Annotated in this window: 52 protein-coding genes and 4 pseudogenes; 27 read left to right on the forward strand and 29 right to left on the reverse strand. The window is 70.3% G+C overall.

What is annotated here, in order from left to right; genetic code table 11:
* The first annotated feature begins 216 nt into the window (after nt 1-216).
* A complete protein-coding gene (locus tag AOZ13_RS02215) occupies nt 217-1,281 on the forward strand; it encodes a sensor histidine kinase (RefSeq protein WP_021779690.1) in 1,065 nt (354 codons plus the stop codon).
* Nucleotides 1,282-1,339: 58 nt separating this feature from the next.
* On the opposite strand, the gene purN is transcribed toward AOZ13_RS02215, so the two are convergent.
* Nucleotides 1,340-2,926, reverse strand: a complete 1,587-nt coding sequence (purN, locus tag AOZ13_RS02220) for a phosphoribosylglycinamide formyltransferase (RefSeq protein ID WP_020222249.1) — start codon at nt 2,924-2,926, stop codon at nt 1,340-1,342.
* 169 nt (nt 2,927-3,095) lie between these two features.
* Here purN and purB point away from each other — a divergent pair, with 169 nt between their 5' ends.
* Nucleotides 3,096-4,466, forward strand: coding sequence for an adenylosuccinate lyase (gene purB / locus AOZ13_RS02225; protein WP_020222250.1), 1,371 nt, complete (start codon nt 3,096-3,098; stop codon nt 4,464-4,466).
* Nucleotides 4,467-4,516: 50 nt separating this feature from the next.
* A complete protein-coding gene (locus AOZ13_RS02230) occupies nt 4,517-4,786 on the forward strand; it encodes a zinc ribbon domain-containing protein (protein ID WP_020222251.1) in 270 nt (89 codons plus the stop codon).
* Here AOZ13_RS02230 and AOZ13_RS02235 read toward each other — a convergent pair.
* The 6 genes and pseudogenes from AOZ13_RS02235 to dapA form a co-directional block, all read right to left on the reverse strand.
* On the reverse strand, nt 4,783-5,856 hold the full coding sequence (locus AOZ13_RS02235) for a M20/M25/M40 family metallo-hydrolase (protein WP_049933737.1): 1,074 nt from the start codon (nt 5,854-5,856) through the stop codon (nt 4,783-4,785). The two genes, AOZ13_RS02230 and AOZ13_RS02235, sit on opposite strands and share 4 nt — an antisense overlap.
* Nucleotides 5,853-6,648, reverse strand: a pseudogene (gene dapF / locus AOZ13_RS15580) (diaminopimelate epimerase). Before dapF ends, AOZ13_RS02235 begins: the two are co-directional and overlap by 4 nt.
* The gene (gene lysA / locus AOZ13_RS02240; RefSeq protein ID WP_021779693.1) at nt 6,645-7,913 is read right to left on the reverse strand and encodes a diaminopimelate decarboxylase; all 1,269 of its coding nucleotides are present in this window, start codon (nt 7,911-7,913) and stop codon (nt 6,645-6,647) included. The pseudogene dapF and the gene lysA overlap by 4 nt, the downstream one beginning before the upstream one ends.
* Nucleotides 7,910-8,758, reverse strand: a complete 849-nt coding sequence (locus AOZ13_RS02245; RefSeq protein ID WP_020222189.1) for a 2,3,4,5-tetrahydropyridine-2,6-dicarboxylate N-succinyltransferase — start codon at nt 8,756-8,758, stop codon at nt 7,910-7,912. Before AOZ13_RS02245 ends, lysA begins: the two co-directional genes overlap by 4 nt.
* Nucleotides 8,755-9,525: a 4-hydroxy-tetrahydrodipicolinate reductase gene (gene dapB, locus AOZ13_RS02250; protein WP_020222188.1), complete on the reverse strand. Its 771-nt coding sequence runs from the start codon at nt 9,523-9,525 to the stop codon at nt 8,755-8,757. The genes AOZ13_RS02245 and dapB overlap by 4 nt, the downstream gene beginning before the upstream one ends.
* Nucleotides 9,522-10,418: a 4-hydroxy-tetrahydrodipicolinate synthase gene (gene dapA, locus AOZ13_RS02255; RefSeq protein ID WP_020222187.1), complete on the reverse strand. Its 897-nt coding sequence runs from the start codon at nt 10,416-10,418 to the stop codon at nt 9,522-9,524. Before dapA ends, dapB begins: the two co-directional genes overlap by 4 nt.
* A gap of 268 nt (nt 10,419-10,686) precedes the next feature.
* On the opposite strand from dapA, the gene AOZ13_RS02260 reads away from it, so the two are divergent.
* Nucleotides 10,687-11,328, forward strand: a complete 642-nt coding sequence (locus AOZ13_RS02260) for a metallophosphoesterase family protein (protein ID WP_044957970.1) — start codon at nt 10,687-10,689, stop codon at nt 11,326-11,328.
* A gap of 140 nt (nt 11,329-11,468) precedes the next feature.
* Nucleotides 11,469-11,966, forward strand: coding sequence for a LabA-like NYN domain-containing protein (locus tag AOZ13_RS02265; protein WP_020222184.1), 498 nt, complete (start codon nt 11,469-11,471; stop codon nt 11,964-11,966).
* Here the strand turns inward: AOZ13_RS02265 and AOZ13_RS02270 are convergent.
* The gene (locus AOZ13_RS02270) at nt 11,963-12,145 is read right to left on the reverse strand and encodes a hypothetical protein (RefSeq protein WP_020222183.1); all 183 of its coding nucleotides are present in this window, start codon (nt 12,143-12,145) and stop codon (nt 11,963-11,965) included. The genes AOZ13_RS02265 and AOZ13_RS02270 overlap by 4 nt on opposite strands.
* Nucleotides 12,146-12,258: 113 nt before the next feature.
* Here AOZ13_RS02270 and AOZ13_RS02275 point away from each other — a divergent pair, with 113 nt between their 5' ends.
* The 3 genes from AOZ13_RS02275 (at nt 12,259) to AOZ13_RS02285 (ending at nt 13,921) form a co-directional block, all read left to right on the forward strand.
* Nucleotides 12,259-12,732 carry a PUA domain-containing protein gene (locus tag AOZ13_RS02275; protein WP_021779696.1) on the forward strand — a complete coding sequence of 158 codons (474 nt, stop codon included), beginning with the start codon at nt 12,259-12,261 and terminating at the stop codon, nt 12,730-12,732.
* An 83-nt stretch (nt 12,733-12,815) separates the two neighbouring features.
* Nucleotides 12,816-13,199 carry a nascent polypeptide-associated complex protein gene (locus tag AOZ13_RS02280; protein ID WP_020222652.1) on the forward strand — a complete coding sequence of 128 codons (384 nt, stop codon included), beginning with the start codon at nt 12,816-12,818 and terminating at the stop codon, nt 13,197-13,199.
* A complete protein-coding gene (locus tag AOZ13_RS02285; protein ID WP_020222651.1) occupies nt 13,196-13,921 on the forward strand; it encodes a tRNA (adenine-N1)-methyltransferase in 726 nt (241 codons plus the stop codon). Before AOZ13_RS02280 ends, AOZ13_RS02285 begins: the two co-directional genes overlap by 4 nt.
* Nucleotides 13,922-13,957: 36 nt before the next feature.
* Here AOZ13_RS02285 and metG read toward each other — a convergent pair whose 3' ends face one another.
* Entirely contained in the window at nt 13,958-16,036 is a 2,079-nt protein-coding gene (gene metG / locus AOZ13_RS02290; protein WP_021779698.1) for a methionine--tRNA ligase, read from the reverse strand.
* Nucleotides 16,037-16,227: 191 nt separating this feature from the next.
* Between metG and AOZ13_RS02295 the strand changes: the two genes are divergently transcribed.
* The gene (locus tag AOZ13_RS02295; protein ID WP_020222739.1) at nt 16,228-16,419 is read left to right on the forward strand and encodes a DUF5786 family protein; all 192 of its coding nucleotides are present in this window, start codon (nt 16,228-16,230) and stop codon (nt 16,417-16,419) included.
* Between the two features lies 1 nt (nt 16,420).
* On the opposite strand, the gene AOZ13_RS02300 is transcribed toward AOZ13_RS02295, so the two are convergent.
* The 5 genes from AOZ13_RS02300 to AOZ13_RS02320 all read right to left on the reverse strand — a co-directional run bounded on the left by AOZ13_RS02300 (nt 16,421) and on the right by AOZ13_RS02320 (nt 21,689).
* Complete coding sequence (locus tag AOZ13_RS02300) at nt 16,421-17,005, reverse strand: YqaA family protein (RefSeq protein ID WP_020222740.1); 585 nt, start codon at nt 17,003-17,005, stop codon at nt 16,421-16,423.
* A gap of 31 nt (nt 17,006-17,036) precedes the next feature.
* On the reverse strand, nt 17,037-18,104 hold the full coding sequence (gene mfnA, locus AOZ13_RS02305) for a tyrosine decarboxylase MfnA (protein WP_021779700.1): 1,068 nt from the start codon (nt 18,102-18,104) through the stop codon (nt 17,037-17,039).
* Between the two features lie 53 nt (nt 18,105-18,157).
* Nucleotides 18,158-20,401 carry a pyruvate, water dikinase gene (ppsA, locus tag AOZ13_RS02310; RefSeq protein ID WP_021779701.1) on the reverse strand — a complete coding sequence of 748 codons (2,244 nt, stop codon included), beginning with the start codon at nt 20,399-20,401 and terminating at the stop codon, nt 18,158-18,160.
* Between the two features lie 112 nt (nt 20,402-20,513).
* Nucleotides 20,514-21,416, reverse strand: coding sequence for a PhzF family phenazine biosynthesis protein (locus AOZ13_RS02315; RefSeq protein ID WP_020222255.1), 903 nt, complete (start codon nt 21,414-21,416; stop codon nt 20,514-20,516).
* Between the two features lie 42 nt (nt 21,417-21,458).
* Nucleotides 21,459-21,689 (reverse strand): hypothetical protein, encoded by a 231-nt coding sequence (locus AOZ13_RS02320; RefSeq protein WP_020222254.1) that lies wholly within the window; start codon nt 21,687-21,689, stop codon nt 21,459-21,461.
* Nucleotides 21,690-21,831: 142 nt separating this feature from the next.
* On the opposite strand from AOZ13_RS02320, the gene AOZ13_RS02325 reads away from it, so the two are divergent.
* Nucleotides 21,832-22,533: a phosphoribosyltransferase gene (locus AOZ13_RS02325; RefSeq protein ID WP_020222253.1), complete on the forward strand. Its 702-nt coding sequence runs from the start codon at nt 21,832-21,834 to the stop codon at nt 22,531-22,533.
* A 68-nt stretch (nt 22,534-22,601) separates the two neighbouring features.
* Nucleotides 22,602-23,318: a DUF7504 family protein gene (locus AOZ13_RS02330; RefSeq protein WP_021779702.1), complete on the forward strand. Its 717-nt coding sequence runs from the start codon at nt 22,602-22,604 to the stop codon at nt 23,316-23,318.
* Here AOZ13_RS02330 and AOZ13_RS02335 read toward each other — a convergent pair.
* The 3 genes and pseudogenes from AOZ13_RS02335 to AOZ13_RS02345 form a co-directional block, all read right to left on the reverse strand.
* Nucleotides 23,315-24,325, reverse strand: a complete 1,011-nt coding sequence (locus AOZ13_RS02335; protein WP_020222135.1) for a segregation and condensation protein A — start codon at nt 24,323-24,325, stop codon at nt 23,315-23,317. The genes AOZ13_RS02330 and AOZ13_RS02335 overlap by 4 nt on opposite strands.
* Nucleotides 24,318-27,892 (reverse strand): annotated as a pseudogene (gene smc, locus AOZ13_RS02340) (chromosome segregation protein SMC). Before smc ends, AOZ13_RS02335 begins: the two are co-directional and overlap by 8 nt.
* Before the next feature lie 19 nt (nt 27,893-27,911).
* Nucleotides 27,912-28,283: a DUF7518 family protein gene (locus AOZ13_RS02345; protein WP_049933722.1), complete on the reverse strand. Its 372-nt coding sequence runs from the start codon at nt 28,281-28,283 to the stop codon at nt 27,912-27,914.
* Between the two features lie 33 nt (nt 28,284-28,316).
* Here AOZ13_RS02345 and AOZ13_RS02350 point away from each other — a divergent pair, with 33 nt between their 5' ends.
* Nucleotides 28,317-29,075 carry a Dph6-related ATP pyrophosphatase gene (locus tag AOZ13_RS02350; protein WP_020222888.1) on the forward strand — a complete coding sequence of 253 codons (759 nt, stop codon included), beginning with the start codon at nt 28,317-28,319 and terminating at the stop codon, nt 29,073-29,075.
* A 3-nt stretch (nt 29,076-29,078) separates the two neighbouring features.
* Here AOZ13_RS02350 and AOZ13_RS13755 read toward each other — a convergent pair whose 3' ends face one another.
* Complete coding sequence (locus AOZ13_RS13755; protein ID WP_148294551.1) at nt 29,079-29,657, reverse strand: hypothetical protein; 579 nt, start codon at nt 29,655-29,657, stop codon at nt 29,079-29,081.
* 32 nt (nt 29,658-29,689) lie between these two features.
* Between AOZ13_RS13755 and gatB the strand changes: the two are divergent.
* Nucleotides 29,690-31,167 (forward strand): annotated as a pseudogene (gatB, locus tag AOZ13_RS02360) (Asp-tRNA(Asn)/Glu-tRNA(Gln) amidotransferase subunit GatB).
* A gap of 98 nt (nt 31,168-31,265) precedes the next feature.
* On the opposite strand, the gene AOZ13_RS02365 reads toward gatB, so the two are convergent.
* Entirely contained in the window at nt 31,266-31,631 is a 366-nt protein-coding gene (locus AOZ13_RS02365) for a hypothetical protein (RefSeq protein WP_020221955.1), read from the reverse strand.
* 191 nt (nt 31,632-31,822) lie between these two features.
* On the opposite strand from AOZ13_RS02365, the gene AOZ13_RS02370 reads away from it, so the two are divergent.
* Nucleotides 31,823-34,303, forward strand: coding sequence for a DNA topoisomerase I (locus tag AOZ13_RS02370; protein ID WP_020221956.1), 2,481 nt, complete (start codon nt 31,823-31,825; stop codon nt 34,301-34,303).
* Nucleotides 34,304-34,603: 300 nt separating this feature from the next.
* Here the strand turns inward: AOZ13_RS02370 and AOZ13_RS14135 are convergent, their stop codons facing one another.
* Complete coding sequence (locus AOZ13_RS14135; RefSeq protein WP_020221957.1) at nt 34,604-34,747, reverse strand: hypothetical protein; 144 nt, start codon at nt 34,745-34,747, stop codon at nt 34,604-34,606.
* 209 nt (nt 34,748-34,956) lie between these two features.
* Between AOZ13_RS14135 and nreA the strand changes: the two genes are divergently transcribed.
* The 3 genes from nreA to AOZ13_RS02385 all read left to right on the forward strand — a co-directional run bounded on the left by nreA (nt 34,957) and on the right by AOZ13_RS02385 (nt 37,533).
* Complete coding sequence (gene nreA, locus AOZ13_RS02375) at nt 34,957-36,240, forward strand: DNA repair protein NreA (protein ID WP_021779709.1); 1,284 nt, start codon at nt 34,957-34,959, stop codon at nt 36,238-36,240.
* Between the two features lie 35 nt (nt 36,241-36,275).
* Nucleotides 36,276-36,650, forward strand: a complete 375-nt coding sequence (locus tag AOZ13_RS14355) for a hypothetical protein (protein ID WP_021779710.1) — start codon at nt 36,276-36,278, stop codon at nt 36,648-36,650.
* 70 nt (nt 36,651-36,720) lie between these two features.
* The gene (locus AOZ13_RS02385) at nt 36,721-37,533 is read left to right on the forward strand and encodes a CPBP family intramembrane glutamic endopeptidase (RefSeq protein WP_020222726.1); all 813 of its coding nucleotides are present in this window, start codon (nt 36,721-36,723) and stop codon (nt 37,531-37,533) included.
* 45 nt (nt 37,534-37,578) lie between these two features.
* Here the strand turns inward: AOZ13_RS02385 and AOZ13_RS02390 are convergent, their stop codons facing one another.
* Nucleotides 37,579-37,908 carry a DUF5789 family protein gene (locus tag AOZ13_RS02390; RefSeq protein WP_020222727.1) on the reverse strand — a complete coding sequence of 110 codons (330 nt, stop codon included), beginning with the start codon at nt 37,906-37,908 and terminating at the stop codon, nt 37,579-37,581.
* 101 nt (nt 37,909-38,009) lie between these two features.
* Here AOZ13_RS02390 and AOZ13_RS02395 point away from each other — a divergent pair, with 101 nt between their 5' ends.
* Together AOZ13_RS02395 and AOZ13_RS14140 are read left to right on the forward strand one after the other, a co-directional pair.
* Entirely contained in the window at nt 38,010-38,894 is an 885-nt protein-coding gene (locus AOZ13_RS02395) for a DUF7139 domain-containing protein (protein ID WP_021779711.1), read from the forward strand.
* Nucleotides 38,895-38,955: 61 nt separating this feature from the next.
* The gene (locus AOZ13_RS14140; RefSeq protein WP_021779712.1) at nt 38,956-39,180 is read left to right on the forward strand and encodes a hypothetical protein; all 225 of its coding nucleotides are present in this window, start codon (nt 38,956-38,958) and stop codon (nt 39,178-39,180) included.
* A 64-nt stretch (nt 39,181-39,244) separates the two neighbouring features.
* On the opposite strand, the gene AOZ13_RS02405 is transcribed toward AOZ13_RS14140, so the two are convergent.
* Genes AOZ13_RS02405 through AOZ13_RS02415 form a run of 3 tightly spaced genes read right to left on the reverse strand, consistent with a single transcriptional unit; the run spans nt 39,245 to nt 41,963 of the window.
* A complete protein-coding gene (locus AOZ13_RS02405; protein ID WP_020222543.1) occupies nt 39,245-39,697 on the reverse strand; it encodes a Mut7-C RNAse domain-containing protein in 453 nt (150 codons plus the stop codon).
* On the reverse strand, nt 39,697-41,454 hold the full coding sequence (gene polX, locus AOZ13_RS02410) for a DNA polymerase/3'-5' exonuclease PolX (RefSeq protein ID WP_021779713.1): 1,758 nt from the start codon (nt 41,452-41,454) through the stop codon (nt 39,697-39,699). The genes AOZ13_RS02405 and polX overlap by 1 nt, the downstream gene beginning before the upstream one ends.
* The gene (locus AOZ13_RS02415) at nt 41,451-41,963 is read right to left on the reverse strand and encodes a DUF5788 family protein (RefSeq protein WP_020222541.1); all 513 of its coding nucleotides are present in this window, start codon (nt 41,961-41,963) and stop codon (nt 41,451-41,453) included. Before AOZ13_RS02415 ends, polX begins: the two co-directional genes overlap by 4 nt.
* Nucleotides 41,964-42,204: 241 nt before the next feature.
* On the opposite strand from AOZ13_RS02415, the gene AOZ13_RS02425 reads away from it, so the two are divergent.
* The 5 genes from AOZ13_RS02425 to AOZ13_RS02445 are packed head-to-tail and all read left to right on the forward strand — an operon-like array spanning nt 42,205 to nt 46,279.
* On the forward strand, nt 42,205-43,095 hold the full coding sequence (locus tag AOZ13_RS02425) for a rhomboid family intramembrane serine protease (protein ID WP_049933727.1): 891 nt from the start codon (nt 42,205-42,207) through the stop codon (nt 43,093-43,095).
* Complete coding sequence (locus AOZ13_RS02430; RefSeq protein ID WP_021779716.1) at nt 43,096-43,896, forward strand: endonuclease V; 801 nt, start codon at nt 43,096-43,098, stop codon at nt 43,894-43,896.
* 47 nt (nt 43,897-43,943) lie between these two features.
* Nucleotides 43,944-44,114 carry a DUF1059 domain-containing protein gene (locus AOZ13_RS02435; RefSeq protein WP_020222710.1) on the forward strand — a complete coding sequence of 57 codons (171 nt, stop codon included), beginning with the start codon at nt 43,944-43,946 and terminating at the stop codon, nt 44,112-44,114.
* A gap of 42 nt (nt 44,115-44,156) precedes the next feature.
* On the forward strand, nt 44,157-44,978 hold the full coding sequence (locus tag AOZ13_RS02440; RefSeq protein WP_020222709.1) for an SDR family oxidoreductase: 822 nt from the start codon (nt 44,157-44,159) through the stop codon (nt 44,976-44,978).
* Nucleotides 44,978-46,279: a glycerate kinase type-2 family protein gene (locus AOZ13_RS02445; protein WP_021779717.1), complete on the forward strand. Its 1,302-nt coding sequence runs from the start codon at nt 44,978-44,980 to the stop codon at nt 46,277-46,279. Before AOZ13_RS02440 ends, AOZ13_RS02445 begins: the two co-directional genes overlap by 1 nt.
* Nucleotides 46,280-46,283: 4 nt before the next feature.
* Here the strand turns inward: AOZ13_RS02445 and AOZ13_RS02450 are convergent, their stop codons facing one another.
* Nucleotides 46,284-46,730 carry a GntT/GntP/DsdX family permease gene (locus AOZ13_RS02450; protein WP_021779718.1) on the reverse strand — a complete coding sequence of 149 codons (447 nt, stop codon included), beginning with the start codon at nt 46,728-46,730 and terminating at the stop codon, nt 46,284-46,286.
* 139 nt (nt 46,731-46,869) lie between these two features.
* Between AOZ13_RS02450 and AOZ13_RS02455 the strand changes: the two genes are divergently transcribed.
* The gene (locus tag AOZ13_RS02455) at nt 46,870-48,132 is read left to right on the forward strand and encodes a digeranylgeranylglycerophospholipid reductase (RefSeq protein WP_049933730.1); all 1,263 of its coding nucleotides are present in this window, start codon (nt 46,870-46,872) and stop codon (nt 48,130-48,132) included.
* Nucleotides 48,133-48,267: 135 nt separating this feature from the next.
* Here the strand turns inward: AOZ13_RS02455 and AOZ13_RS02460 are convergent.
* From AOZ13_RS02460 to AOZ13_RS02475, 4 genes and pseudogenes are all read right to left on the reverse strand, one after another.
* Nucleotides 48,268-49,736 (reverse strand): annotated as a pseudogene (locus AOZ13_RS02460) (replication factor C large subunit).
* Between the two features lie 57 nt (nt 49,737-49,793).
* Complete coding sequence (locus tag AOZ13_RS02465) at nt 49,794-50,258, reverse strand: universal stress protein (protein ID WP_020222215.1); 465 nt, start codon at nt 50,256-50,258, stop codon at nt 49,794-49,796.
* A gap of 59 nt (nt 50,259-50,317) precedes the next feature.
* Nucleotides 50,318-51,076, reverse strand: coding sequence for a WD40/YVTN/BNR-like repeat-containing protein (locus tag AOZ13_RS02470; RefSeq protein ID WP_049933733.1), 759 nt, complete (start codon nt 51,074-51,076; stop codon nt 50,318-50,320).
* Entirely contained in the window at nt 51,070-51,303 is a 234-nt protein-coding gene (locus tag AOZ13_RS02475) for a hypothetical protein (RefSeq protein ID WP_148294552.1), read from the reverse strand. Before AOZ13_RS02475 ends, AOZ13_RS02470 begins: the two co-directional genes overlap by 7 nt.
* A gap of 153 nt (nt 51,304-51,456) precedes the next feature.
* On the opposite strand from AOZ13_RS02475, the gene AOZ13_RS02480 reads away from it, so the two are divergent.
* Nucleotides 51,457-52,026: a hypothetical protein gene (locus AOZ13_RS02480; protein ID WP_020221803.1), complete on the forward strand. Its 570-nt coding sequence runs from the start codon at nt 51,457-51,459 to the stop codon at nt 52,024-52,026.
* A 76-nt stretch (nt 52,027-52,102) separates the two neighbouring features.
* Nucleotides 52,103-52,813: a helix-turn-helix domain-containing protein gene (locus AOZ13_RS02485; protein ID WP_020221802.1), complete on the forward strand. Its 711-nt coding sequence runs from the start codon at nt 52,103-52,105 to the stop codon at nt 52,811-52,813.
* Nucleotides 52,814-52,901: the final 88 nt, after the last annotated feature.

Below are 52,901 nucleotides of genomic sequence, written 5' to 3' on the forward strand. Positions count from 1 at the left end.
GGTCGAGAGCAGCTCCGCGACCCCCTCGGTCCCGGCCCGGGGGCGGAACCGTTGGAGGTCGAGGAGGAAGTTCGCGGCCTCGTCGTAGCGCATACCGATACGTCCGCTCCGGCGGTCAAATGCGTGTCGGATACCGCGCCACCGCCTCACGTCCCCCGCTCGCGGCGTCCGAACCGGGCCGAACGCCTTTGGGTCACGCACGCGAAGGGACCGCGTATGGACGACCCCGCTCCCGTCCTCGACGGGGCGTTCGACGCCGCCGCCGACCCCATCGCCCTCCTCGACGCCGACGGCGTCCTCGTCACGACGAACGACCGGTGGGACGCCGACGCGCACTTTGGCGTCGACGCGTCTCCGGGTGTCGACTACGCGGCCGCGATCGAGGACGCCGCACCCGACGTCGCCGCCGCCCTCCGCACCGTCCTCGCCGACGGCGGGTCGTCGAGCGTCGCGTACGACCGCGCCGTCGACGGCGTCCGTCGCCGGTATCGCTTTCGCGCCGCGACCTTCGACGCCGGCGGGGAGCGATACATCCGTGTCGAACACCGCGACGTCACCGAGCACGCCGCCGCTCGACGCGCCCTCCGCGAGCGCGAGTCGTCCCTCCGGGCGAGCGCCGCCGTCCTCAGCCACGATCTCCGCAATCACTTCACCGTCGCGAGCGGCTGGCTCGACATGCTCCCCGACGCGGACGTCGAGGGCCGCACCCCGAAGGCTCGCGTCGCCGACGCCATCGAGCGCGCGGACAGCGCCATCATCGACGCCGTCGCCTACCTCCGCGTCGGCCGCGCCGGCGTCGCCCGCGACGACCTCGACCTCGATGCGATCGCGCGCGCCGCGTGGACCCGCCTCGACGCCGCGTCGAGCGACGCGACCCTCGACGTCCGCGACTCCGACTCGATCGTCGGCGACGCCGACCTCCTCGGCGACGCCCTCGAACGCCTCTTCGAGAACGCGATCGACCACGCCGCCGGTCCGGAGGACGCCGTCACCGTCCGTGTCGGCGGCTTCAGGGGTGACGACGAATCCGGCTTCTACGTCGCCGACGACGGTCCCGGTATCCCGTCCGCGCGCCGCGACGGCGTCTTCACGCTCGGCGAGACTGCCGTCGAGGCGGGCACGGGCTACGGACTCCCCGTCGTCGGTCGCATCGCCCACGTCCACGGCTGGGACGCCCGCATCGGCGAGGCCGACACCGGCGGTGCGCGCATCGAGTTCGTCACCGACCCGCGGGCGCCGACGCCCCCGGATCGGCGGGACCCGCGGCTCACGGGACCGTGACGGGCGAGCGAGGAGAGTGAACGGACTGCGTGCCGACGACGTGGCTCCGCGACTGGCCTCAGCTGTGGCGGAACGTCCGATTGCCCGTGAACGCCATCGCGATGCCGTGTTCGTCACAGGCCTCGATGACGTCGTCGTCGTTGACCGAGCCGCCGGGCTGAATGACGACCTCGATCCCGGCCTCGGCGGCCTCCTCGATGCCGTCCGGGAACGGGAAGAACGCATCAGAGGCCATGACGGCGCCCGCCGCGTCCTTGCCCTCGGCGTGCTCGTCCGCCTTCATCGCGGCGAGGCGGACCGCGTCCACGCGCGAGACCTGCCCCATACCGACGCCCACGGTCTCCGTGTCCGTCGCGAAGAGGACGCCGTTCGACTTCACGTGCTTCAGGACCTTCCACGCGAACAGCATCGTCTCGACTTGCTCCTCGGTGGGTTCGACGTCGGTGACGAACTCGAGGTCGCTCTCGGTGGGCGCCCACGTATCGCGCTCCTGCACGAGTCGCCCGCCGACGAGGGACTGGTCGGTGTGAGTCTCGGAGACGACGTCGGGACCGAGTTCGTCGCCGCCGACGTCGAGCACGCGGAGGTTGTCCTTCTCGAAGAGGACGTCGAGCGCGGCGTCGCTGTACCCGGGCGCGACGACGACCTCCTTGAACGAATCGATGATCAGCTCGGCGGTCTCCTCGTCGCACGGGCGATTGAGGGCGACGATACCCCCGAACGCGCTCATCGGGTCGGTAGCGAGGGCGTCCGCGTAGGCCTCGGCGAGCGTGTCGGCCGTGGCGCATCCCGCGGGGTTCGTGTGCTTGATGACGGCCGCGGCCGGCTCCTCGAACTCCTTGATGAGGTTCAGCGCGCCGTCGGCGTCGTTGTAGTTGTTGTAGGAGAGGGCCTTCGCGCCCTCGTTGAGCTGGTCGGCGGCGACGACGTTCGGCTCCTCGCAGGACGCGTCGCCGTAGACGGCGGCGTCCTGATGGGGGTTCTCCCCGTAGCGGAGGTCGGCGGCGCGGTCCGCGCCCTCGATCCGTCGGATCGGGAACGCTTCGGCGGCGTCCGCCTCGACGGCGACCTCGCCGTCGACGACCTCGGCCTCGCCCGTCGCGAACCACCCGATCGCGCGGGGGTAGGCCTTGAACTCCGCGTCGTAGAGCACGCGATCCTTCAGCGCCGCGGCGTCGTCGTCCGCGTAGACGGGCACCGGCTCCTGCGTGACGACCGGGCCGGCGTCGACCGCCTCGGTGACGACGTGGACCGTCGCGCCCGTCACGCTCACGCCGGCGTCGAGGACCTGCTCGTGGGCGTCCTCGCCGGGGAAGGACGGCAGGAGGCTCGGGTGGACGTTCAGCGTCGTCGGCGCCGCATCGAGGAACGTCTCCGTGAGGACGCGCATGTAGCCGTCGAGGGCGACGAGATCGACGTCGTACCCGTCGAGCGTGTCGAGGACGCGCTCCTCGTGCGCTTCGCGGGATTCGCCGTCCGCGCGCTCGACGACCTCGGTCGGGATGTCGCGCTCCGCGGCGGCGTCGAGCACGGGCGCGTCCGCGTCGTTCGTCAGGATCACCGAGAACTCGGCGCCGCCCGGCGCGCGATCGGCGACGTGTCGCAGATTCCGTCCGCGGTTGCTGGCCATGCCGGCGAGCTTCATACCCGTGGGTCGCGACCGCCACGCCGAAAGGGGTTGCGGTTCTCGCGGACGAGGTATGCACGAACGGGCATAGATTCTCGCCATCTCCGGCCGTCGTTCGCGCCGTCTATGCACGCACGTGGCGATCCGGACCGGCACGCTTTTGGGCCGCCGAGCGGGAGTGACGACCATGCCGGACCCCCTCGACGCCGTCTCGCCGCTGGACGGACGCTACGCCTCGCGGACCGCCCCGCTCGCCGACTACGCGAGCGAGGCCGCCCTGATGCGTGCGCGCGTCCGCGTCGAAGTCGAGTACCTCTGCGCGCTCGCCGACCTCGACGCCACGCCCCTCGAACTCTCGGAGCCCGAACGCGCCGCGCTCCGCGACGCCTACGACTCCTTCGACGCCGACTCGGCGCGGCTCGTCAAACGGATCGAGACGGAGGGCACCGACACCTACGCCGCCACGAACCACGACGTGAAGGCGGTCGAGTACTTCGTCCGCGAGCACGCCCCCGAGCGCGTCCACCAGTGGATCCACTTCGCGCTCACCAGTGAGGACGTCAACAACCTCGCCTACCGCCTCCTGCTCAAGCCCGCCGTCACCGACGTCCTCCTCCCCGAACTCCGCGAGATTCGCGACGATCTCGTCGGCTTCGCCCACGACTACGCGGACACGCCGATGCTCGCGCGTACCCACGGCCAGCCCGCGACGCCCACAACCTTCGGCAAGGAGATGGCGGTCTACGCCGCCCGCCTCGGCCGCACGCTCGCGGACGTGCAGGCCGCCGCCGACGGTCTCGCCGGCAAACTCGCCGGCGCGTCCGGCGATTACGCCGCCCACCACGCCGCCTACTCTCACGTCGACTGGCGCGCCTTCTCCCGCGACTTCGTCGCCTCCCTCGGTCTCGACCACGTCGAACCCACGACGCAGGTGAACCCCTCCGACGACCTCGCCGCGCTCTTCGACGCCCTCCGCGAGACCAACACCGTCCTCCTCGACCTCGATCGGGACGTCTGGACCTACGTCTCCCAGCGCTACCTCGGGCAGGAAGCGGCGAAATCGGAGACCGGGAGTTCGACGATGCCCCACAAGGTCAACCCCATCGACTTCGAGAACTCCGAAGGCAATCTCTCGAAGGCCAACAGCGACCTCGCCTTCCTCGCCGACTACCTCCCGACGTCCCGCCTCCAGCGCGACCTCTCCGACTCCACGGTGAAGCGCAACGTCGGCGCGGCCTTCGCCTACTGCCTGCTCGGCTACGTCAAATTGCAGGACGGCCTCGCGAAGGTCGTCCCGAACGAGCGGGTGATGCGCGAGGACTTAGAGGACACCCCCGAGGTCATCGGTGAGGCCGTCCAGACGATTCTCCGCCGCGAGGGCGACACCGAGGCCTACGAGCGCGTGAAGGCCCTCACGCGCGGCGAGCGCGTCACCATCGCCGACTTCCGCGACCTCTTCGACGAACTCGACGTCTCGGAGGACGTCCGCGACGAACTCCGCGCGCTCACGCCCGCCGGCTACACGGGCGTCGCCGCCGACCTCGCTCGCGACGTCTGAGCGGGACGCGCGGAAGAATTTTATCCTCGGCAGGTGCACTCCCGTCCGCGATGTCCGACCCTGAGACCCCCGCGACAGATGGTGGCGCCGACGCTGATGGCGGTGCCGACAACGACACCGACGACTACGGCTGTCCGAAGTGTGGGCACGAGGATGCGACGACCGGCTCGATCTCCACGACCGGCTCCGGCCTCTCCAAGATGTTCGACGTGCAGACGAACAACTTCGAGACCGTCACCTGCGAGAACTGCGGCTACACGGAGCTGTATCGCGACGTCCGAAATCGGGGGAGCGACGTCGTGGACGTCTTCTTCGGCTAGGCGAGCAGCGCGTCGAGGGCGTCCGCGACGATCCGTGCGCCCGTCTCGACCTCCCCACAGTCGACGTACTCGCGTTCGGCGTGCGCGACCGCGCCCTCGTCGTCCGCGAGGTAGCCCGGCCCGAAGACGACGGTCGGGGCGTCGCGCGCGAAGTACGACGCCTCGGTCGCCGCGCCGAACGGACGCGGATCGCCCGCGCCCGCCCCGCAGAGCGCGCGCACGACGTCGCTGTCGTGGCTCGTCGCGAACGCCTCGAGGAAGGGCGTCGTCCGTTCCTGTGGCTCGACGTCGAGACCGACGTCGGCGGGGACCGCCGCGCGCAGGTGCTCGCGCAGGCCGTCGAAGAATCCCGTCGCGGTCTCCGGCGGGACCGAGCGCCGGTCGATCACGAACGAGCACGCGGCGGGGATCTGGTTCGTCGCCTCGCCGCCCTCGATCGTCGTCGCCGTGAGCGTCGCCGACCCGAGCGACGGGTGGGCGTCCGGGCCGCGCTCTGCGTCGAACGACTCCAGCGCCCGGAGCGCCGCCGCCGCCCCCTGCACGGCGGAGACGCCGGACTCCGGTTCGGCGGCGTGCGCCGCGACGCCGGAGAGCGTCACCGTCCCCTGAAAGCGCCCGCGCGCCGCCGTGCAGGCGTCGAGTTCGGTCGGCTCCCCGACGACGTAGCAGTCGGCGTCGAGATCCAAGCGATCGGCGCCCGTCGAATCCGTCTCCTCGTCCGGCGTCACCGCGAGCGTCAGCGTCCCGCGCTCGGGCTCCGTCGCGAGGAACGCCGCGAAGAGCACCGCGAGCGGGCCCTTCGCGTCGCACGATCCCCGACCGCGCAAGACGTCGCCGTCCCGCTTTGGAGGTATGTGCGGCGGCACCGTATCGATGTGCGTGTTCAACACGACGTGTGGGCCTTCGCGCTCGCCGCCTTTCGACGCGAGCGTGTTCCCCGCGTCGTCCACGCGCGCCGCGACGCCCGCGTCGGCGAGTGCGTCCACGAGCAACGTGCGCATCGCGTCGACGTCCCCGTGCGAGGGCGTCGCGACGGCGCGTTCGAGGAAATCGATCGGCTCGACGCTCACGCGTCGGGCACCTCGCCGCGCAGAACGCGCTCGGTCGGGCCGCGCAGGGTCGTCGTGCCGTCCTCGCGAAGCCCGATTTCGAGGTCGCCGCCGGGCGGCGAGACCGTGACGTCGCCCGTCTCGGTGACCAATCCGAGACGCGAGGCGACGACGGCGATGGCGAGCGCGCCCGTCCCGCAGGCCTCGGTCTCGCCCTCGACGCCGCGCTCGAAGGTGCGCTGATCGAAGCCGCCGTCGTCCCGCGCGGTCGCGAGGTTCACGTTCGCGCTCCGGGAAGACCTCGTGGTGGCGGATCGGCGGCGCCATCGCGCCGAGATCCACGGCGTCGACGTCGTCCACGAACGCGACGGCGTGCGGGACGCCGGTGTTCACGGCCGTGACGGTGCGTCCGTCGAGGTCCGCCTCGACGAGCGCCGCCTCGCGGGCGAGCGGGACGTCTTCGGGATCGAACGTCGGCGTCCCCATCTCGACCGTCACGGTGTCGCCCTCGACCGTGCAGCGCCGCGGGCCGGCGCCCGTTTCGAGGGTGACGACGTCGCGCCCGGTGCGCTCGCTCACCCACTTCGCGGCGCAGCGCGCGCCGTTGCCGCACATCGCCGCGCGCGACCCGTCCGGCTGGACGAGCGTCATCGTCGCGCGCTCGCCGCCGTCCCTGATGTCGAGGAAGAGCGTCCCGTCGACGTCGAGCGTCCGACAGAGGTCGGTGCCGAACGCCGTCTTCTCGACCTGCTCGTCGGCGTCGACGACCGCGAAGTCGTTGCCGGTGCCGTGGTAGACGTCGTAGTTCGTCATGGCTCTTGGTAGGTGTCGGCCGTGTCCTCGGCGTGCGTCACGTCCGCGAGCGTCTCGCGGCGGCGCGCGACCCCGCTCTCGCCGCCGTCGAGCGCGACCACCGCCGGCCGCGGGCGCGAGTTGTACTGTGAGGCCATCTCGACGCCGTACGCGCCAGCGTTCCCCACGGCGAGCAGGTCGCCGCGCTCCGGCGCCGGGAGGTCGCGCGCCTCGCCGAGGACGTCCGTGCTCTCGCATACGGGCCCGACGACTGAAACCTCCTCGGTCGGCCTGTCGTCCGCGACGAGCGAGCGGATCGGGTGGTACGAGCCGTACATCGCCGGCCGGACGAGCGTCGTCATGCCGGTGTCCGCGCCCGCGATCACGGATTCGGACACGCGCTTCACGGTGTTCACCTCTGTGAGGAGGACGCCCGCGTCAGCGACGAGGTAGCGCCCCGGCTCGATCGTGAGCGTCGCGTCCACGCCGTCGAGCGCGTCGCGCGTCCGCTCGGCGACGGCATCGAGGTCGAGCGGCGCTTCGTCCTCGTGATAGGGGACGCCGAAGCCGCCCCCGACGTCCACGAACTCGAGGTCGAGGTCGGTGGCGGTGGCGCGCGCCACGTTCGCGAGCGTCGCGACGACGCGCGCGTGCTCGTCCAGCTGGTCGTTCGCGATGCCGCTCCCCGCGTGCGCGTGGACGCCGACGACGTCGAATCCGCGCGAGTCGGCGTCCGCGAGCACCTCGACGGCCTCGTCGGCCGGCACGCCGAACTTCGCGTCCTTCCCCGTCGACACCGACTCGCTGTGGCCGGCGCCGACGCCGGGGTGGACGCGCAGACAGAAGCGCCCCGAGAAGCCCCGTTCGTCGAGGCGCTCGATCGTGTCGCGCGCGCCCGCCGTCACGGTGAGTGCGGGATGCGCCGCCGCGACCGAGACCGCGTAGTCGAGATCTTCAGCAGGTGGGTTGACCGCCGTGTAGTGGACGTCAGCGGGATCGAACCCGGCGTCGAGGGCGCGCGCGAGTTCGCCCGCGCTCGCGCACTCCGCGCCCGCGCCGGCGTCGCGGAGCGCCCGCAGGACGTGGGCGCCCGCGTTGGCCTTCACCGCGAACAGCACCTCGGCGTCCGGGAACGCCGCCGCGAGGCGCGCGTGGTTCGCGCGGACCCGCGCGAGGTCGTCGACGTAGAGGGGCGTGCCGTACTCCTCGGCGAGCGCGCGCAGCCGGTCGGCGTCCCAGTCCGCGAGCCGTCTGACCGACGCGCCGCCGTCTCCGTCCCCGCTCACTCCCGGAGCGCCTCCTCGCGCTGGCTGGCCTCGAGCGTGCTCGCTTCGAGGTCGGTCGCGACGACCGCGGGCTTGTACGCGCCGCCGTCGAAGAGGTCGTGCTCGCCGACGGAGGACTCGACGAAGCGCGTGAACGCGCGGCGCTCCGGCGGAAGATGCCCGTAGATGACCTCCTCCTCGACGAGATCGTAGACGGGAATGCGCGGCGTGAGGAGCGTGTTCTCGCCGACGACGGAGTCCTCGCCGACGACGAAACCGGAGGTGACGCGACAGCCGGCGCCCAGCGAGACGCCGTCCTCGACGACGACGGGCGCGTCCTCGACGGGTTCGAGGACGCCGCCGATGAGCGTGTTCGCGCCGAGTTTCACGTCTCGTCCGATCTGCGCGCATGACCCCACGGTGTCGCAGGAGTCGACGAGCGTCCGGTCGCCGACGTGCGCGCCGATGTTCACGAACGCCGGGGACATCAGGATGGCGTCGGACCCGACGTAGGCGCCGCGGCGGAGCGTCGTGCCGTCCGGCGTGTTGCGCGTGCCGCGCTCGCCGAGGTCGGTCGTCTCGCGCAGCGGCAGGACGTCGTGGTACGTGACGCCGCCGTACTCGCGCGGCTCGGTCTCGCGCAGCGAGAAGTTCAGCAGGACGCCGCGTTTCACCCACTCGACGGCCTCCCACTCGCCGCCGCGCTTCTCGGCGGCGCGCACCTCACCGGCTTCGAGCGCTTCGAGGAAGGCGTCGATCGTGTCGGCGTCGGACGCTTCGAGGTCGGCGGGACCGACGTCCTCGGTCTGCACGCGTTCCCAGAGGTCCTCCACGTCGGCTTCGAGCGAATCGTGGCTTCGGCTCACAGTTGGCTGGCGATTGTCTCGAAGCGGTAATAGTCCGCCGGTTGCGTCGCGATCCACGCGGCCGCGTCCAACGCGCCCTCCGCGAAGACGTCGCGGGACCCCGCTCGGTGCGTCAGTTCGAGCGCCTCGTGGTTCCCCGCGAGGAGCACCTCGTGCTCGCCCGTGATGTCGCCCGCGCGCCGGGCGTGGACGCCGATCTCGTCGTCGTCACGGGGCGCCTCGCCCTCGCGGCCGTGGACGCGCTCGCTCGCCGCGTCCCTCGCCCCCTCGATGCGATCGAGGATCACCTTCGCGGTCCCGGAGGGCGCATCGCGCTTCCCGTCGTGGTGGGTCTCCGTCAGTTCGACGTCGTACTCCGGGAGGTCCGTCACCGCGCTCTCGACGGCGTCGAGGAGCGCCTGCACGCCGCGCGAGAAGTTCGCGCCGACGAGGATCGGCGCGTCGATGCTCGCTTCCTCCAGCGCCGCGACGTCGGCCTCGGAGAAGCCGGTGGTGCCGGTGACGAGCGGGACGCCGGACGTCGCGCAGGCGCCCGCGAACGCCACCGTCGCGTCGGGACCGGTGAAGTCCACGACGGCGTCCGGGCGCTCCTCGTCGAGCAGCGCCTCGAACTCCGCGCTCGGCCGGACGGGCACGCCCTCGACGTGCTCGCCCGACGCGTCGCGGTTCACGGCGAACGCGACGTCGATCCCGCGATCGCGCGCGACCGAGAGGACCGTGCGACCCATCCGCCCCGTGGCGCCCGTGACGGCGACGCGCGGGGTCATCGCTCGCCCTCCAGCGCGGCGTGGATGGCTTCGAGCGTCTCGCGGGTCTCCGGCGTCGCCTGCGAGAGCGGGTCGCGCAGCGCCGCGGGACCGTACCCCCAGACGTCCATCGCTTCCTTCACCGGGATGGGGTTCGTCTCGTCGAAGAGCGCGCGAAAGAGCGGGCCGAGTTCGTGATGGCGTTCGCGCGCGAGCGCGTACTCGCCGTCGAGCGCGTCGTCGACGAGCGCGCCCATCCGCTCGGGTTCGACGTTCGCGGCGACGCTGATGACACCGGTCCCGCCGATGGAGAGGAGCGGGAGCGTCATGCCGTCGTCGCCGGAGAGCACCGAGAACTCCTCCTCCCGCGTGCGTTCGATGACCTCGGAGATGAGACCGACGTCGCCGCTCGCGGCCTTATAGCCCACGACGTTCTCGTGTTCGGCGAGCGCGACCGTCGTCTCGACGTCGATCGAGCGGCCGGTCCGCGAGGGGACGTTGTAGACGATCTGCGGCAGATCGACGGCGTCCGCGATGCGCCGATAGTGGCGCTCCATCCCCTCGGGTTCGGGCTTGTTGTAGTACGGCGAGATGAGGAGGAGGGCGTCCGCGCCGGCGTCCGCGGCGCGGCCGGCGAGCGAGACGGCCTCGTGCGTCGAGTTCGATCCCGCGCCAGCGATGACGGGGACGTCGACGGCGTCGACGACGGTCTCGACGACCTCGACGTGCTCGTCGTGCGTCAGCGTCGCGGACTCGCCGGTCGATCCCGCCGGGACGAGTCCGTCGACGCCCGCGCCGGCGAGGCGCTTCGCGTCGGCGGCGAGCTGGTCGTGGTCGATGCGCTCAACGTCGTCCTCGAACGGCGTCGTCATCGCGACGAACGTACCGGTCGTCGGGTGTCGTGTCGTGGGCATGCGTGTGTAGTGTGTCGTGACTCAGGGGTGGTAAAACGGTGCGTCATCGCGTAGCCACGGTGACCCGAGACGGGGACGCTACGCCCGCAGCGAGTCGGTGCGGCCGCGTTTAGCGACGCGCGAGAAGACGCGAACGCCGTCGCTCGCGACGGTGAGTTCTACCGCACCCCCGCGAGCGACGGTCATACGCTCACGTAGTGACGTCCACCGTGATATGTCTGTCGCCCGTCCGTGGATTTATGCCTTCGTGGCCGACACGTCCGGAACGATGCTGGTCCTCGGCGATGCTCACGCGACCGATTCCGCCCGCCGTCGGGCACTCTTCGCGGCCTACCGCGCGGCCGACGAGTCGGTCGCCCTCCAGTGCGGCGACCTCGGCTACTACGACCTCCCAGTGTGCACGTACTTCGTCGCGGGCAACAACGAGGACTTCGACGTCGTCGACGCGCTCCGCCACGGCCGCGTCCGCTCCACGGACGTCGAGAACGCCCGCCTCCTCGCGGGCGACGCCGTCGACGTCGAGGGACTCCGCGTCGCCGGTCTCTCCGGCAACTACGCCCCGACGCAGTACGACAAGCCCCGATCCGCGCTCGTCGACGAGCGCCGCCGGCACTTCGTTCGCGAGGACGTCGAGCGCGCGACAGCCCTCGACGACGTCGACGTCCTCCTCACCCACGAGGCGCCCCACGGCACGCCGGTCTCGGAGGAGTACGACGTCGGCTGTACCCACATCGACGACCTGCTGACGGCGCTCTCGCCCGACCTCTGCCTCGTCGGCCACCACCACGAGCACACCGAATCGACGTTCGGCGACACCCGCGTCGTCACCGTCGCGCCCGTCTGGGAGTCCTACTACGCGCTCGATCCCGCGACGCTCGCGCTCACGCGCCACGAGACCCCCGACGCGTGACGCGTCCGACGCCCGCGGCGTGACGATTCGCCGCCGGGTCCGCGTCCGGGTCCGCGTCCGCGCGTAGTTCGCCGCCGGGTCCGCGTCCGTGCGTAGCCTCTTTACGCGCGAGCACCGAACTCACGCGACAGATACGACAGATGGCCGAGATCCACCCCGCACAGCGCGTCGCCGTCCTCGCCGACGCGCAGAACCTCTATCACTCCTCTCACAGCCTCCACTCGCAGAACGTCGATTACGCCGAACTCCTCGACGCCACCGTGGACGGGCGCGAACTCGTCCGCGCCATCGCCTACGTCATCCGCGCCGACTCCCCGCAGGAGGAGAGCTTCTTCGAAGCGCTCCGCGACATCGGCTTCGAGGCGAAGATCAAGGACATCAAGACGTTCGGCGACGGGTCGAAGAAGGCCGACTGGGACGTCGGGATCAGTCTCGACGCCGTCACGCTCGCGGAGAAGGTCGATACCGTCGTTCTCTGCACGGGCGACGGCGACTTCTCGCGGCTCTGTCACCACCTCCGTCACGAGGGCGTCCGCGTCGAGGTGTTCGGGTTCCGCGCGTCCACCGCCGACGAGCTGATCGCGGCCGCCGACGACTTCACGGACATGGGCGAGCGGGCCGAGTCGGTGCTGCTCTAGACGGAGCGTCCCTCGACGGACGTCCCGACGAGGAGCGACCCGACGGCGAGACCGACCGCCGCGACCACGCTGACGCCGAGCGTCATCGGGCTGACGGTCTTCATCGTGAGGGTCGTCCACAGCAGCAACGCCGCCGCGATCACGAGGATCGGCAGTCCCGCGAGCGTCTTCGTTTCCATCGTGACCGATTTTTGATCGCCCGGCACATAAGCCCACCTCTCTTCGCCGATCCCGTCCGCGGGGCGTCACCCGTCCGAAGGGTACATCCCCGCGTCGCGCGGAGAACGGGGCGATGGAGGACGCAGAACGACGGACCCTGCGGACGATCGCCGACTACCAGTTCCGCGCGGGCGCCGGCGCGGCGCTGTTCCCCGACGACGAGACGTACGACGTCGATCGCTCGAAGTCCGGGCGGCCCCGGCAGGTCTCCACGCGCGACGGCGCGCGCCTCGTCTCGCTCGGCACGGACGGGCGCTTCACGCTCGGTCTCGCCGGCGGCGGTCGCCTCCACGCGGCCCTCGCGGCGCCCGCGTGTCGCGTCGTCGTCGGCGACGAGAGCGAACCGTTCGTCCGCGACGGCAAGAACGTCTTCGCGAAGTTCGTCACCGACGTCGACCCGGAGGGCCGCGCCGGCGACGAAGTCGTCGTCGTGCACGAGGACGGCCACGTCATCGCCGTCGGCCGCCTCGAACTCGACGCCGAAGCCGTCCGGGACTTCGACACCGGGATGGCAGTCAAGATCAGAGAGGGGGCCGGAACGCAGTAGTCGGTCCCGCGAATCGTCGCGAACGACCCGCAGCGCGCTCGTGACCCGTAGTGTTTTTCCCCCGGGCGATCGGAGGAGTTGGTATGTTCGGAGGAGGCGGCGGGATGAACCCCCGGAAGATGCAGCAGATGATGGAGCAGATGGGAATCGACGTCACCGAGATCGACGCCGAGGAGGTCGTCATCACGACGGCCGACGGGCGCGAACTCGTCTTCTCGGACGCGGACGTCACACAGATGGACGCCCGCGGACAGGAGACCTACCAGATCCTCGGCGAACCCGAGGAGCGCGAGGCCACCGCGGCCGTCGAGTCCGGCGGCGAGGCGGCGGACGCCGGGGAACCCGAGATCCCCGACGACGACGTCGAGATCGTCGTCCAGCGGACGGGCGCGAGCCCCGAGGAGGCCCGCGCGGCGCTGAAGGGCGCGGACGGCGACCTCGCGACCGCCATCGACACGCTGGAGTGAGGGCGTTCCTCCTCGTTCGCGACGACCGCGAGTTCCTCTGTCACCCCGGCGAGGAACTCCACACCGATCTCGGCGTCGTGGACGTCCCCGAGGATCCCGACCGGGGGCAGGTCGTCGAGACGCATCTCGGCGAGGCGTTCACCGTGCGCTCGCTGCGCGGCCCGGATCTCTTCGATCACCTCGAACGGACGGGCGCGCCGATGATGCCGAAGGACATCGGCATCGTCGTCGGCGAGACGGGCGCCGCCGCGGACGATCGCGTTCTCGACGCCGGTACGGGAACGGGCGTCCTCGCGGCCTACCTCGGGCGCCTCGGCGCGGACGTCCTCACCTTCGAGGCCCGCGCGGAGTTCGCCGACGTCGCCCGCGAGAACATGGTCCTCGCGGGCGTCGAGGACGCCGTCGAGGTCCGCGCCGGCGACGTCACCGAGGAACTCGACGAACTCGGGTCGTTCGACCTCGTGACGCTCGACACCGCGGACGCCCCGGACGTCGTCGCCCGCCTCGACGAGCACCTCGTCGCCGGCGGCTACGTCGCCGTCTACTCGCCGTTCGTCGAGAACGCCCGCGCGAGCCACGAGGCCGCCGAGGCGGCCGGTCTCGCGGACGTCGACACGATCGAGACCATCCAGCGCGCGATGGACTTCGACGAACGCGGCTCGCGCCCCTCGACGCGCGGCGTCGGCCACACGGGGTATCTGACGTTCGCGCGCAAGCCGTAGGGCGAAGGCGGGGCGACTCGAAGCGGGAACGAAGCCCTACTTGACGCGCGTCCCGGGTTCCGCGTCGCCGTGCGTCGTGAGGAGGTCCGCGTCCTCGCCCGCGGCGAGCACCATGCCGTTCGATTCGACGCCGAACAGCTCGGCCCGTTCGAGGTTCGCGACGACGATGACCTTCGTTCCGGGAAGCTCATCGAGGTCGTGGAGCTGCTTGATGCCGGCGACGATCTGGCGGGTCTCGACGCCGATATCGACGGTGAGGCGCGCGAGCTTGTCCGCGCCCTCGATGCCCTCCGCACCGTCGACGCGCCCGACGCGGAGGTCGAGCGCCTCGAAGTCGTCGAAGCCGACGCGCTCCTCGACGAGCGCTTCGACGTCGGCGCTCTCGCTCTCGCTCTCGTCTTCGCCGCTCTCCACCGTCTCACCCTCTTCCTCGTCCGCGCTCGCCTCTTCGACGCGCGCTTCGAGCTTCTCGTTGAGTTCGGCGACGCGCTCGTCGTCGATCTTCTCGAAGAGCGGGCCGTCCGGCTCCGCGAAGGAGTCGGGCGTGGCCTGCAGGCAGTCGCCGACGGTGGCGTCGGCGGCGCTTCCGTCGGCGTCGAGCTGATCCCACGCCTCCTCGGCCTTCTCGGGCGTGATCGGCTGGAGGAGCACCGCGACGGCCTTCACGAGCTGCACGCAGTCGCGGATGACGGGCGCGGCCTCATCGGCGTCGAGCTTCCACGGCTCCGCGTTCTGGATGTACTCGTTGCCGTAGCGCGCGAGGGCGACGGCGGTCTCGCCGGCCGCGCGGACGTCGTAGTCGTTGAGCGCGTCCTCGTAGTCGTCCATCGCCTCCGCGATGCGCGTCTCCGTCTCGTCCGTCAGCTCGGCGTCGGGCGTGCCGTCGAAGTTGCGCGCGGCGAAGAGGAGCGCGCGGTTGACGAAGTTGCCGACGACGTCCGCGAGCTCGGAGTTGACGCGCTCTTGGAAGCGCTCCCACGAGAAGTTGACGTCGCGCTCGAAACCCGCGGCCGTGGCGAGGTAGTAGCGCAGGAGGTCGGGGTGGAAGCCCTCTTGCAGGTATTCGTCCGCCCAGATGGCGCGATTGCGCGAGGTGGAGAAGGCCTTCCCGTTGAGGTTGACGAAGCCGGTCGCGCAGACGGCGCGCGGCTCGTTGTACTCGGCGGCGCGGAGCATCGACGGCCAGAACACCGTGTGGTGCTGGATGATGTCGCGGCCGATGACGTGGACGATCTCCGAGTCGCCGTCCCGCCAGACCTCCTCCCAGTCGTAGGTGTCCGTGCCGACCCGTTCGCTGTACTGCTTGCTGGAGGCGACGTACTCGATGGGCGCGTCCACCCAGACGTAGAGGACGAGGTCGTCCTCCCCGTCACCCGGGTAGTCGATCCCCCAGTCCATGTCGCGGGTGATGCAGAGGTCCTGTAGGTCGCCCTCGATCCACTCGCGGGGTTGGTTCTGGGCGTTGCTCGTCCCCTCCAGCCGGTTGATGAACCCTTCGAGGTACTCCTGAAACTCGGAGAGCCGGAGGAACTCGTGCTCGCGCTCGCGGTACTCGGCGGGGTTGCCGGTGAGCGTGCTGACGGGATCGACGATGTCGCCGGGTTCGAGGTGGCGCTGACACCCCTCGTCGCACTCGTCGCCGCGGGCGTGCTCGCCGCAGTAGGGGCACTCGCCCTCGACGTAGCGGTCGGGGAGCCACTGGTCGGCCTCGGGGTCGTAGGCGACTTGGATCTCCTTCTCGTAGACGTGGTCGTTCTCCTCCCACGTCCGCACGAACGCCTGCGTGAGTTCGACGTTCGTCTCGTCGTGCGTGTGCCCGTAGTTGTCGAAGTCGACGTTGAACCGGGGGAACGTCTCCTCGTACTGCTCGTGGTGGCGCAGCGCGAACTCCTCGGGACTGACGCCCTCCTGTTCGGCGTTCACGGCGATGGGCGTCCCGTGCATGTCCGAACCGGAGACGAACGCCGTCCGCTGGCCGAGCGTCCGGAGCGCGCGGCTGAACGCGTCGCCGCTGACGTACGTTCGGAGGTGGCCGACGTGCAGGTCCCCGTTCGCGTACGGGAGCCCGCAGGTCACGAGCGCGGGGTTGTCCGTGGGGAACTCGTCGTGGGTCATACTTCCATCACCGATCCGTGTCGGCCTAAATCCCGTGGATTCGGTGCCGGCATCGCCGTCGCGGCCGGCGGTCGAACGAGTGGCTTAGGTATGTCGAGCGCGGCCTTTCGAGGGCACCGGTCGCGCCGCCGTCCGCCGATCCGGCGCTCGGAACGACGCGCCTTTACCTGTTGCATACCGATACGTTACACATGGGATTCGGTAGCTACGACGAGTCCGAGCAGGAGAACCAGAACGCGGACACCGACTACGACGACGACGACGCCGTGAGCGTCCACGAGAACGACCACGACGGGAGCGTTAGCTTCGACACCGGGGCGACGAGCGGCGAACTCGTCGACCGGCTGCAGGACATGAAGGACGACGGCGACGACGAGCCGTAGCTCACACCACGGCGAGCGTCCCCTCGACGAGGAGGACGGTGACGACGAGCCGGCCGACGCTCCCGGCGAACGTCGCGGCGGCGAACTTCAGATAGTCGCTCTCGAGGACGCTGAACGCGTAGATGGAGAGGGTGTCGGGGAAGCCCGGGACGGTGAGACCGAGCGCGAGACCGACGTAGCCGTAGGCCCGCACGAGGTCGACGACGCGGTGTTTCGACCACGCCACGGGATCGTAGCCGGCGCGGCGCAGGAGGGTCGTCACCGGTCCCGAGTGGCTCGCGCCGCGTCCGATGTAGAGCGCGAGGACGCTCCCGCCCGCCTTCCCCACGCCGCTCGCGAGCATCACGAGGACGAGCTGCACGGGATAGCTGAATCCCAGATCGAGGCTCGTGGCGGGGACGAGGACGACTTCGCTCGGGAGCGGGAGGACGACGGCGATGAGGAAGGAGTAGACGGCGACGACGATGAGGGCGATCGGGCCGGTCGCGGTCTCGACGAGGTGCTGGATGCCGAGGATGTCGATCGGGAGGGCGAGCGGGACGGTGAGCGGCGCGGACGCGACCGCGGCGGTGAAGTGCGACGTCACCGCGCGGGCGGGGAGCGGTGCCACGGCCGGATCACCCGCTCGCGCCGACGCGCGCGGCGTCGAGCGTGTCGAGGAACGCGTCGAGCATCGCGCGGGTGACGTGTGGCATGCAGACGACGCGGGCCTCGCCGCTCCCGGTTCGCGAGAGACGCCAGCCCGCGTCGCGAGCGGCGTCGAACTCCGCGTCGGAAAGCGAGAAGGCGACGAGCGGGAGTTCGGGGGCGACGACGTCGTACCCCCGATCCGTCAACTGTTCCGCGAGATGGACGGCGTTCGCCGCCGCGCGCTCGTGGTTCTCCTCGTACGCGTCCGGCCACTGCTCGTCGAGCGCGGCGGCCGCGCCGGCGACGCCCGCCCCGCTGCGCGTTCCCGTCAGCGTCGCCTGCGACGTCGTCTCCAAGTACGGCGTCTCGACGGCGAGCGCGTCGAGCGTCGCCTCGTCGCGCGCGAGGAACCCCCCGGCGGGGATCGGCGCGCGCCCGACCTTGTGCGGGTCGATGGTGAGCGTGTCGAGCGACGCGTGGCCGAAGTGCCACGCGTGATCGGTGAACGGCAGGTGGAAGCCGCCCCACGCGGCGTCGACGTGGAAGCGTGCCCCCGCCTCGCGCGCGATCGACCCGACCTCCGGGATCGGATCGACGCGACCGAACTCCGTGGTGCCGGCGACGGCGACGACGAGCGCGGTGTCGTCGTCGATCGCGGCCGCGAGCGCGTCCGTGTCCGCCCGGTGGTCGTCGTCGACGGGGACGAGGTGGAGGTCGACGCCGAGGACGTCCGCGGCCTTCTGGAACGAGAAATGCACGCTCGTCGGCGCGACGACGGTCGGATCGCCGCTCGCCGCGCGGTCGCGGGCCGCCCGGACCGCTTGCAGGTTCGCCTCCGTGCCGCCGCTCGCGACGTATCCCGCGGGATCGTCGAGACCGGTGACGTCCCCGAGCGTCGCGACCGCGCGCTCCTCCAGCGTCGCGACGTCCGGGTAGGTGGCGGGATCGCCGGGGTTGTCGGCGAGGAAGCGCTCCGCCGCGCGGGCGGCCGCGGGGTGCGGGCGCGTACACATCGAGGAGAGCACGCGGTCGAACTCCTGCGGCGTCGCGTCCATACGTACGCGATACCGCGGTGGCCGTTTAAGCTGTCCGTTCGGCGCCTCCCGCCTCAGCGCACGGAGTCGAGGATGAGGCGCTGCTCGACGCGCTTGGCCTCGTGCTGGACGTCGCGCACCGCATCGACGTTCGCGCTGATCGAGGAGACGCCGCGCTCGACGAGGAAGTCCACCATCTCGGGCTTCGAGCCGGCCTGCCCGCAGATCGAGGTGTCGACGTCGCGCTCCCGGCACGTCTCGATGGCGCCCTCGATGAGCGCGAGCACGCCCGGGTGGAGTTCGTCGAAGCGATCGGAGACGCGCTCGTTGTTCCGATCGACCGCGAGCGTGTACTGGGTGAGGTCGTTCGTCCCGAAGGAGACGAAGTCCGCGCCGGCGTCGCAGAACTCCCCGACGCAGAGCGCCGCGGCGGGCGTCTCCACCATCACGCCCCAGCGGCGCTTCTCCGTGTCGACGCCGGCGGCCGCGAGGGCGTCGCGCGCCGCGCGGGCGTCGCGGCCGTCGTTCACGAGCGGGAACATCACCTCGACGTTGTCGTACCCCATCTCGTAGAGCCGGGCGAACGCCGCGAGTTCGAGCTGGAACAGCTCCGACTCATCGAGCGAGCGCCGCAGGCCGCGATAGCCCAGCATCGGGTTGTGTTCGTGCGGCTCGTCCTCGCCGCCCTCGAGCTGGCGGAACTCGTCCGTCGGCGCGTCGAGCGTGCGCACGCGCACCGACCGGGGGTAGAACTCGTCCGCGACGGTGCGGATGCCCTCGACGAGCTCGTCCGTGTACGCCCGCTCGCCGTGTTTCTCGACGTAGCGCTCGGGCGTGACGTTCGTCGAGAGGATCATGTGCTCGGTGCGCAGCAGGCCGACGCCGTCCGCGCCCGTCGCGGCCGCGCGCTCCGCGGCCTCCGGAATCGAGACGTTCACCTTCACCTCCGTCGCCGTCATGGGCTTCACGGGCGTCGTCGGACGCGCGTCCTCGACCGGCTCGCGCTCCTCCTCCGGCTCCGCGGTGCCGGCCTCGACCGTCCCGCGATCGCCGTCGATCGTGATCGGCTGGTCGTCGCTGAGCACTTGGGTCCCGGTCTCCGTCCCGAGCACGGCGGGGACGCCGAGCTCGCGCGAGACGATGGCGGCGTGGCTCGTCATCCCGCCCTCGTCGGTGACGATGCCGGACGCGCGCTTCATCGCGGGCACCATGTCCGGCGTCGTCATCGACGTGACGATGACGTCGCCCTGTCCGACCTTGTCGAGTTGGTCGAGACCGCCGACGATGCGCGCCGCCCCCGAGGCGACGCCGGGACTCGCGCCGAGACCGGAGACGAGCGTCTCGCCGTCGCTCTCGTGCGTCGTGCCGCTGTTCGACTCGTCGATGGTCGTGATCGGGCGCGACTGGAGCATGTACACCTCGCCGTCGGCGATCGCCCACTCGACGTCCTGCGGGGTGCCGTAGTGGTCCTCGACGCGCTCGCCCAGCGCGAGTAGCTCCTCCAGCTCCGACTCGTCGAGGACGCGCGCGTCGCGGCGCGCCTCGCTGACGTCGCGCTCCGTCGTCTGGCCCGTCTCGGGGTCGCGCTCGACGAGCGTCTTCTTCGTCGCGACGGTCACGTCCTCGATCTCGTCGCTCTCGCGGTCGATGACGTAGTTGTCCGGGGAGACGCTGCCGGAGACGACGCCCTCGCCCAGCCCCCACGCGGCCTCGACGATCGTCGTCGGCGCGCCCGTCGAGGGGTGGCTCGTGAACATCACGCCGGACTTCTCGGCGTCGACCATCCGCTGGACGACGACGGCGATGTCGACGCGCTCGTGGTCGAAGCCCTGCTCCTCGCGGTAGTAGATCGCGCGCTGGGTGAACAGGCTCGCCCAGCAGCGCTTCACGCGATCGAGCAGTTCGTCGCGCTCGATGTTGAGGTAGGTCTCCTGCTGGCCGGCAAAGCTCGCGTCCGGCAGGTCCTCCGCCGTCGCTGAGGAGCGCACGGCGACGAACGGATCGTCCCCGAGGTCGTCGTAGGCGGCGAGCACGGTCTCGCGGACCTCCTCGGGCATTTCCGCGTCGAGGATCAGCTCCTTCGCGGTCGCGGCGGCGTCCGCGAGCGCCGTCGAGTCCTCGGGATCGACGTCGAGGGCCGCGAACAGTTCGTCGGCCACCCCCGACTCCTCGAGGAACGCCCGATACGTGTCGGCGGTCACGACGAACGCGGACGGAACCGGGAGACCGGCCTGCGTGAGCTCTCCCAGCGACGCGCCCTTCCCGCCGACGCTCGGCACGTCCTCGGCACTGATGTCTGCGAGCCAACGTACTGGCATTAGGCACGCGGAAAGACAGCACACCCGGAAATAGTCGTTTCGGGTCTCGACTCGCTGACATTATGTATTCGAATTCGAGTTAATCGCCGTTCGCGGCGGCGAAGCCGCCGCGCTACGCCTCGATGATGTCGTCGGTCTCCTCGTCGTCCGGAACGGTCAGTTCGCCGTCGAGCGCCGCCGCGGCCGTCCCGCCGACGCGGACGCCCTCGGCGTCGACGCGCACGCGGACCGTTCCGGGCCGATCGACGTAGTGTCCCTGCTCGAAGACCATCTCGTCCGGTTGATCGCCGCCGAACGCGCCGATCTCGTCGAGGTACGCGCCCGCGGCGCCGGCGGCCGTTCCCGTCACCGGATCCTCGCGGATCCCGACGGGCGCGCAGAACGCGCGGGCGTGGAGCGTCGACTCGCGTTCGAGCGTGTCGAGCGTGACCGCGTAGACGCCCTCCGCGCCGACCTCCTCGCAGAGGTCGCGCAGCGCGTCGTCGTCGGGGTCGGCGTCGCCGAGCGTCGCGAGGTAGTCGAGACCGACGACGAGGAAGGGGAGACCGGTGTCGGCGACGGCGACGGGGAGGTCGTCCACGAACGACAGCGCGTCGACGCCGAGGGCGTTCGCGACCCGCTCCGCGTCGAGGTCGGGCCGTTGCCGGATGGTCGGATCGCGCTGTCGCATCCAGACGGTGCCGGACTCCTCGATCTCGACGTCGAGGACGCCGACGTTCGTCTCGACCGTGTGGTCCCCCGGCTCGATGACGCCCGCGTCGCGGAGGTGCGCGTGCGCGGCGATCGTCGCGTGCCCGCAGAGGTCGACCTCCGTCGTCGGCGTGTGATAGCGCAGTCGGCGCTCGGCGTCCTCGCTCGCGGTCACGAACGCCGTCTCGCTCGCGCCCAGTTCGCGCGCGATCGCCTGCCGTTGCGCGCCGCTCAGGTCGTCTGCGTCCGGGACGACGCCGGCCGCGTTGCCGTCGAGCGGGCGATCGGTGAACGCATCACAGAGGAGGGCGCGTGTGGTCTGCACGCACCACCCATCGCGCGCCGCGCAGTTGAACGCTGCGCTCCCTCAGCGCGCCCGGGCGTCCACGTAGTCGCGAAAGCGCTCGCGGGCGGCCGCCTCGCAGTCGACCTCGATGACGTCCTCGACGCCGCCGTCGAGAAGGTAGTCCAGCGTCTCGTCCGGGTCGCACGCCGCCGTCACGACCTTCGCGCGGAGGCGGCCGCGCCGCTTGATCAGATAGACCCCGGGCGCCTTCTCGTCGAGTGTCCACCGCCCCGTCCGTTGTGTGATACCCATTGTCACTCTCCTGCCGACGGGGGACACGAACCCCACACAAATATAATTTTCGTCCATTATAGACGCGGTGGGCGAGACGCGCCCCCGTTTCAGGTCACTTAACGTCCTCCGCGCCGTCGGCCCCGTCGGGGCAGATAATCACATGGCCGACCTCCCGGACGACTTCACGTGCACGATCACGAACTGGGAATACATCTACGGACTCTGCCGGGACGTCTCGACGCAGGTGAAGGGGGCCGACTTCGAACCCGACGTCATCGTCGCGCTCGCCCGCGGCGGGTGGTTCGCCGGGCGGTGTCTCTGCGACTTCCTCGGGCTGAACGACCTCACGAGCCTGAAGATGGAGCACTACGTCGGGACCGCGGAGAAGAGCGACGAGCCGGAGGTCCGCTACCCGATGCCGGAGGGCACCGTCGAGGGGAAGGACGTCCTCGTCATCGACGACATCGCCGACACCGGCGGCTCCATCGAGCGCGCCCACGAGTACGTCGCGGAACGCGGCGCGAACGACGTCCGCACCGCCACCCTCCAGCTCCTCGGGACGAGCGAGTTCGACCCGGACTACGTCGGCGAGCGCCTCGAACAGTGGGCGTGGGTCGTCTACCCGTGGAACTTCATCGAGGACATGAGCGACCTCATCAGCGGCGTCATGGCGACGGACGACGACGGGCCGTACGCGAAGGACGAAATCCGCCACCTCCTCGCCGACTACCACGACGTCCAGCGCATCGAAATGGAGATCGCACAGCCCAACCGCCTCGACGAAGTCCTCTCGGAGATGGTCCGACGCGACGTCCTCGTGAAGTCGGCCGAGGACGAGTGGCTCCTCCGCGAGGAGACCTGAGTCGCCCCCGCGGACCGAGCGGTCCCCAGAAAACCTAAATAGCGATCCGGGAGTAACACCTACTAGTAATGGGAGCGGCGGACACCGACTCGGCGGCCTTCTCGCGCGAACTGGCGACCCTGAAGCGACGGGGGTGCACCGTACTCGTCGTCGACGACCCCGGTCGCGGGACATCGGCAGCCTGCGAGCGGTTGCTCGGCGGTGACGACCTCGATCGCCGCCACGTCTTCCTCACGACGGCCGCGCCGGTCGACGACCTCCTCGCGCGCCGCTCCGCTGACCCGCACGGCCGCGACCCCGCCACCCTCGGCGTCGTCGACGCCACGAGCGCGACGCCGACTCGCTCGGCCGTCGCGGACACGAGCGCGAGCGCGAGCGTGAGCGCCGATCCGTCGCCTCGCGATCCCGACTGGTACGACGCCGTCGACGACCTCGACGACCTCGGCGAACTGTTCGCGCTCGTCGAGAAGCACGTTCAGCGCGTCGCCGACGGCGACACCGACCCGGGCGAGTTCCGCCTCTGCCTCGACTCGATCGATCCGTTCTTCGACGCCGTCGAGGAGGAGTCCCTCTTTCGCTTCCTCCACCTCCTCACGAGCACCGTGCGCGACGTCCACGGAATGGGGCACGTCCACACCACGGGCGACCCGGAGAGCGATCCCGTCACCACGCTCGAACCCCTCTTCGACGCCACCGTGTACGTCGACGCCGGCACCGATCGCGTCCGACAGCGCTGGGTGCTTCCCGACGCCGGCATCGAGACCGACTGGTTCCCGCTCGACTAGGCGTCGACGACCCAGAGATCGCCGAACAGTTCGTCCTGCTCCAGCGTCACGCGACCCCGGTGGGCGAGGAACAGCACCGCGAGGAACGACTCCACGCGCGAATCGCCGGCGTCCGTCACCTCCGCGAACAGCACTTCTCCGCGCCCCCGGTCGTAGCGCGCCGCGAGCGCGTCCTCCACGGCGTCGATCGTCGCCTCGATGTCCTCGCCGTGCGCCGTGTCGGTGACGTCCGCGGCGCTCGGCTCCTCCTCCATCCGGAAATCGTCGCCCGAGCGGTAGTCGAGTTCCTGCACGCCGCGCTGGAACCCCTGCGGGCTCGCGGAGGTGTCGTACGACCGGGACTCCTTCCACCACGACTCGCGCTCGGCCTCGCGCAGCGAGCGCACGAGTTCGTCGAGCGTCTCCGGCGTCCCGCGCTGGGGCTTGCGTTCGAGCCGCCGATCCATCTCGTCCTCCAAGGCCGCGATCGGATCGACGCCCGGCGCGTCCGCGGGAGGCTCGTCCATCCCCCGCTCCCAGTCGTCCCACCCCGCCGGCTCCGCCTCGTCGGGTTCCGCCGGCTCGTCCGGTTCGAGCAGGGCGTCCGACTTCATCCGCAGCAGGACGGAGGCGTAGAACAGCGCGCGCCCCGACGTCCGGAGGTCCGCCTCGTCGAGCTTGTCGAGGAACGCGTCCGTCACGTCCACGATGTCGATGTCCCACGGCTCGATCTCGCCCTCCTTCGCGAGCTGCACGAGCAACTCGACCGGCTCGACCTCCTCGCCGTCCGCGTCGCCACCCTCCGGTTCGGGGTCCTCCGGCTCGTCGCCGAGCGAGAGATCCGACCCGTCCGACTCGTGGCCCGAGAGCGTGAAGGCGTCCTCCGGATTGCCCCCGTCCGCACAGAGACGGTCAGCCTCGCCTGCTCGCGGGTCGTCCCTCCCCGCTCGCGCTTCACTTTCGTTCAGCGCTCGCTTTTCCGATGGCTTCTTCGCCGCCTCCGGCGGCTCGAACCCATCGCTAGTCATCCGCAGGAGCCTCCTCACCACCCGTCAGGTCGATACCCGTCACGGCGCTCACGTTGTCGCCCTGCATCGTCACGCCGATGGCGCGCTCGGAGCGCTCGAGCATCGCCGAGCGGTGGCTGACGACGACGAACTGCGCGTCCGCCGCGAGTTCGTCCACGAGTTCGCCGACGCGCTCCGCGTTCACGGCGTCGAGGAACGCGTCCACCTCGTCGAGCGCGTAGAACGGTGCGGGGTTGTGCCGCTGGATCGCGAAGATGAACGCGAGCGCCGTGAGCGACTTCTCGCCGCCGCTCATCGCGTCGAGGCGCTGGACGGGCTTGTCGGCCGGCTGGGCCTTCATCGTCAGCCCGCCCTCGAAGGGGTCCTCCTCGTCCTCCAAGACGAGCTCGCCGGAGCCCGCGGAGAGCCGCGAGAAGATCCGCTGGAAGTGCCCGTCAATGGCCTCGTAGGCGTCCATGAACGTCTGTTTCTTCTGCGACTCGTAGCTCTCGATGCGCTCGCGGATGCCCTCGGCCTCCTCGACGAGCGTCTCGCGCTTCTCCTCGATATCGTCGAGATCCGCCTCACTTCGTCGTACTCGTCGATCGCGAGCATGTTCACCGGTTCGAGGGCCTCCATCCGGCGTTCGAGGCGCGCGACGTTCTCGTCGACCTCGTCGATGTCGGGGATCTCGTCGGCGTCGTAGTCGCCGACCGCCTCCTCCAACTCGGCGATCTCCTCGCGGAGGCGCTCGGCCGCACCCCGCAGGCTCTCCAGTCGGCTCTCGACCGATTCGACCTTCTGCGCCTGCTCGTCTCGGGCGGTCTGCGCCTCGGCGATGTCGTCCTTGAGGGCCGCACGCTCCTCCTTCAGGTCCGCGAGCTCCTCCTCGAGCTCCTCGACCTCGGTCTCCTTTTCGGCGAGCGACTCGCGTTTCGCCTCGATCTCGGCCTCGAACTCCTCGATCTTCTCCGCCTGTTCGGCCGTCGTGTTCTGCGCCTCCTCGACGTCGTCGTGGAGGTCCTCGATCTCGTTCTCCGCGTACTGGCGCTGGAGTTGGAGGTCGTTGAGATCGCCGTCGAGTTCGGAGAGGCGGTCTTCGAGGTCGTCCACCTCCGCCTCCAACTCCTCGCGTTCGGCCGTGAGTTCCGGGATCTCCGAGTCCGCGAGCTCGTCCTCCAGATCGTCGATGTCGGTCTCGACGGACTCGATCGCCGCCTCGTGCTCGGCGATCTCCTCGTCGAGTTCGCCCATCCGCTCGTCCACGTCGGCGCGCTCGGATTCGAGGTCGTCGAGGCGCTCCTCCAGCTCCTCGATCCGCGCTTCCGTGTCCTCGCGCTCGGCCTCGACCCGCTCGATGTCGGTTTCGAGGGAGCGGACGGCGTCGAGCGCGTCCGACTTCCGGTCGCGCGCGCCGTCGAGGCGCTCCTCGATCTCCTGTACGTCGTCGCGGATCGACTGTCGCTCGGATTCGAGGTCGTTGATCCGCGACGCGACGCGTTCCAACTGTCCTTTCCCGGACTTCGAGAAGGAGTAGCGCGACCCCGAGCGAGAACCGCCGGTCATCGCGCCGCTCTTCTCGACGAGTTCCCCCTCGAGGGTGACGAGCCGGTAGTCGCCCATCAGGTCGCGCGCCGTCTCCATGTCCTCGACGACGAGCGTGTCGCCGAGCACGTAGGAGAAGACGCCCGCGTACTGCCGGTCGAAGTCCACGAGGTTGAACGCGAAGTCCACGACGCCCGGGACGTCCGGCGCGCGCCCGAGCGATCGCTCGTGCATCTCCGTCAGCGGCAGGAACGTCGCGCGCCCCGCGTTGCGGGACTTGAGGTACTCGATGCAGGATTGGCCGACGCCGTCGTCGTCCACGACGACGTGCGCCATCCGACCGCCCGCGGCCGTCTCCGCCGCCGTCGCGTGCTCGCCGGCGACCCCGCCGAGCTGCGCGACGGTCCCGTGGACGCCCGCCCTCTCCGCGTTCAGGATCGTCGAGACCGCCCGGCCGTACGAGGAGTCGCCGGACTGCTCGGCGTTCGCCTCCATGCGCGCGTACTCCTCGCGGGCCTCCTGCAAGTCGTCCTCGACGTCGTTCAGATCGGACTGGCGCTCGCTCTTCTGCGTCTTGAGGTCGGCGACGACCTCCTCGATCTGCGCCTCGTTCGCCTCGGCCTTCGCCAGCTCGTCGCGCAGATCGTCGAGGCGCTGATCGAACTCCGGTAGCTCCTCGCGCGCGGCCGCGAGGTCGTCCTCCGCCTCGCTCACCTCGTTCGAGCGCCGTCGGGCCTCGTCCAACAGGCGGTCCTTCTCGCGCTGGAGTTCGTTGCGTGCCGACTTCTGCTCCTCCAGTTCCCCCTTCTTCGCCTCCAGATCCGCTTTCAGCTCGTCGAACGCGGTGTCGACGTCGGCGATCTCGGACTCCACGGATTCGATCTCGGCCTCCACGGACTCGATCTCGGCCGTCACCGACGCCTTCTCGACTTTCACCTCGCGGATCTCGCCTTCGAGATCGTCGAGTTCCTCGTTCTTCCGATCGATGGCGACGAACGCCTCGCGACGGTCGTTCTCCGCCTGCTCGCGGCGTTCCTCGGCGCTCTCGATCTTGTCTTCGAGTCGGCTGATCTCCCCTTTCACCTCCTCGATCTCGCGCTTGACGGCGAGCTGCTCGTCCTCGCCCGTGCGCTCGATCTCCGCGTTCAGCTCGTCGAGCTCCGATTCGAGACGCGAGAGACGACCGCTGCGAGCGTCGAGTTCGTCCTGCAGCTCGGCGAGGTCGCCCTCGCGCTCCGCGATATCGTCGTCCGTCGCCTCCAGATCGGCGCGTTTCTCCTCCAGCTCGGCGGCCTTGCGGTAGGACTCGTACTCCGCTTTCTCCTCTTTGAGTCCCTGATACTCGAGCGCGGTCTCGCGTTCGTCTTCCAGTTGATCGAGCCGGTCGTGCTTCTCCGAGATCCGGAGGTCGGCCTCCTCGATGCGCTCCTCGACGACGTCGAGTTCGTCGTAGGCGTCGGCCTTCTTCGCGTCGAACTCCGCGACGCCGGCGATCTCGTCGATGACCTCGCGGCGCTCGCCGGGCGTCATGTTGATGATTCCGGTGACGTCGCCCTGCATGACGACGTTGTACCCCTCGGGGGTGACGCCGGCCTGCGCGAGCAGGTCCTGCACGTCCGAGAGGTTCACCGAGCGCCCGTTGAGGTAGTAGTAGGAGTAGTAGTTGTCCTCGGTGCGCTTCACGCGGCGCTTCACGGTGATCGTCTCGACGTCGCCGACGTCGTCGCTCCCGGCGGCGTTCACGACCTGCGAGCGCGCGAGCGTTCCGTCCGCGTTGTTCAGGACGACCTCGACGCTGGCCTCGCGCGGTCCCGCGGTCTCGCCCTCGCCGTCGTGGCTCGGGTTGTAGATGAGGTCGGTGAGTTTCTCCGCGCGAATCCCGCGCGTGCGCGCGAGACCGAGCGCGAAGAGCACGGCGTCGATGATGTTGGACTTCCCGCTCCCGTTCGGGCCGCTGATCGTCGTGAAGTCCTCGTAGAACGGGATGCGCGTCGTCCGCCCGAAGCTCTTGAAGTTCTCGAGAACGATTTCGTCGATGTACATCTGGGGGAGGGACGCGGAGTCAGGCGACGATGATGTCGTCGAGTTCGGACTCCTCGTCGGTCCCTTCGGCGTCCCCGTCGCTAGTGCCTTCCGGTTCGGCGTCCGCGGCGTCGGCGTCGGCCGCGCTCGAACTCGCGTCACCGGCCGCGTTCGCGTTCGCGTCACCGGCCGCGGTCCCGTCCGCCTCGGCGACCTCGCTCCCGTCGGGCGCGCCCGCGCCGAGCGGCTCGCTCGCCGGTCGCCCCGCGCTCTCGTGCGCGTCGTGGTAGTCCTCGAGTTCGCGGATGCGCTCGTTCGCGTCGACGAGCTCCTCGGTCAGCCCGCGAACGGTGGCCTCAAGCTCTTTCACGCGGTTCTCGAGGGCGGTGATGTCCTCGCTCTCGTTCGGCATAAGGGACACCAGACCCTCGCCGACCATAAGCGTGTGGCGGTCGCGCGTCAGACGCACGTCGGACGACGCGGCGTCGAGTCCGGGGGGTTCTTCGGTCGGCCCCACGAGGTCTCGGCTGTGTCGCAGACCGTCCTCGCGTGGAGCGGTGGAAAGGACGCCGCGTGCTGTCTCGACGTCCTTCGCGTCGATCCCGATACCGAGGTCGTCGGCCTCCTCACCACCGTGAACGCCGACGCGGACCGGACGAGCATGCACGGCGTGCAGACCGCGCTCCTCCACCGGCAGGCGGACACGCTCGGTCTCCCCGTCACGACCGTCGACCTCCCCGGTGACGTCGGTGCCGACGCCTACGGCGAGCGGATGCGCGACGCCCTCGCCGACTGGGCCGCCCGCGGCGCGGACGCCGTCGCGTTCGCCGACCTCTACCTCGAGGACGTCCGCGCGTACCGCGAGTCGAACCTCGCCGACGCACCGCTCTCGGGTCGATGGCCGGTCTGGGGACGCGATACCGACGCGTTCGCCCGCGACGTCATCGACGCCGGCATCGAGGCCGTCGTCTGCGCCGTTTCCGGGGACGCGCTGGACGCGTCGTTCGTCGGGCGCACCTACGACCGCGACTTCCTCGCGGCCCTCCCCGACGGCGTCGATCCCTGCGGCGAGCACGGCGAATTCCATACGTTCGTCGTAGACGGTCCCGGGTTCGACGCGCGCATCGATGTCGACCGGGGTGAGCGCGTCACTCGCGACCTCGGCGGGACGCCCTACCACTACGTCGATCTCCTACTCGACTGACGCTCACTCCATCGCGAGCGCGAACGCGAGGTAGGTGACGCCGAGCAACGAGAGGCCGGGCGTTTCGAGGTGGTGGACGAGCAGGAGGTTCACCGGGAGGTCGAGGACGGCGGCGACGAGCGGGAGGACGCAGAGCCACCGGGGAACGTCGATGACGGCCGCGCCGCTACGGGCGAGCGCCGCGGTGGCGACGACGAGCGGGACGACGCCGCTCGCCGCGAGGACGAGTGCGAGGAGGACGCCGCCGCGGGGGGCTGGTCCGGCGGATATCCAGAACAGCCCCGTTGCGGCGAGCGGGAGCGGCCCGAGGGCGAGGCCGAGCCACGCGGCCGGGCGGCACCCATCGTGCCGAAGCGAGAGCCGAGCAACCCGAAGCCGCCCGCGAGGAGGAGCGCACCGGCGGCGAGGGCCAGTCCGGGGTCCACGACGACGCCGGCGTGCGGGCAGAGCGCGACGAGCATTCCGCCGAGACCGAGGAGCGCGCGTGGAACGCGACGCGTCATCGTCGTGGCTATTCGGCGCGCCGACGAGTGCTTTCGGGTCGGCGGGTACGTCCCGACGCGCGTCTCGCACCTTCGTCACGCCTAAGCGCCCCCGCGTCGAAACCACCCGTAATGAGCACGCAGGCCGCCACGGAGGACCTCGCCGCCGTCATCGGACTGGAGGTCCACGTGCAACTCGAGACGGACACCAAGATCTTCTGCGGGTGTTCGACCGACGCCGCGGACGCCGAGCCGAACACGCACACCTGCCGACGTGCCTCGGACTCCCCGGCGCGCTCCCCGTCCTCAACGAGGGCGCCGTCGAGGCCGCCGTGAAACTCGGGAAGGCGCTCCACGCCGACATCCCCGAGCGGACGACCTTCCACCGGAAGAACTACTTCTACCCCGACCTCCCGAAGGGGTTCCAGCTCACGCAGTACGACGCTCCGATCTGTCAGAACGGCGAACTCGACGTCCGCGTCGAGGACCGGCGCCGCGAGATCGGCATCACGCGCGCGCACCTCGAAGAGGATCCGGGGAGCCTCCAGCACGTCGGCGGCAGCATCGACACCGCGGACTACACGAAGGTCGACTACAACCGCGCGGGCACGCCGCTCGTCGAGATCGTCACCGAACCCGACTTCCGATCACCGGACGAGACGCGCGCCTTCCTCGCGAAGCTCGAGGAGGTCCTCGAATACCTCGGGATCTACGACGCCGAGCGCGACGGCAGCCTCCGCGTCGACGCGAACATCTCGATGGTGCCGGCGGGCGAAGTGGCGGGCGAAATCGACGAGACCACTCTCGAAGCGGCGAACCGCACCGAGGTGAAGAACATCTCGAGTCACAAGGGGGCCGAGCAGGCGCTCGCCTACGAGGTGACGCGCCAGCGCAACGCCATCCAGCGCGGCCGCGAGGTCGAACAGGAGACGCGTCACTGGGACGAGAGCCGAGGAATCACGGTCTCGATGCGCTCGAAGGAGGCGGAGAAGGATTACCGCTACTTCGAGGAGGCCGACCTCCCGCCGCTCGAAGTCGCGGACTGGAAAGCGAAACTCGAGATCCCCGAGCTTCCGGACGCCCGCCGCGAGCGATTCGGTGAGGAGTACGGCCTGAGCGCCGAGGCGGCGAGCAAGCTCACGTCCACGAAGGAGGTCGCGGACTTCTTCGAGGCGATCGCGGAGGAGTACGATCCCGACCTCGCGGCGACGTGGGTCGCCGACAACCTCCTCGGCGAACTCAACTACCGCGACATGGCGGTGACGGACCTCGAAGGGCGCTTCGACGAGTTCACGCGCCTCGTCGCGCTCGTCGCCGAGGACGAGATCACGGAGAAGAACGCCCGCGAGGTCGTGCTTCGGGAGATGCTCGACGAAGGGAGCGCGCCCGACGCGGTCGTCGAGGCCGAGGACCTCGGGAAGACGGGTGCGAGCGAAGTGCAGGCCGCCGTCGAGGACGCCATCGACGAGAACCCCGACGCCGTCGCGGACTACGAGAACGGCGACGAGGGCGCGATCAACTTCCTCGTCGGGCAGGTGATGCAGAAGACCGGCGGGAGCGCCGACCCCGGACAGGTGAACGGGCTGCTGCGCGACGAGCTGGACGAGTAGGTCAGACCTCGATGCCACCGATCCCGAAGAGCCACCCGTCCGCGTGGTAGGTGATGCCGATCAGGGCGAGACAGAGACTGCCGGTGTCGTCGAGTCGGCTACGCCTCCGGCGTCTCGAAGTACCGCCCGCCGAGCAGGTAGTCGACGCCGAACGCGACGAGCACCAGCCCCGAGAGCACGAAGAGAGCTTGGAAGACGAGTCCCGACCCGGAGAGCGCGCCGAGGCACATCGAGGCGCCGAGGCAGACGTGGCCGATCCCCACCAGTCGGAGCGCGCCGACGCGCTCGCGGAGCGGGTTCGCGAAGCCGCCGAGGAGTTCGAAGACGCCCGCGACGACGAAGACGACGATCTGGAGACCGGTCGAGCCGTCGAGTGCCGGCGCGCCGAACGCGGCGAAGAAGCCGGCGGCGAGGACGAGCAGGAACGCGCCGAGGTAGCCGAAGCGACGGAACGTGGGAGCCATGGACGTCCCTGCGTCGGCCGCGTTCAAGTATCCACCTCTCGCGGGCGCGTCGGGCGCGTGCTCGTCGCGCCCGCCCGATATCGCGGAGGCGCGCCCAGACGCGCGAAAACGACCGTTTCAGGCCCCGAAAAGTTTAGAAGCCCGTCCGGCATACCGGTGTGCAAGGACCGTCGAGAGGCGGTGCAGCTACCGTGGAACTCATCATCACAGAGAAGGACAACGCCGCCCGTCGCATCGCCGACATCCTGAGCGAGGGCGGCGCGTCCACAGAACGTAGCGGGGGCGTCGACGTCTACGGGTGGGGCGGCCGGCGGTGTATCGGTCTCTCCGGCCACGTCGTCGGCGTCGATTTCCCCCCGGAGTACAGCGACTGGCGCGACGTCGAGCCGGCGGAGCTCGCGGACGCCCCGGTGACGAAGACGCCGACGCAGGAGTCCATCGTGAACGTCCTCAAGCGCCTCGCCCGCGAGGCCGACTCCGTCATCATCGCGACGGACTACGACCGCGAGGGCGAACTCATCGGCAAGGAGGCCTACGAACTCGTCCGCGAGGCGAACGAGGACGCCCCCGTCTCGCGGGTGCGCTTCTCCTCGATCACGGAGAACGAAGTGAAGTCGGCGTTCGCGGACCCGGACGACCTCGACTTCGACCTCGCGGCCGCGGGCGAGGCCCGCCAGATCGTCGACCTGATCTGGGGGGCGGCGCTCACGCGCTTCCTCTCGCTCTCCGCGCGACAGGTCGGCGACGACTTCATTTCTGTCGGACGGGTCCAGTCCCCGACCCTCAAGCTCATCGTCGACAAGGAGCGCGAGATCGAGGCGTTCGATCCCGAGGACTACTGGGAGCTGTTCGCGGACCTCGAAAAGGACGAGTCGACCTTCGAGGCCCAGTACTTCTACCTCGACGAGGACGACACCGAAGCGGAGCGCGTCTGGGACGAGGACGACGCCGAGGCGGCCTTCGACGTCCTGCGGGAGGCCGCGACGGCCGTCGTCGAATCCGTCCGACGGCGCACCCGGACGGACGACCCGCCCGCGCCGTTCAACACGACGCAGTTCATCCGCGCCGCGAGCTCGCTGGGGTACGCCGCGGGCCGCGCGATGAGCATCGCCGAGGACCTCTACACCGCGGGGTACATCACCTATCCGCGCACCGACAACACGGTCTATCCCGAGGACCTCGATCCCGCCGAGCTGCTCGACGCGCTCTCCGCGGAACGCGAGTTCGCCGACTCGGTCGAGATCCTCGAAGACCTCGACGAGCTGTCGGCGACGCGCGGCGACGAGGAGACGACCGATCACCCGCCGATCCACCCGACGGCCGACCTCCCGAACGAGGGGGACCTCTCGGAGGACGAGTGGGAGGTGTACGAACTCGTCGTGCGGCGCTTCTTCGCGACGCTCGCCGAGCCGGCGGAGTGGGAGCACCTCCGCGTCGTCGCCTCGGCGGACGGCGCGAGCCTGAAGGCGAACGGCCGCCGGCTCGTGGAGGAGGGATATCACGCGGTCTACCCCTACTTCGGGACGGACGAGAACCACGTGCCGGCCGTCGCGGAGGGCGAGGAGCTGGCGATCGCGGACGCCCGCATCGAGGCGAAGCAGACCCAGCCCCCGCGGCGGTACGGCCAGTCGCGGCTCATCGAGACCATGGAGGGGATGGGGATCGGCACGAAGAGCACGAGACACAACGTGATCGAGAAGCTCTACGACCGGGGCTACATCGAGAACGACCCGCCGCGGCCCACCCGCCTCGCGATGGCGGTCGTGGAGGCCGCGGAGGAGTACGCGGACCTCGTCGTCTCCGAGGAGATGACGGCCGATCTCGAGGCCGATATGACGGCGATCGCGGAGGGCGAGAAGAGCCTCGACGAGGTCACCGAGGAGTCCCGCGAGATCCTCGATCGGATCTTCGACGCGCTCGACGAGTCGCGCGAGGAGATCGGCGAACACCTCCGCGAGTCGCTGAAGGCGGACAAGCGCCTCGGGCCGTGCCCGAAGTGCGGCGAGGACCTGCTCGTGCGCCGGAGCCGGCAGGGATCGTACTTCGTCGGTTGCGACGGCTACCCCGACTGTCGCTTCACCCTCCCGCTGCCCTCGACGGGCGAGCCGGTCGTCCTCGAGGCCGAGTGCGAGGAGCACGACCTCCACGAGGTGAAGATGCTCGCGGGGCGGAACACGTTCGTCCACGGCTGTCCGCTCTGCGCCGCGGAGGAGGCCGCGGAGACCGAAGACCGGATCATCGGCCCGTGCCCCGAGTGCAACGCGGAGCACGGCGGCGAGCTCGCCATCCGCAGGCTCCAGTCGGGTTCGCGTCTCGTCGGGTGTACGCGCTACCCGGACTGCGAATACTCGCTGCCGCTGCCGCGGCGCGGCGACATCGAGGTGACGGACACCTACTGCGAGGAGCACGACCTGCCCGAACTCGTCGTCCACGACGAGGGCAGTGAGGAGCCGTGGGAACTCGGCTGTCCGATCTGCAACTACGAGGAGTATCGGGAACGGCGGGGTCTCGACGGGATCGAGGGGATCGGCCCGAAGACGAAGGAGAAGCTCGCGGCGGCCGGGATCGAGGACCTCGCCGATCTGGCGGACGCGGACGCGGAGGGCGTCGCGGAGTCGGTCGAGGGCGTCAGCGCGGAACGAGTCCGCGACTGGCAGGCGAACGCGGACTGAGACTGAGCACGCGACCCCGTTCGCGGGGGTCGCACGGAACCGTGAGGAAGCAGGTGGGCGCGACGGCGCGCCCGGCGCAGGGTCTCCGACTGCACGACGGCGGTCGGGGCCAGTATGTGTCGTCGGGGTGTGGTCGTCGGTCAGTGGTGGATCACCTCGGTACGTGGGGTGGTTGCGTGCGTGTATCGCACGTTCAGTCATCGATCAGCCGTCACGGGATCGTTATGGTCGATACGACATAGCTTTTCCGGGTGTTTCGATTAGTATATCGTTCTGTGTGATTGGTTCGTGAATCGGGAGTCAGACCGACTCGACGTTGAGACTCCCGCACGCCGGGCAGTTCTCTCGCGGCGAGTCGTACCCCTGCCCGCAGAGCTTGCACTCGAACGGGTGGTCGGTGGGGTCGGACAGGAGCCGCGTCGCGAGGTGTGTGATCGTGGCCATCGTCCTTCGCATGGTACAACGTCCCACATACACTAATAGCTATCGGCTGTCTGGACGATAATTGAGGGATATAAACACCATATGGAAACGAAATATCTATATTAGTTGACGAACAGGCTCGAATACACGTCACGGAACACCTATCCAGCCATTCTGAATCGGTCCCGTTGGCCGTGGGCTTAAGCCCGCCGCGGCCCAATCGGATCGCGATGGGGCTTGACGACTACGTCGAGGGATTGAAGCCCGACGAGGAGTACGAGCGCCGGAAACTCGCGGCGGAGAAGTCCTACGCGATCACGGACTACCTCGATGCCGCGCGCGCCTCCTTCGAGGCCGTCAAACAGGGCGATTCGCTCTACGGGGCGACCGCGCCCTCCGTCTTCGTCGGCCGCTCCTCCTATCCGAACGTCTCCGCGGGGATCCTCTCGCCCGTCGCCGAGGGGGGCGACGCCGACGCCGACGCCGACGCCGCGGACTACGCGACGAGCGGCGCGTGGTACGAACAGGGCCTCGGCATCGACAACGTCCTCCAGTACCGCACCGGATTGCTCAACTCCCGGCGCTCGGCGGACGTGAACGTCGAGGACGTCTGGGACGGCTTCGTCGGCACGCAGCGCGAGGTCGCCATCGCCGATCGACCGGTGGACGTCGAGATCGGTCTCGCCTCCACGCCCGACTTCGACCCCGACCAGTACGCCCAGCCGACCGCGAACGCGCCGAGCGGGCCGAACGCGTCCGTCGATTCCGCGGATCTGACCGAGAACCCCCACGTCCCGCGCGCCGTCGAGAAGACCCTCGAAGACGACGACTGGCGCGCGCAGGGCGCGATGACCTACCTCTACGAGCACGGACTCGACGTCTACGACGTCAATCGCGTGCTCTCCGTCGGCGCGCTCGGCCGAGGGGACAATCGGCGACTCGTCCCGACGCGGTGGTCGATCACCGCCGTCGACGACACCGTCGGCCAGTACCTCCGCGGACAGATCCGCGACGCGCCGAGCGTCGACCGGGTCGAAGTCCGGATGAACGAGTACATGGGCAATCGCTACTGGGTCGTCCTCGCGCCGGGCAGCTGGGAGTTCGAACTCGTGGAGATGAAGTCGCCCGGGAGCGTCTGGAACCCCGATCCGAACGGCGATATCTGGATGGCGGCCGCGAGCGAGGGGTACGATGGTCGTACGGGATACGTCGAGGAGACCGCGGGCGCGTACTACGCCGCGCGACTCGGCGTCCTCGAACACCTCGCGGATCGGGGTCGGCAGGCGAAGGCGCTCGTCCTCCGCGAGGTCTCCGACGACTACTGGGCGCCCGTCGGCGTCTGGCAGGTGCGCGAGAGCGTCCGCCACGCCTTCTCGCGCGAGGCCGCCGACGCGGAGACGCTCCACGGCGCCGTCCGCGACGTCGCGGACCACCTCCCGGTCTCGATGGGCGACCTCCGCCGGAAGTCGACGATGGTCGCCGGACTCCAGACCGGACTGAGCGATTGGGCGTAGAAGACTTACAACGGCCGGCGCGCTACGTCCGCAATATGGATCCCCTCCACGGTTCGGCCGCGCTCGCGTTCGCATCCGCCCCCGCGCCCGCACCCGCCGCACCGACGCTCACTCCCGCCTTCCTCGGCGGAATGCCCGGCGGAATGGAGCTGTTGCTCGTCCTCTTCGTCGCCCTCTGCGTCTTCGGGATCCCCGTCCTCCTCCTGCTCGGCGGCGGTGGCTACCTGCTCGCGCGCTCCTCGCGGAAGGACGAGCGGATCGCCGACCTCGAACGGGAGGTCGCGGCCCTCCGCGAGCGGGTTGACGGGGCGGAGCGCGACGGAAACGGCGAGCGCGACGGAAACGGCGAGCGCGACGGAAACGGCGAGGACGACCGTGACACCTCGGCGTCGCGGGAGGGAGCGCGATGACGCCGCGGGGCACGCCCGCGGCGAGCGTCGAAAGGAGTACCTTTGTGACTCGCGCGCCAACCACGTGGTAATGGCACGCTCGACCGCACCCCCCGACTGGGGGGATCGAATCAGGACCTTCGCGCTGGCGACCGGTGTCGGGCTCAGCGGTCTCGTCGTCGGACTGGCCCTCACTCTCGTCGTCGCGATCGTCTTCCGGCTCGCCGGGATCCCGATCACGCCCTCGCTCTCCATCGTCCTCAGCACCGTTCTGCTTCAGGGCGTCGCGTTCGGCTCGGTGGCGTACGCGTACGCGCGGTACCGTAACGACACGGCGCGCTTCCTCAGGTTCCGGTTGCCGTCGATCCGGGAGATCGGATTGGCGGTCGCCGGATGGCTCGCCGCGCTCGCCGCGCTCCTCGTCATCAGCGGCGTCCTCCAGTCGACGAACGCGCCGACGGCGACGAACGACGTCGCGGACCTCGGGATGGCGCACCCGGAAGTCCTCCTGCTGCTCGTCCCGCTCTCCTTCCTCCTCGTCGGGCCCGGCGAGGAACTGCTCTTTCGCGGCGTCGTGCAGGGGACGCTCCGCGAGCGATTCGGTCCCGTTCCCGGCGTCCTGCTCGCCAGCCTCGTCTTCGCGGGCGTCCACTTCACGTCCCTCTCCGGGAGTGTCTCGGGGCGGATCGTCACCATCGCCGCGCTGTTCGTCATCGCGCTCGTCCTCGGCGGCCTCTACGAGTACACGGGGAACCTGACCGTCACGGCGCTCGTCCACGGCGCGTACAACGCGACGCAGTTCGGGCTGCTCTACCTCCAGCAGACGCACGCCGCCGCGGGCCACCTCGCACCGTACGGCGTCCACGTCGGCGCGCTCGCGTCGCTCGTGGCGCAGGTGCACTGACGCGTCGGCGTCGGGTGAGAACCGAAGGGAAACGCGAGAAGCGAACTACTCCGCGGTCTCGGCGGCCTCGGCGTCCTCCGCGCCGTCCGACTCGGCGGTCGGGGCGGGACCGTCGCCGATCTGTTCGCGCACCGTCTCGACGAACTCGCGACGCGACTCGAAGTACGGGACGTCTGTGTGCGCGAGGACGTCCGCGAGACGACGCGGGCCCTTCGGCGTCCGGATCGTCGTCTCGCCCTCGCGGCGGACGATCTCGCTGCGCTGGATTCCCCACGTGAATCGGGAGGCGATGCGCGCGAGCGGCGCGCCCTCGACGGGAGCGCCCTCGCCGAGTTCGACCGCGGGCGCCTCCTCCTCCTCGTCATCGTCGGCCATACGCGACACCTCGGCGGGCCGCCGATTAGGCCTTTCGATGCATCACACGGGCGACTGGTGTCTGACGTACCGTTTTTAGGCCCGGGGGCGTATGTGGGCGTATGACCAGCCTCGCGGACGCGTACCAGCGCGACGCCAACGGCGCGAGCCAGCGTCGCGTCTACGCGGGGACCGCGCTCTTCGGGGCGGGCGCGCTGCTCGTCGTCGCCGGGATCCTCGCCGGCGCGACGCATCTCGTGATGGGACCGACCCCCTCGACCGCGGCGAAGTTCGGCGCGCGCGAACTCGGTCTCACCCTCGTCTGCCTCGGCGTGCCCGCCATCTTCGTCGGCGTCTTCACCGTCCTCCCGGCGAGTCGGTTTCACCGCGTCGCGGCCGCCGGGGGCGCGCTCGTCGCCGTCGTCGGCACGGTCGTCCTCCGCTACGCCTATCCCCACCGATGGTACGCCGGCGGCGGCTCCGTCCCCTCGACGACGGCGCTCGGCGGCGCGCTCGTCTACGCCTTCGGCCTGATCGTCACCTTCTGGTGTCTGTTCACCGCCGTCGCGACGTTCAAGACCCGCAACGCGCCCGGCGGCACCGTCACGCTCACCGTCACCGAGGACGGACAGACCCGGACGGTCGAGGTGCCCCGCGAGGATCTCGACGACGCCCGTGACGCCGTCTCCGAGGGATCGTTCGGCGGCGTCGGCGTCTTCGGCGGCGTCGAGCAGACGGACCCGACCGATCCGACGCCCACGCCGACCTCCGACGGCGGCGCGACGACGCCCGACGTCCGCGACGTGTCCGGCGACCGGGCAGACACCGACGACGCCGAGCCGTCGGCCGACGCGGGCTCGGACGTCGGTCCCGACCGCTACTGCGGCAGCTGCGCGCACTTCGACTACGTCCGCACCGAGGACGGGAACATCCGCCCCTACTGCGGCCAGCACGACGAACTCATGGACGACATGGACGCCTGCGAGGAGTGGACGCGTACCGAGTGAGGAATCGGTCGCTCAGTCTTCGCCACCGATCCTTTTTCCGCCCGCGCTCGCTCTCACGGGTATGGTCAGCGAGTCGACCCGCGAGGGCCTCCGTTCGCTCGCGCGTACCGACTTCCGACTCCGCCTCTCGCTCGCGGCGGGTGCGTTCGGCGTCGCCGCCGCCCTCGACTACGGGAACGCCGACGTCGCCGCCGCCCTCGACTACGGGAACGCCGACGTCGCCGCCGCCCTCGTCCTCGCCGTCGCCGCCCTCATCGGCGCGGGCGTCTGGCGGGCGCTCGGCTGATCCGATCGCCGGGATCAGCTAATCGTCTCCACGGTATCGTCGACGCTGCGTCCTCGAAACGGGATCACAGCCCGGCCAGTCGCGTCGCCACGTCGTCCCAGTGGCTGCCCTTCCAGTAGCGCTGGCCGCACGCCGTACAGCGCCACACCCGCGCGGCGTCGTCCGGGACGTGCTCGGGGTGCGGCGGCTCCGCCTCCTCCAGTTCGCCGTTGCAGGTCGCACAGCGCGTCGGCGTCTCGGGGAGCGAGAGTTCGAACCCCTTCTCGGTCAGCTCCGCCAGTTGGTCGTCCACGTGTCGCGTCCGCAGGAGGACGCCGTCGCTCGCCCGCCGCGCGAGTTCCGCGTCGCGCGTGAGGAGCGTCCGGCCCTCGCGGGCGGCGATCTCGCGGAGGCGATCGTCGTCCTCGACGCCGCGATCGAGGGCGTAGGCGGCGTCGTAGCCGCACATCCGCAGGAGGCGCGCGAGCTTCCCGAGCATGACGTCGAGGAGCAGCGCCGTGTCGTCGGGCGCGGCCATCAGTCGAGGCCGGTTCGGAGAGCGTCGAGGTCACGGGCGTTCAGCACGTCGCCCGACTCGGCCCAGCCGCGACGGGCGGTGTGGACGCCGTAGGTGAGGTGGTCGTACTCCTCGGGCGAGTGCGCGTCGGTGCCGATGGCGATCGCCGCGCCGGCCTCGACGGCCGCGTGGACCGCGCTCCCCCACAGGTCGAGTCGGTGGACGTTCGCGTTCACTTCGAGCGCCGTGCCGGCGTCGGCGGCCGCCGCGGCGAGCTCCGCGGCGTCGAACTCCATCGCCGGGCGCTCGTTGATGAGCCGCCCCGAGGGGTGTCCGAGGATATCGACGTGCGGGTGTTCGACCGCGCTGACGAGGCGGTCGGTCTGATCGCCGCCGTCGTCCCCTAGCCCGGAGTGCGGCGAGGCGATCACGAGGTCGAGGTCGGCGAGCGCGTCGTCGCTCACCGCACCGACGGTCCCCTCGGCGTCCACGTTCGCTTCGACGCCGTGGAGCACTTCGATATCGGCGTCCGCGCGGACGTCCGCGATCGCGTCCGCCTGCTCGCGGAGGTCGTCGTCGCTCAGTCCCGAATCGCCGAACACGCCCGGTCCCTCCGCGTGATCGGTGATGCAGACGTAGTCGTGGCCGAACTCGGCGGCCGCCTCGACCATCTCCGCGAGGGCGTAGTCGCCGTCCGACCAGTCCGAGTGGACGTGGAGGTCGCCGCGGACGTCGTCCTCGGTGAGGAGGTCGGGGAGCGCGTCCTCGCGCGCGGCGTCGATCTCCCCGCGGTTCTCGCGGATCTCGGGCGGGATCCACGGCAAGCCGAGCGCGTCGTACACCGCCTCCTCCGTCTCGGCGGCGAGCAGGTCGCCGACGCGCTGGCCGGCGTCCGGATCGTCGACGTCGCTCCTGTCGACGTCGAAAACGCCGTACTCGTTGACCTTCTTGCCCTGCGCGATCGCGTGGTTGCGGAGGGCGACGTTGTGCGACTGCGATCCCGTGAAGTACTGGAGCGCCGACCCGAACTCGTTCGGGACGACGACGCGGAGGTCGACGCGCGTCCCGTTCACGCGCACGGACGTCTTCGTCTCGCCCGTCTCGATGACGTCGGCTGCGCGCTCCCAGTCGGCGAGGTGGTCGCCGACGGCCGCGCCCGCGTCGCTCGCCGCGAGCACGTCCACGTCGCCGTTCGTCTCGCGCCACCGGCGGATCGATCCCGCGACCGCGACGCGCTCGACGGCGTCGTGGTCGGCGAGGTGGTCGGTGACGTCGTCCGCGAGCGGACGCGTCTTTCCGAGGAGGTCGCGCTCACCCGCCTGCCGCGCGAACGCGACGCCCTCGCGGATGTTCTCCTCCGTCTTCGCGCCGAACCCCTCGACCTCGCGGATCTCGCCGTCCTCCGCCGCCCGCTCCAGTTCGTCGAGCGTCGTCACGCCGAGCGCGTCGTGGAGCTTCTTGACCGTCTTCGGCCCGACGCCCTCGACGCGCGTCAGCGCGTCCATCTCGACGGGCAGCTCCTCGCGTGCCTCCTCCAGCTCCGCGAAGGTGCCCGTCTCCACGTAGTCCACGACGTGCTCGGCGATCCCTTCGCCGACGCCCTCGATCGATTGGACGGCCTCGGGACCCTCGGCGGCGAGGTCCTCGATCGCCTCCGGGGAATCCCGGACGTTGTCGGCGGCGCGGCGATAGACGTTCGGCCGGTAGTCGTCCCCCTGCGCCTCCATCAGGTCGGCGTACTCGTCGAGGACGGCCGCCACCTCGGCGTTCCGGCTCATCGGCGGCCCCCGCTCGTGTTCCCGCGCCCGCGAGCACTCGTGCCCCCGGTGCCATCGACGCCGCCGCTCCCCCGGCCGCGCCCGCGCGAGCTGTCCCCGTCGTGGCCGAGCGCCTTCTTGAGGAAGGTGAACCACCGCTTCGTGTCGGCGGCCTCCGTCGCTTCGATCTCGCCCTCGATGTCCCCGCCGCCGAGCGATTCGAGGGCGTTCAGCGCGCGATCGATCCCGATGACCTCCTCGGCGAGCGTCTCGCCCTCCGCGTAGTCGAGTTCGGCCTCCTCCAAGCGTTCGACGCGCTCGCGGCGCGCGCGCCGGAGGGTGCGCTTTGCGTCCTCGACCTCCTCGCGACGATCCGGGGGGACGCGTTCGACGCTGCTGGTCTCGAAGACGAACTCCCGGAGCGGGAACGGCTCGCCGTCGAGTTCGATCTCGTCGGGGATGGACGCGCCGACCGTCGCGGACTCGCGTCCGATGCGCTCCAAGAGGCCCTTGCGCTCGTACTCCTTCATGCGTGATGCCTTGCTCGGGGTGACCTTGTAGGCTGGGGCACGTGGGGCCGAGCGAGCGACACGGAACGGCGAACGGGGAGGGACGACACGCGAGCGGACGCGGAGCCGAGCGAGGATTCGCGAAAAAGCGAGCGGGAGCGATTGGTGGGAGCGACACGCGAGCGCGGGTCCACGAGAGAGCGAGCGCTGTGCGACGCCGCGACCGAAGTCCCTAACCGCGTGCCGTCCGAGGTGTCGGGCAATGGCGACGTGTGACCGCTGTGGAACGCAGGTGGGGATGCCCTATCGCTGTCGCTTCTGCGGCGGCACTTTCTGCGAGGAGCATCGCCTCCCGGAGAGCCACGACTGTCCGGGACTGGACGGGTGGGACGATCCGGCCGGCGTCTTCGGGCCGGAGGAGACTGGCCGCGAGGAGAAGTCGCGCGTCGGGCGCGCCGTCGAGTCGGTGGGCGCGACGGGGGGGCCGCTGGGCTACCTCCGGGGGAACGTCACGTACGTCTTCCTCGGGCTGATGGTCGTCGTGACGGCGCTCGAATACGTGGTGCCGGCGCTCGGGCTCTCGCCCGTCTCGACGGGGAACCTGTTCACGCTGAACAGTACGAACGTGCTCTGGGTCTACCCGTGGTTCACGTCGATTTTCGCGCACAGCGGCTTCCCCCACCTCTTCTTCAACGGTCTCGTGCTCTACTTCTTCGGGCCGCCGGTCGAGCGCCGGATGGGATCCGGGAAGTTCGCCGTGCTCTTCCTCGCGGCGGGCGCGATCGCCGGTCTCGCGCAGGTGCTCGCGGCCGCGGCGATGGGGCAGTTCGCGGCCGTCCTCGGCGCGAGCGGCGCGATCATGGCCGTCATGGGCGTGCTCACCGTCCTCAATCCGAGCCTGCGGGTCTACCTCTACTTCATCCTCCCCGTGCCGCTCTGGCTGTTCACGCTCGGCTTCGCGCTCTACTCGGTGTTCGTCGCGACGACGGGCGGCATCGGGAGCGGGCACGTCGCGCAGATCGCGCACCTCGCCGGTCTCGCGGTCGGTCTGCTCTACGGTGCCTACCTCAAGTCGCAGGGCGGGCGCGCGCCGGAGGAACTCACGCTCGGCGGCGGGGGCGGGCCGGGCGGTCCCGGCCGGGGGCGCTTCTAGATGGATCTCGTGCGCCCCGGCTACCTCCCGGATCCCGCGCTCGACGCCGACGCGATGGAGGCGATGCAGCGCGACATCGCGGCCGACGCGGTCTTCGCGGACGAGCACGATCTCACGCCGTCGGCCGTCGCGATCGACGAGCCGATCCGGGAGACCGCCCCCTCGCAGGCGACGCTCGACGGCGGCGGACCGGTCGTCGTCGGCATCGATCAGGCCTTCCGTGAGGAGGAAGCCGTCTCGGTCGCGGTCGCGATCCGCGGCGGGCGCGTGATCGAGCGCGCGTTCGGGCGCGCGCCGCTCGAAATCCCGTACATCCCCGGTCTGCTCGCCTTCCGCGAGGGCGCCGCCATCGCGGACGCGCTCGACTCGCTCACCGTCGCTCCCGACCTCCTCGTCTGTGACGGAAGCGGGCGCATCCACTACCGCGAGGCCGGCATCGCGACGCACGTCGGCGTCCTGTTCGACGTCCCGTCGCTCGGCGTCGCGAAGAACCTCCTCTGCGGGACGCCCGTCGAACCGGTCGAGGACCGGTACATGGCGGCGGGCGAGCGGGTCGCGATCGAGGCGAACGACCGGGTGGAGACCTGCCCGAACGGGACGACGATCGGCCACTTCTACCAGTCGCGTCAGTACGAGAACCCCGAGCGGCGCCACGTCAACCCCCTCGTCGTCAGCCCCGGCCACCGCGTCGCGACGGGCACCGCGACGGACCTCGTCGCCGCGACCTGTGCGGGGTACAAGCTCCCGGAACCCACGCGGGTCGCGGACGCCGACGTCGGCGAGCGGGCGCGCGAGGAGTGAGCGGCCCCAGCGACTTTGGAGGCGGGATCACACCATCATACGCCACCGTGGTGAACGCTGTCTTCTGTCGTGACCGCGGTCACGACTGCGACTTCGCGGTACAGACCGACAACGACGACGAACTCGTCCACCACGTGCAGGACCACGCCGAGCGCATCCACGACGTGGAACTCTCGCGCGCGGACGTCGAGGATCTCATCACCGAGGCCGAGGCCTGAGAAACGGCCACCCTTAACTCGGCGCCGCGCGACGGGGCGGGTATGACGGAGGAGACCGTACTCATCACGGGCTGTTCGACCGGGATCGGCCGCGCGACGGCCGTGGCCTTCCTTGAAGAGGAGTGGACGGTGTGGGCGACGGCGCGCGACGAGACCGACCTCGAAGCCCTCCGCGAGGCGGGCTGTCGCGTCGCCGAACTGGACGTCACGAAACCCGCGCAGTGTCACGACGTCGTCGAGGAGGCGATCGCGGCCGAGGGCCGCCTCGACTGCCTCGTGAACAACGCGGGCTACGGACAGATGGGCGCCGTCGAGGACGTGCCGACGCGCCGGCTGCACGAGCAGTTCGACGTGAACGTCTACGGTCCCCACCGCCTGCTCCGCGCGGTGCTCCCGCACATGCGCGAGCGCGGCGAGGGAACGATCGTCAACGTCTCGAGCGTCGCGGGGCGCGTCGCCGCCCCCGGACAGGGCGTCTACGCGGCCTCGAAGTTCGCCCTCGAGGGCCTGAGCGACGCGCTGCGCGGCGAGGTCGCACCCCACGGGATCGACGTCGCGCTCGTCGAACCCGGGCCGGTCGACACCGGGTTCGCGGCGCGCGCGAGCGAGGAACTCGAACCCGTAACGGCCTCGGACGCGTACGACCGCGTCTATCGCTTCTTCGAGGACTTCGACGTCGTCTCCGGTGGGTTCGGGGCGAGCCAGCCCGAGGAGGTCGCGGCCGTGATCGTCGAGGCCGCGAGCACGACCGATCCGGAGCCGCGCTATCCCGTCGGGACCGCGGCACGGGCGATGGCGCTCGCGCGCTACCTGCCCGACCGGCTTCGTGACCGCGTGACCGGATTCCTCTACGACCTCGCCTGATGAGCGACGCAGACGAACGCCGACGGCTCGCGCGCGAGTGCGCGGAGGCGGGGATCGAGGCGGCGCACCCGGCGTCGGTGATCCGGGAGACGGTGACGCGCGACGGCGACGAACTGCGGATCGCGGAGGCGACGTTCGACCTGAGCGACTACGACGACGTGGTCGTGCTCGGCGGTGGGAACGCGGCCTCACAGGTCGCGGCCGCCCTCGAAGCCGTCCTCGGCGACGCGCTCGCCGGCGGCATCGTCGTCACGGACGATCCCGCGGAGACGGAGCGCGTCACGGTCCTGCCCGGCGATCACCCGGTGCCGAGCGAGCGGGGCGTCGACTCGACGCGAGCGCTGCTCGACGCCGCGGACGACGCCGACGCGGACACGCTCGTGCTCGCCGTGATCACGGGCGGCGCGAGCGCGCTCCTGCCCGCGCCCGTTCCCGCACTCGCCCTCGACGACCTCCGCGCGACGACGGACGCGCTCCTCGCGAGCGGCGCGACGATCCACGAGATGAACGCCGTGCGCAAGCACTGCTCGGCGCTCAAGGGCGGCCGCCTCGCCGCGCGCCTCGCGCCCGCCCGCGTCGCGACGCTCGCCTTCAGCGACGTCGTCGGCGACGATCTCTCCGTCATCGGCAGCGGTCCCACCGTTCCCGACGCCTCGACGTACGCGGACGCGCTCGCCGTCCTCGACGACTACGACGTGCGCGTCCCCGACGCGGTCCGCACACGCCTCGACGCGGGCGCGGCCGGCGAGCGTGACGAGACGCCGAACACGGGCGATCCGACGTTCGAGCGGGTGTCGACGCACGTCCTCGCGACGAACCGGACGGCCGTGGACGCGGCCGCCGAGCGAGCGCGGGACGCGGGCTACGAGCCGCTCGTGCTCTCGACGCGCGTCCGCGGGGAGGCCCGCGAGGCCGCGAAGACCCACGTCGCCGTCGCCGAGGAGGCCCTTGCGACCGGCGATCCCCTCGCCCCGCCGTGCGTCGTCCTCTCCGGTGGCGAGTGCACGGTGACGGTGCGCGGCGACGGCGAGGGCGGACCGAACCTCGAGTTCGCGCTCTCGGCGGCGCTCGAACTCGGACCCGAAACGGCGCTCTGCGCGGTCGACACCGACGGCATCGACGGCGCGACCGACGTCGCGGGCGCGGTCGTCGACGCGGAGACGCTGCCGGATCGGCGGGCCGCCCGGCGCGCGCTCCGCGAGAACGACGCACTCCCGGTCTTAGACGACGCCGACGCGCTCGTCGAGACGGGGGCGACGGGGACGAACGTGAACGATCTCCGGATCGTCGTCGTCCGCTGACCCGTCAGGTCAGCGCGACGACGACGTGATCGAGGACGACGATCCAGACGATGCTGGTGATCCCGAGCGCGAGCGTCGCGAGCGTCCACGCCTGATAGGCGGTCGAGGCCTCCATGTCGGAGAACTCGGTGATGATCCAGAAATAGGAGTCGTTGGCGTGGCTGACCGTCATGCTGCCCGCGCCGATGGCGAGGACGGCGAAGACGCTCCCCCACGTGCCGGCGAGACCGAGGTTGGAGAGGAGCGGCGCGACGATTCCCGCGGTGGTGTGGATGGAGACGGTGGAGGACCCGAGCGTCGTCTTGAGCGCCGCCGCGAGGATGAAGACGGCGACGAGACCGAGACCGAGACCGCCGAGGGCGTTCCCGACGAAGGCCTTGAGCGGGAACGCGCCGACGATGAGCGCGACGGCGACGAGCAAGAGCGCGAGCAATGCGTAGCCGTGTAGCATACGTACGTACCTCTCACATTTCCTCAGTTAATCGTTATGTTAATCGATCGTCCGAGATGGGGACGACGACCCACGGCGGTGCCGATTCGGTCGCGGAAAGGTCGTTAGACTGATTAGCGCGTCACGGGTTCCGTAGGGTATGACTGACCACTTCGACGTGGTTATCGCCGGAGCCGGTCCCGCGGGCGCCCAGTGCGCACGGGATCTCGCGGAACGCGACTACGACGTCCTCGTCCTCGAAACCGAGAACGAGGACGAGTTCCCGCGTCAGAGCAACAAATCGACCGCGGGGACGTTCCCCGCGATGATGGGAGCGTTCGGGATCCCGGACGACGTCGTGATGCAGTTCACGGACGCTGTCGTCCTCGAATCCCCGACCGATCACTTCGCCCAGCGCCAACCCGGTGCGGTGTTGGAGTTCGCGGACTTCAAGCGCTTCCTCGTCCGCGACGGGCGCGAGCACGGCGCGGAGTACCGCTTCGACTCCCGCGCGACCGCGCCGATCACCGAGAACGGCAGCGTCGTCGGCGTCCGCTACGACGGCGACGAGGAGGTGCGCGCCGACATCGTCGTCGACGCGACCGGTCCCGCCGCGCCGCTCGCGAAGCAGCTCGGCGTCTCCGATCTCGAACGGCAGAATCAGGCCATCGGCATCGAGTGGGAGATGGAGGGCGTCGAGGTGGACCACCCGGACTACGCGGATCTCACGGACGCGATGATGCTCCGCCTCGATCACGACCTCGCGCCCGGCGGCTACTCGTGGATCTTCCACACCGGCGGCGACACCGCGAAGGTCGGTCTCTGCTACATCCAGAACGAGAAGTACCACTCGAACGCTGATGGAATGAACATCGACGACTACCTCGACCAGTGGCTCGACTCGGACCCCCGCTTCGCGGACGCCGAGAAGCTGGCGGGCAAGCAACACCGTGGCTCCGCGCACATCCAGCCCCCGAATCAGCTCTCCACGGACGGGTTCGTGGCGATCGGCGACGCCGTCCCGACGATCGACCCGCTCTGGGGCGAGGGGATCCACAAGGGGCTGAAGTCCGCGCGCGCCGCCGCGATCGCCGCCGACCACTGCCTCACCGGCACCGTTGATACGTCCGCCGAGGAGATCGACGTCTACGACACGCTCTGGCATCGCGACGTCGCGCCCGACGCCGGCATCCGCCTCCTGATGACCCACCTCCTCTACTACGCGCCCAACGAGCGCTACGATCGCCTCATGCGCGACATCAACGCGATGGATCTCGACACGCTCGCCTCCGCGAACGGCGGGAGCCTGCGCGCCATCGCGAAGCTCCTCCACCGCGAGGACCTCCCGATGCTCCGCGACTTCGTCCGGGAGAACCCCGAAATCGTGAAGCGGGGCCTCTCCGACTACGTTCCGTTGCTGTGAACGACCGCACCTGATCGCGCCCCGGCCCCCTCTCGACCGGACACGCGACCGCAACTGAGAGCGTACGCGTCTCCTCGCGCGTGAACACCGTCGGAGCCGTGGTGCGCGTGTTCGAGTGAAACGGCGAACGGCCCGTCAGAAGAACTCGTCGAGACCGCTCTGCATGTCGTCGTCCTCGGCGTCGTCGCGCTTCTCCGACGCCGATTTCGCTTCGTCCTCGTCGACGAAGACGTCCTCGCCGGTTTCGTCTGTCGCCGTGTTCCCGCTCTCCGCCGCGACGTCCGCGGCTTCGGCCTGCCCCTCGAAGGCGCCGCCCGAATGTTCGACGGCGGCCGTTTCTTTCGCTTCCTCGGCGTCGGCGACGATGTCCGCCACCTTGTTGGTGTCCTCCCCGCTCCCGGTGACGAAGGCGACGTGCTCCGCCTCCAAGTCGTAGGCGGCGGCCATCGCGACGGTGAGTTCGCGGGGCTTGCAGTGATGAACCATCGCGGCGAGGAACGGCATCACCTCGCGTCGGGCGGTCGCCATCGAACACCCGGAGCGCTCGGCGATCTTGCGGGCGACGTAGTCGCGGGTGTTTCGCGTGCCCTTCGTCCGGCCGAGCTTCGACCAGAAGGATGGCGGGCCGTAGCGCGTCCACCCGCCCTTCGATTCCCGGCGGGCGGCGGCGACGCCGGCGGCGACGTTGTCCGTCGCGTAGCGCCAGTAGGAGTAGTCCTGCGTGGCGCGCACGCGCCCGAGCCACGTGTCGGCGTTCGCGAGGAAGTCGTACGCGTCGGCCAACTCGGGTCCGGAATAGTCCTTCGGGACGTTGTCCTCCACCCAGTTGAGGAGGTCGTCCGGCGTCTCGTCGACGTCGTACGCGGCGTAGAGCGATTCCTCCGCGCCCTTCTCCTTGATGACGTCGTCGAGGAAGTCGAAGATGCCCTCGGTGGTGTCCCGTTCGCCGGTGACGATGTCGTCCTCGGTCAGCACCTCGGTCTCCTCGGCGAGCGCCTGCAAGTCGTTGATCGCCGAGCGGAGATCGCCGCTGTTCTTCTGCGCGAGCGCGGAGAGCGCGGCGTCCTCGTACTCGATCCCCTCGCGCCGGCAGACGTCGCGGAGCACGGGCACGATCGAGCGCTTGCCGACGTCGCGGAACTCGATCTCCCGACAGGCGTTCCGGAGGGCGTTCGACATATCGTAGTACTCGTTCGCGATGAGCACCATCGGCTGGGTGGCCTCCTTCACGAGGCGCGTCACGGCGCGCGCCCCGCCCCGATCGGCGTTGCCGTGGATGTTGTCCGCCTCGTCCATGATGACGAGCTTTCGCCCGCCCGAGCCGCCGACGAGCGTGCCGGATTTGGCGGCCTCGCCCGCGACGCGCTCGATGACGTCCTTCGTGCGCGTGTCGCTCGCGTTCAACTCGATCGCGTCCCACCCCATGTCGTTCGCGAGCGCGTGCGCCGCGGACGTCTTCCCGCGCCCGGACTCCCGTGGACGATGACGGCCTCGCGGTGCTCGTCCCACGTCTCCGCCCACCGCTTCAGGTCGTCGCGGGCCGAGTCGTTCCCGCGGACCTCCGAGAGCGTCGTCGGGCGGTACTTCTCCGTCCAGTCAACCATCATCCGAGAAGAGACGCGAACCGCGGTTAGGTGTTCCGGGACGGGTCGAACGCGTCGTCACTCGGACGTCGCGGCGACGTACGTGACCGGGCAGGGCGAGTCGAGGATGATGTCCTGTGCGGTGCTGCCGAAGACGGCTTTCCCGGTCGGCGAGCGCGGCCGCCCGGAGACGAACACCTGATCGGCGTCGCGCTCGCCGGCGGCCGCGACGACCTCCTCCGCGACCGTCCCGACCGCACCGTCGACGACGTACTCGATGCCCGCCTCGTCGAGCGTCGCGCCGAGTCGCTCGACGTCCTCGTGGTCGGCCAGCACCTCGTCGGCGTCGTCCCGTCCCGCGTTCGGGTGGCCGAGCCGCTCGGCGGCGTCGAGGAACTCCTCACCGGTGAGGACGTACGTCAGGACGACCGTCGCGTCCGCCGGCCCGGCGGCCCGCATCGCGGCCTCCAGCAGTCGATCCGCGGTCTCGTCCGTGACTTCGGGGCTGAGCGCGACCAACACGGTGTCGAGCGTGGACTCCATACCACCCCGTCGATCACGGATCGGCATAATACTACGCCCCGCGCGGCCGTCGTCCGCGTTCAGCGTTCGACGATCGTCCCGTTCGCTCCGACCGCGACGTGCGGGCGGCCGAGCACGATCCCGTACAGCGCCTCCGAGGTGGGATGCGCCGCCTCCCAGCGCCCGAGCCACTTCGCCAGCGTCGCTCCCCCGGAGATCCCCTGTCCGGGGCGGTGGCGCACGGTCCCGTCGGCTCCGACCGCGTGAACGCAGCCGCACGGCCCGATTTCGAGATCGTACAGCGTCGTGTCGAACGGGTCGACGACGCCCCAGCCGTCCCCCGCGTCGCTCCACAGTTTGCCGCCGGCGACGTGGACGGTGCCGCCCGCGACGGCGACGTCGCGGAATCCCCCGTCCGCGTCATCGACCCCGATCCGGTTCCACGTCGCCCCGCCGTCGCTCGCCTCGAAGACCGAGGCGTTCGCGTCCACCGCGACGACGCGACCGTCGCCGACGGCCACGCCGCGGATCGCCGCCCCGCTTCCGGGCGTCGCGTGCGTCCACGTCCGGTGACCGCCCTCCGAACCCGCGGAGACGTGGACGTGCCCGGAGCTATCGGCGACGTAGACGGTCGCGCCGCCGTCGGACCCCGCGATCGCGACGGCCGTGAACTCGTTCGTCACGTCGTCCGGCGCTCTGTGAGAGATGAGATCTCCGCTCTCGGCGTCGATCTCGGCGAGCGCGCCGCTCGCGCCGGCGATCCAGACCGTCCCCGCCCCGTCGCCCGCCGCCGCGCGGAGGTTCGAGCCGTTCCCGTCCGCCCCGTTCCGGCTCAGCAATCGCCACCCGTCGCCACCGCGTGCGAGGACGACGCCGCCCCCGCCGACCGCGTACGTCCGTCCGGCGCGCGCGCGACGTCGTACAGCGTCCGGTCGGTCGGCGACTCGACCGCGTGCCAGCCGTCGCGGCGCCCCGATCCCGCGGCACTCGCGGTGCCCACCGCGCCCCCCGCGAGCGCGGTGCCGGCCGCGACGCCGAGGAACCGGCGGCGAGAGACGTCGGTCATCGTGCCCGCTCGTTCGAGCGCGGTCGGTTTCAGCGTGGCGGCCGCCGCGCCGTCGTCGCGTCCGGACTCCCCGGCGGCGATCGCCCCTCGCCGCGGCTTCCGACTCGAAACCGACACAACGGTTTTGTCGTCGCTCGGCGAACCGGATCACGTATGTCCCGCGACGGAGTACGCGGCGATACCCCGTGGGTTCCCGCGGCGATCACCGGTGTCGTGGCGTTCGCCCTCGAATACCTCGTCGTCTACCTCTGGCAGGCGAACCGCGTTCGCGAATCCCTCCAGAACGTCAACGCGATCATCGACCTCCTCGGCGGCCAGACGATCCCCGCGTGGAAGATCGTGGGCTGGCTCTTCTACAACGCCCACTTCGTCTCCGTCACGCGGCCGGCGCTCGGCGGCGGTCGGACGACGACGAACCTCATCGCGAGCGGCGACGCCCCACAGTTGCTCTACGTCCTCCCGCCGCTGTTCCTCCTCGTCGCCGGTGTCATCCTCGTCCGCTACGCCGGCCTCACGGCGCCCCGCGACGGCGCGCTCTGCGGGACCGTCGTCTCCCTCGGCTACGCCGTTCCGACGTGGATCGGCGTCTTCGCCTTCCGGATCACCACCGACGACGCGTGGATGGGTCCCGCGGTCGCACTCGGACTCGTCCTCGCGGGCGTCGTCTACCCCGTCGTCTCCGGGGCGATCGGCGGCGCGCTCGCCGCCGTCACGAGCGGCTGACCCGCGATCGCGCGGGTGTCGGCACGCGTCGAACCCGTCCGACACGCCTTAGGTCCCGTGCCGGGTTTGGAGACGTATGGATTCGGACGCGCGCGCCGGCCTCGCCGAACGCATCGCGGGCGAGATCACGCTCAGTGACGACCCCGGCGCCACACTCCGCAAGTGGCGCACCGACTTCGACGTCTCACAGACCGAGCTCGCAGAGCAGCTCGACGTCTCCTCCAGCGTCATCTCAGACTACGAGAGCGGCCGCCGCGAGAGCCCCGGTATCGGTCTCGTCTCCCGACTCGTCATCGCCCTCCTCGACATCGACGAACGCCGCGGCGGCGATCGCATCCGGCAGTACGCGCGCGTCCTCTCCGCCGGCTTCGAGAGCGACGTCGTCCTCGACCTCCGCGAGTATCCGGCGACCGTCCCCCTCGCGGACGTCTACGACGCCATCGGCGCCACCGAAGTCGTCGCCGGCGATCGCGACCGCGTCAGCGGCCACACCGTCATCGACAGCATCAAGGCCATCACGCGACTCTCCAGCGACGAGTTCTACCGGCTCTACGGCCAGTCGACCAACCGCGTCCTCGGATTCACCGGCGTCACCCGCGGCGAATCCCCGCTCGTCGCCCTCCGCGTCGTCAATCCGACGCCGAACGCCGTCCTCCTCCACGGCATCGACGAGGACGACCTCTGGGAGCACGCCCCACGCCTCGCCCAGCGCGACGGCTTCTCGCTCGCCGTCTGCACGACGCCGGTCGACGAGATGCTCGACGCCCTCCGCGAGATCGCGGACTGACGGCGCGTCGCGGACGATCACTCACACCGCGTAGACCGGAGCCGTTCGGTACATAGTGGGCCCACGCCACCGCTCGGCCCCGCTCGCG

It is taken from the genome of Halarchaeum acidiphilum MH1-52-1, assembly GCF_000474235.1.
Taxonomy (GTDB): domain Archaea; phylum Halobacteriota; class Halobacteria; order Halobacteriales; family Halobacteriaceae; genus Halarchaeum; species Halarchaeum acidiphilum.

Coding starts and splice junctions, on each gene's coding strand:
- AOZ13_RS02215 (WP_021779690.1), top strand. CDS start 217: ATGGACGACCCCGCTCCCGTCCTCGACGGGGCGTTCGACGCCGCCGCC.
- purN (WP_020222249.1), bottom strand. CDS start 2,926: ATGAAGCTCGCCGGCATGGCCAGCAACCGCGGACGGAATCTGCGACAC.
- purB (WP_020222250.1), top strand. CDS start 3,096: ATGCCGGACCCCCTCGACGCCGTCTCGCCGCTGGACGGACGCTACGCC.
- AOZ13_RS02230 (WP_020222251.1), top strand. CDS start 4,517: ATGTCCGACCCTGAGACCCCCGCGACAGATGGTGGCGCCGACGCTGAT.
- dapB (WP_020222188.1), bottom strand. CDS start 9,525: ATGACCCCGCGCGTCGCCGTCACGGGCGCCACGGGGCGGATGGGTCGC.
- dapA (WP_020222187.1), bottom strand. CDS start 10,418: ATGCCCACGACACGACACCCGACGACCGGTACGTTCGTCGCGATGACG.
- AOZ13_RS02260 (WP_044957970.1), top strand. CDS start 10,687: ATGCTGGTCCTCGGCGATGCTCACGCGACCGATTCCGCCCGCCGTCGG.
- AOZ13_RS02265 (WP_020222184.1), top strand. CDS start 11,469: ATGGCCGAGATCCACCCCGCACAGCGCGTCGCCGTCCTCGCCGACGCG.
- AOZ13_RS02270 (WP_020222183.1), bottom strand. CDS start 12,145: ATGGAAACGAAGACGCTCGCGGGACTGCCGATCCTCGTGATCGCGGCG.
- AOZ13_RS02275 (WP_021779696.1), top strand. CDS start 12,259: ATGGAGGACGCAGAACGACGGACCCTGCGGACGATCGCCGACTACCAG.
- AOZ13_RS02280 (WP_020222652.1), top strand. CDS start 12,816: ATGTTCGGAGGAGGCGGCGGGATGAACCCCCGGAAGATGCAGCAGATG.
- metG (WP_021779698.1), bottom strand. CDS start 16,036: ATGACCCACGACGAGTTCCCCACGGACAACCCCGCGCTCGTGACCTGC.
- AOZ13_RS02295 (WP_020222739.1), top strand. CDS start 16,228: ATGGGATTCGGTAGCTACGACGAGTCCGAGCAGGAGAACCAGAACGCG.
- mfnA (WP_021779700.1), bottom strand. CDS start 18,104: ATGGACGCGACGCCGCAGGAGTTCGACCGCGTGCTCTCCTCGATGTGT.
- ppsA (WP_021779701.1), bottom strand. CDS start 20,401: ATGCCAGTACGTTGGCTCGCAGACATCAGTGCCGAGGACGTGCCGAGC.
- AOZ13_RS02320 (WP_020222254.1), bottom strand. CDS start 21,689: ATGGGTATCACACAACGGACGGGGCGGTGGACACTCGACGAGAAGGCG.
- AOZ13_RS02325 (WP_020222253.1), top strand. CDS start 21,832: ATGGCCGACCTCCCGGACGACTTCACGTGCACGATCACGAACTGGGAA.
- AOZ13_RS02330 (WP_021779702.1), top strand. CDS start 22,602: ATGGGAGCGGCGGACACCGACTCGGCGGCCTTCTCGCGCGAACTGGCG.
- AOZ13_RS02335 (WP_020222135.1), bottom strand. CDS start 24,325: ATGACTAGCGATGGGTTCGAGCCGCCGGAGGCGGCGAAGAAGCCATCG.
- AOZ13_RS02345 (WP_049933722.1), bottom strand. CDS start 28,283: ATGCCGAACGAGAGCGAGGACATCACCGCCCTCGAGAACCGCGTGAAA.
- AOZ13_RS02365 (WP_020221955.1), bottom strand. CDS start 31,631: ATGGCTCCCACGTTCCGTCGCTTCGGCTACCTCGGCGCGTTCCTGCTC.
- AOZ13_RS14135 (WP_020221957.1), bottom strand. CDS start 34,747: ATGGCCACGATCACACACCTCGCGACGCGGCTCCTGTCCGACCCCACC.
- nreA (WP_021779709.1), top strand. CDS start 34,957: ATGGGGCTTGACGACTACGTCGAGGGATTGAAGCCCGACGAGGAGTAC.
- AOZ13_RS14355 (WP_021779710.1), top strand. CDS start 36,276: ATGGATCCCCTCCACGGTTCGGCCGCGCTCGCGTTCGCATCCGCCCCC.
- AOZ13_RS02385 (WP_020222726.1), top strand. CDS start 36,721: ATGGCACGCTCGACCGCACCCCCCGACTGGGGGGATCGAATCAGGACC.
- AOZ13_RS02390 (WP_020222727.1), bottom strand. CDS start 37,908: ATGGCCGACGATGACGAGGAGGAGGAGGCGCCCGCGGTCGAACTCGGC.
- AOZ13_RS02395 (WP_021779711.1), top strand. CDS start 38,010: ATGACCAGCCTCGCGGACGCGTACCAGCGCGACGCCAACGGCGCGAGC.
- AOZ13_RS14140 (WP_021779712.1), top strand. CDS start 38,956: ATGGTCAGCGAGTCGACCCGCGAGGGCCTCCGTTCGCTCGCGCGTACC.
- AOZ13_RS02405 (WP_020222543.1), bottom strand. CDS start 39,697: ATGGCCGCGCCCGACGACACGGCGCTGCTCCTCGACGTCATGCTCGGG.
- polX (WP_021779713.1), bottom strand. CDS start 41,454: ATGAGCCGGAACGCCGAGGTGGCGGCCGTCCTCGACGAGTACGCCGAC.
- AOZ13_RS02415 (WP_020222541.1), bottom strand. CDS start 41,963: ATGAAGGAGTACGAGCGCAAGGGCCTCTTGGAGCGCATCGGACGCGAG.
- AOZ13_RS02425 (WP_049933727.1), top strand. CDS start 42,205: ATGGCGACGTGTGACCGCTGTGGAACGCAGGTGGGGATGCCCTATCGC.
- AOZ13_RS02430 (WP_021779716.1), top strand. CDS start 43,096: ATGGATCTCGTGCGCCCCGGCTACCTCCCGGATCCCGCGCTCGACGCC.
- AOZ13_RS02440 (WP_020222709.1), top strand. CDS start 44,157: ATGACGGAGGAGACCGTACTCATCACGGGCTGTTCGACCGGGATCGGC.
- AOZ13_RS02445 (WP_021779717.1), top strand. CDS start 44,978: ATGAGCGACGCAGACGAACGCCGACGGCTCGCGCGCGAGTGCGCGGAG.
- AOZ13_RS02450 (WP_021779718.1), bottom strand. CDS start 46,730: ATGCTACACGGCTACGCATTGCTCGCGCTCTTGCTCGTCGCCGTCGCG.
- AOZ13_RS02455 (WP_049933730.1), top strand. CDS start 46,870: ATGACTGACCACTTCGACGTGGTTATCGCCGGAGCCGGTCCCGCGGGC.
- AOZ13_RS02465 (WP_020222215.1), bottom strand. CDS start 50,258: ATGGAGTCCACGCTCGACACCGTGTTGGTCGCGCTCAGCCCCGAAGTC.
- AOZ13_RS02475 (WP_148294552.1), bottom strand. CDS start 51,303: ATGACCGACGTCTCTCGCCGCCGGTTCCTCGGCGTCGCGGCCGGCACC.
- AOZ13_RS02480 (WP_020221803.1), top strand. CDS start 51,457: ATGTCCCGCGACGGAGTACGCGGCGATACCCCGTGGGTTCCCGCGGCG.
- AOZ13_RS02485 (WP_020221802.1), top strand. CDS start 52,103: ATGGATTCGGACGCGCGCGCCGGCCTCGCCGAACGCATCGCGGGCGAG.